Raw genomic sequence first — 57,671 nt, forward strand, 5'->3', positions numbered from 1 at the left:
CTTCTTAAAAAATAAAGATCCTTCGACTGCTTCGCGCTCAGGATGACATCGCTAATGCTAACTGCTCTAATAACTTGGATTTTTTGTTTTTTAATAAAAAATGACCGATTAAAAAACCGGTCACCCTCAAATTATTTATCTACCTAACATTGCTTTAAGTATGATTATCTAACGGAGAAATATTAAAAATTATTTTAAAAAGAAAAAAAATTTTTATCCTGAAAATCCTACTGACAAACTGTTGTCATCACCCCGGTTTATCTTTGTATCAACAATAACAAAACAACATTAAAACTATGACAACTACAGCAACCATCACAAAACAGTTTATGACTTCGGAACAATTATTAGAACATTGGCAGGGTCACAGAAATTTAACGAGAAGAGTAATCGAAGCATTTCCTGAAAAGGATTTATTTGAATTTTCGATTGCGGGAATGAGACCGTTCGCAAAGTTAGCGGTCGAATTAATCAGCATTGGCGGACCGGCTTTGAGGGGAATTGTCGACAAGAATATGGAAGCTTACAATGAAGAAGGTTTTGTGCCGAAAACGAAGGAGGAGCTTCTGAAAAAGTGGGACGAAGAAACGGAAACGATCAATCATTATTTTGCGCAGATTTCGGAGGAGCGTTTTCAGGAGACTTTTAATTTATTCGGGCAGTATGAATTTCCTGTGTATCAGAATATTCTGTATTTTGTTGATAATGAAATCCATCACCGTGGACAGGGTTATGTTTATTTAAGAGCTTTGGGAATTGAACCGCCTTTTTTTTGGGAGAGATTTTCGGTTCGTTAATGCCTTTGTTCAAGCTGAAATCATTGATTCTCTCACGAAACCGCAGTAAGGAAAAAGAGAGGAGATGCATCTCATAGATTAAATTTTAACGAACTTTTATGATCTGCGGATCCGCTCTTCTTTAAACATGAAGTTTGTTTAAGCTAATTTTAAATTTAACCGCAAAAGAAGCAAAAGACTTTATAGAATTTATTAAGATATTTCAAAAGGTTTGCAAAAGGAATCTTTGATTTTTGTTAACTTATGTGTTTTTTTTTATTAATCATTAAACTTAAAATAACTAAAGTGTTAATCTTTTGCTTCTTTTGCGGTAAAAAATAAAAGTTTAAACATTATCATTTTATTTTAAATTATTGCCAGAAACCTCAACAGAAATTGTTGGGGTTTTTATTGATGCTTGCCTGCAATCTTTGACAACAAATCATTGAGTTGTACTTTGAGGGTTTCGGGTTCTAAAATCGTTGCATAATCTGCAAAAGTAATCAGCCAGCGCGGAAATCCGTCTTTAATGGATTCTGTTTCGAAAGTGAGTTCTACCATTCCGTTTTCTGCCTCAATTTCTTGGGTTAAACCATAATATTTTTTGGAATTGACCAGAAAAGTCATGATTTTTTTCTCTACCAAAAGTCTTACGCGTGTTTTATTGCCGTTGCTGCTTTGTCGGTAATCATTAATCTGCCCGTATTCTCCTAAAAACGGATTCTGGGTTTTTGAAATCTTTAAAATCCGGTCGACACGAAATTGCCGGAAGTCGTTTCTCAAGGTACAGTAAGCCATGATGTACCAATAATTGAATTCAAAGAAAACGCCGACTGCTTCAATGGTTCTTGTGGAAATTGCTTCATCAACGGTTTTATATTCCATGATTAACTGCCGTTTTTCGGCTATACTTTCCAGAATCGTGGGTAGAACGTCTTTAATGGTATCTTCGGTTTCGGCATGATACTGAAAAATATCAATCTGATTTTCAATATTCTGGATTAGATTTCTATCGGAAAATTTTAAAACGGAACGCACTTTTTCCATCGCGGTCTGATAATGATTTCCCAAACTCTGATGCGAAAATTTCTGCATCAATTTCTCGGCGGTGATGAAACTCAGAACTTCTTCTTTGGTAAACATGACAGGCGGCAATTTGTAGCCATCCATCAGAGAATAACCGCTTCCTGCTTCACCAATGATCGGAATTCCGGCATTTTCCAGTGTTTTTACATCGCGGTAAATGGTTCTTACACTCACATCAAATTTTGCAGCCAGATCCTGCGCTCTTACAAGCGGTTTCGACTGTAATTGAGTGAGAATTGCCGTGACACGGTCGAGTTTTTTGAGGTAATGGTCGTTCATTGGGTATGAAGGTCGGAGTGTTTTAATGTTTTAGTGTTTTAGCAAAGTTATCTTTTATCTTTTATCATTATAAGTATTAACCAATTTATCCAGATTTAAACTTCTCGCAGAGGCATCAAAAATTTCTCTGTAGGTTCCGTTGATCTGTACCAGTTCATCGTGCGTTCCGCTTTCCACTACTCTGCCTTTTTTCATGACGTAAATTTTATCTGAATCTAAAATCTGCGATAAAGAATGGGAAATGATAATCACGGTTCTGCCTTCTTTTATCGCATCCAGAGAATTTTTGATCTGTTCTGTGGCGATGGCATCGAGGCTCGCAGTTGGTTCATCAAGGAAAATAATCGGTGGATTTTTTAAGAATAATCTGGCGATGGCAATTCTCTGCTGCTGTCCTCCCGAAAGTTGCGTGGCATCGTGATTATATTTTTCCGGTAAATCTAAAATCTGTTCATGCAGATAGGCTTTTTTAGCCGCTTCCTTGATTTCTTCGAATGTCGCGTTCATATTTCCGTATCGGATATTATCTTCGATACTTCCCTGAAAGATATGGTTCTTCTGAAGTACCAATCCCAGATCGTTTCTTAGAAAAGTATTGTCAAAATGATTCAGATCTACCCCATCCAAAAGAATTTCTCCGGAATCGGGAAGATAGAATTTGCACAGAAGATTGATAATCGTTGATTTTCCTGCGCCACTTAATCCCACTAAAGCAGTGGTTTTTCCGTTTTCAAATTTCATGGAAACATCGTGAAGCGCTTTAGTTCCGTTCGGATACGTAAAATTGATGTTTTTCAGTTCAAAATTTCCTTTGATTTCTTTTTCTACAAAATTACCGTTCGGTTCTTTTTCGTCGTCTGCATTTAAAATATCAAAATAACCTTCTGCGTAGATCATCGCATCATTCATGTCATCATAAATTCTGTGCAGTTGTCGAATCGGAGCCGAAACATTATTGAAAAGCATGATATGAAGCATAATCGCGCCGATGGTCATCTGCTGATCGAGAACGAGGTAAACTGTCAGAAGGATTATCAAAACCACTCCAAACTGTTCAATAAACGTTTTTAATCCATCATAAATAAAATTTGTTTTTCTGGTGAACATCTGACTTTCCATGAGCTGCATCTGAAGATCATACTGTTTTTTTCCTTCGAATTTTTCACGGACAAAACTTTTAATCACCATAATGGAATTAATTAAATTTAAAAGTCCTGAAGTTTTCTGTTCACGCTGGTTTCTCAGAGTTCTTCTCACTCCGCTTAACTTCTTCGCCTGTAATGAGCTTACATAAAAATAGATGGGAACAATGATGGTGGAAACAATTCCCACATATACATTTTGCAGATACATGATGATTAAAGCAATAATCGCGTTGGAAAACAAAGGCAGCATATCGATAAAAAAGTTCTGCACCAGTCGTGTTAAACTTTCAATTCCTCTGTCTATTCTGATCTGTAGTTTTCCGGATTCGTGGTTTTCATCATTAAAATAGGCAACTCTGTACGTTAAAATTTTATCGATGGCAGATTGCGCGAGAATAGAACTTACATTAATTCTGATCTTTTCGCCATAGAATTTCTGTCCGAAATTGATGAAGATGTTCAGCAGTTCTTTTCCCAATAATATAACGGAGATGATAACGAGAATATGAATTCCTTCCGACATCGGATGCGGAAGATGCGTAAGTTTGGTTACCTCATCCACTGTGTATTTTAAAACCAAAGGATTGACCTGTGCCGCCAAAGCTCCTAAAAAAGTAAGAAAAAGTGTTCCGTAGATCATCAAACGATACGGTCTGATGAAAGGAACAAGCTGTTTATAGATTCCGAATAAGGTGACAGTTCTGTTGAAAGGTTTTGCCATACGATGATTTTAAATAAAAAACGTACCGTTTTACAGAGAAAAAGGTACGTTTTATTCTATTTTTCAGCAAATAATTGCTTTAATTTAATTTTCGAATACGTAAGTTGTAAGGTAATGCAACTCAGGTTTACTCGCTGCTTTTGAGTCTGATTCTGCCTGCTCTAAAGAATACATTGAATTAATCTCTTTCTTCTGAAACACAAAAGAATTGTTGGCATTTTTATCCACCACATCATTGAAAATATGCTGAATTTCGGAATTCCCCAATGAGGCAAAACTGATGTCTTCAAAGCCATACAGCAATCTGAGATCATCAAACTGCGCAAAATTTTCATCCACAAAATTCTGAAACTGGGTTTTAGAATCAAAATTTCCAGCCCAGATATTATACCCGTAACTTTTCTTTTGCGGTTTGTCGAAAATGCTTTGGTAAACGAAGTTTTCTCCTAAATAAGCTTCTCTTACCTGCGGATCGTTTGCCAGTTCTTCCGGAAGTCCTTCTTTCAGAATTCTTCCTTCAAACATAATGTATGTTTTGTTGGTAATAGCCAAAGTCTGCTGAACGTTGTGGTCGGTAATCAGGATTCCGATATTTTTATCCGTAAGACTTCTTACGATTTTCTGGATATCTTCAACCGCAATCGGGTCTACTCCGGCGAAAGGTTCATCCAGAAGAATAAAACTCGGATCGGTGGCAAGACATCTTGCGATCTCTGTTCTACGTCTTTCCCCACCGGACAAAAGATCTCCACGGTTTTTACGGACGTGCTGTAAGGAAAATTCTTCAATCAGCTCATCACATTTCATCTGCTGTTCGCGTTTTGAAAGCTTGGTCAACTGTAAAACGCCCATGATATTGTCTTCCACGGAAAGTTTACGGAAAACAGACGCTTCCTGAGCCAAATAACCAATACCTTTCTGAGCTCTGCGATACATGGCATCGGTTGTAATTTCCTGTTTATCGAGGAAAATTTTTCCGGAAGTAGGCTTAACCAAACCGACAATCATATAAAACGAAGTGGTTTTTCCTGCTCCGTTCGGACCAAGCAAACCCACAATTTCTCCCTGCTGAACCTGTACAGAAACGCCTTTTACTACTTTTTTAGGACCGTATTCTTTGATTAAGTTTTCTCCGCGTAAAATCATAAGGGCAAAGATAAAGTTTTTTTGAATTCAAATTTTAGATTACAAAATGGACTTGAAAGTTTTGTGAAATTTTAATACATCGTTTAAAGATTCTTCGAATAATATTTAACTCAAAATTTTTAAAAACTTTATTTTATTTCCATAATTTTAGACTTTCATCAACACTTATTATTACTATGGAAAATAATCAACAGCTTACCGAGCTTTTAGCTTTAGATCTTGGTGTAAACATCATCAACCGAAGACCTTATGCGAAAGAAGTTTTCAAATGGCAGGATATGGATCTGCTTCCGCATTCTTCCACCGATACTTTGCTTTGTGAAATCTACGAATGGAACGGAAGAAACTGGAGAACCACGAATAATAATCTCATAGGCTATTTATTTGGCAGCGACCAGTTAAGTACGGTTAAAAATCAATTGATGAATGTTCAGAAATTTCCGGCTCTGATTCCTGATTTTGAATTTACGAAAGAAAGCATGATTGAATTCGGGCTTGCTCTTCCCTCTCTTTTCAATATCGGAATTAAAGGCGACATTAAAAGTGCCAAAGATTTTTCTGTAAAAGTAAACGGCGTTACAAAATCCAGAATCACCAACATAGATTCTCCGGGAATAGAAATCCTCAGAAAATATTCTGAATTTACCCAAAATGAATCCAGATCATACAGGAAGAACATCAAATTTAATTATCTGAGTACTTCTTTATTTTACGCAGAAAGTGTGGAAATTAATCTTGAAAAAGACGCAGGAGTGAATCTTGATGTGAGTTTCCAGACTCAGGATGTTGAAGTGAAAACCAATGTTGATACGGATACAAAGAAAAATTTTGTTCTGAAATATACAGGAAATCAGGCTCCTTTTGCTGCAAAATTTACGAAAGGAAAAGATTTTAATATTTCCTGATGTTTTTATAATCAGGTTTTGGCCAAGTTTACAATCATCAATTATTTTCTTTGGTTTCAAAATAAGTTTTGGCTAAAGCCTAATTTGGAGTTCATCAATAAAAAACGGGCTAAAGCCCGTTTCTATTGATAAAAACATTTCGGATCGAAATGTTTTTTATTTAAAGTATAATTTGAAAAAATTATCTGTTCAAAATCATTGCAGCTTCTTTCGCGAAATACGTGAAAATCATATCAGCACCGGCTCTTTTAAAGCAGGTTAAGCTTTCGATAATGGTTTTGTCATTATCCAGCCATCCGTTTTGTGCAGCCGCTTTTACCATTGCATATTCTCCACTCACGTTATAAACCGCAATCGGAAGATCAATCGCTTCCCGTACTTTAGAAACAATATCCAGATACGGAAGTCCCGGTTTAATCATGATAATGTCGGCTCCTTCTTCAATATCTTTAAAAACTTCGTTTAACGCTTCTCTGGAATTATGAAAATCCATCTGATATGTTTTTTTATCCTTAGGAATTTCCATATTATCTTTCGGTGCGCTGTCCAATGCACTTCTGAAAGGTCCGTAGAACGAACTTGCATATTTTGCAGCATAGCTTAAAATACCCACATCCGTAAATCCGCTGTCTTCCAATGCTTCGCGAATGACCTGAACCCTGCCATCCATCATGTCACTTGGTGCCACAATGTCTGCTCCGGCTTCTGCGTGTGACACCGACATTCTTGCCAAAGCATCGTTTGTAGCATCATTTACAATTTTTCCGTTTTCGATAATTCCGTCGTGACCGTAAATAGAATACGGATCTAAAGCAACATCGGGCATTACCACCATTTCGGGAAGCGCATCTTTGATCGCTTTGATCGTGTTCTGCATCAGTCCGTTTTTATTCCATGCCTCTTTTCCGGTATTGTCTTTCAGGTCTTCTGAAACCTTCATATAAAGATTAACCGCTTTTACGCCTAAAGAAAATAATTCCTTACATTCTTTCACCGTCAGATCAATACTCCTTCTGAAAATTCCCGGCATCGACGGGATCGGTTCTTCTTTATTTTCGCCCTCCATTACGAAGATCGGCATTACAAAATCATTGGTTGTAAGAGAACATTCTCTTACCAGACTTCTTACAGATTCGTTTACTCTCAGCCTTCTATTTCTTGAATGTATCATTTTGGAATACTTTTTGAATGAAATTTAATGCAAATTTACTACAACTTATATAAAAAACTATTGCGTAGAATTGCAGAATTAATTATTTTTGTTAAAATATCCCTTAGAAATTATAATTTGATGAGAAAACTTTTACTTTTGTTTATCTTTTTAGGCGCATTTGTTGGATTTTCCAACAATATGAAAGCGCAGATTAAAGAGCCGGCTTCCTTCTCTCAGAAGTCTGACGACGGAGTGCTTGTTGCTTATCCTAATCCGGCAAAGGATTTCCTTATTGTAAAGGCTAAAGATCCTAACCTGAAAATCAGAAGCGTGATTTTCTATTCGATTTTAGGTACACAGGTTGCAAGTTATTCAGTCAACATGAATTCCGGAGAGATTAATATTGAAAAACTAAAGCCCGGTAAATATCTAATCCGATATATTCTGAGTGACAATACGATGAAAGTCACACAGATTATGAAACAATAATTTAAATCCTGATAATCATCAGGATTTTTTCTTTTAGCTTAATTATTCCGTAACTTTCGGAACATTTTTATCCTAATTATAAAAACAAATTAATGCTAAAAGCTGAACATATTAGAAAGACCTATAACGCAGGAAAAAAGGTAGCTTTGGATGATTTCAGCATCCATGTTCCGAAAGGAAGTGTTTATGGTCTTTTAGGTCCAAACGGAGCCGGAAAAACTTCTTTTATCCGGATCATCAATCAGATTACACAAGCGGATTCCGGAGAAATACAGATCAACGGACAAAAGCTTAATCCGGATCATATTAAAGATATCGGATATATGCCTGAAGAACGCGGGCTTTATAAAAACATGACGGTTGGAGATCAGCTTCTTTATTTCGGTGAGCTGAAAGGCATGAAAAAGAATGATGCTTTGCAGGAAGCCAAAAAGTGGTTTGACAAACTTCACATCGACCAATGGTGGAAGAAAAAGCTGTCTGAACTGTCAAAAGGAATGGCACAGAAAATACAGTTTGTGGTGACCGTTCTTCACAGACCGCATTTATTGATTCTTGATGAACCTTTTTCTGGTTTTGATCCTGTAAATGCCAATTTAATTAAAGACCAGATCATTGATCTTAAGAATAACGGAACTACCATCATCCTTTCTACTCACCGAATGGAAAGTGTTGAGGAAATGTGCGATTATGTGGCTCTGATTAATAACTCAAAAAAAATTATCGACGGAAGAGTTTTCGATGTACGCGAGAAATTCAAGAAAAATATTTTTGGAATCACGCTTTCTGATGTAAAAAACGATCAACTGGAAAGTTTTCAAAATAAATATGAAATTTTCAATATCAATCATGAAAATAACCTGGTTTCTTTTGATCTGAAAAATGAGACTGACCAAAATCATATTCTTCTGGATCTGGTGAATGTAGGAAAAGTAAGGTCATTCGACGAAAAAATTCCGAGTATGAACGAGGTGTTTATTAATGCGGTAAGCAATAATTCTTAGTTATGAATAACATTTTTTTAATTACAAAAAGAGAATTTCTTACGCAGGTTAAGAAAAAATCTTTCATCATATTAACGCTTTTAGCTCCGATTCTTTTACTGGGTTTTGGTGCGGTTATCGGTTTGATGTTTAAGGCTAACGAATCTCACAGCATTATTGAAGTAGTTGATAAAAACGGCTTGTTTAAAAATCAACTGAAATCGAATGATAAACTGAACTATGTTTTTGTTTCTGCGGCAGATGAAAAGTCCAAAATCAATAATCTGAAGAATAATGAATCTTTAGACGGGATTTTGGTTCTGCCTGAACTGAAAGACCAGAATTTTGATGAATTAGAAAAGAATACGAGGCTTGTTATCAACAATAAAATCGGGTTCGATACGAAGCAGAAAATTGTTTCGGACATTAATGAAGTCATCAAAAAAGAAAAAATAAAGAAACTGGGCATTGCTGAGCTACAGCTTGATAATCTTGACAAAAGTTTCAATTTAAAAACGATTAACGTCTCGGAAAATAACAAAGAAGATTCTGATCTTGCTTTCGGGGTAAAAAGCGTTCTGAGTATGCTTTTAATGTACGTTACATTTATGTTTATTATTATTTACGGAGTACGGGTGATGAGAAGCGTACTGGAAGAAAAAAATAACCGTGTTGTGGAAATTATTATTTCTTCGGTAAAACCTTTTGAACTGATGATGGGTAAAATTCTGGGGGTAACAATGGTTGCACTTACTCAATTTATCGTTTGGATCACCATGTCGGTTATCGGAGCTTTGGTTCTGAATACAGGATTTTCTGCTATTCCTAAAAATATTCCCGGGAATGAAGGTGTTGCTGAAAAATTTGATATTTTACAGATGGGAACCCAGATTTCACACAGTTTACTGGAACTGAATTTCCCATTAATTATTTTCGTTTTTATAACATTTTTCCTTTTGGGATATATCTTTTACAGTTCCATTTATGCCGCAATCGGTTCTGCTGTAGATAACGAAACAGAGACACAGCAGTTCACCTTGTTTGCAGTGCTGCCTTTAATGCTTGGAATGTACGGAAGTTTCACGCTAATGAATAATCCGGATGGTCCTTTAGGCTTCTGGCTTTCTATTATTCCGTTTACTTCTCCTGTTGCCATGATTGCGAGAATTCCTTACGGAGTTCCGGCGTGGCAGATTGCGCTGTCTATTAGCTTGCTTCTAGGAACAACTCTTTTTATGATATTTCTGGCAGGTAAAATTTATCGTGTAGGAATTCTGATGTACGGAAATAAAGCTACTCTGAAGGAAATCTGGAAATGGATTAAAGGATAAGTTTTAAACAGAATTTTTAAATAAAAAAACTCCCGAAACATTAAGTTTCGGGAGTTTTTATGTTTTGATTAGAATCAATTTTTATTTGAAGATGTAGTTTAAGCTTAAACTAAGAACCTGCTCAGACTTTCCTTTATTGGTTCCTTTCGGCTCCTGATCAAGGCCGGGATATGTATTCGTAACTCCGAAATCATATCTTGCCGTAAGTTCAAGCTGTCTTTTATAGCTATATCCTACTCCTAGTCCTATTCCAAAGTTAAATGAGCTCGCTTTACCGTTTACATTAGGGTAATTCGGATCAATCTGATCTTTTGTGTAGTAGATCTTAGGTGCGTTTTTAACGTTCTGACTTAATAAAAAATTAAATCTGGGACCTATTAACCCAAAAAATTCAGATTCAGATTCAGAAAAATACCCTTTAAACGAGATCGGTACACTCAGATAGTTATTTGCGTATACCGCGTCATAACCGGGATAGTTTTTAGCATCCTTATCTTTTCCTGTTTCTCCTGCTCCAAAGTAAACTACTTCAGGCTGTATGAAAAACTGGTTGGCTGAACCTATCGGTATTAAAGCCAATACTCCTGCCTGAACGGTATATCTCGGTCCGGAAGGGTTATGAGCATTCTTCACTCGGGAATAGTTTCCTCCTACAGTAACACCGAATCTTGTGCTGCCAAAATCGATCTGTGCGAAAGACATGGTAGAAAGTGCCAATGCAGAGGCTAATAAAAATTTTTTCATATCGTTATGTTTTATGTTATCCTAGAATTTTTGCAACAGTAGCACCGATGTCTGCAGGAGAGTCTACCACGTTGATTCCGTTTTCTCTCATGATTTCCATCTTAGCCTGAGCTGTATCTTCTGCTCCGCCTACGATTGCACCTGCGTGACCCATTGTTCTACCTTTTGGAGCAGTCTGTCCTGCGATGAAACCTACAACCGGCTTTGTAGAACCACTTGCTTTGTACCATCTTGCTGCTTCAGCTTCAAGACCTCCACCGATTTCTCCGATCATTACAACCGCTTCAGTTTCAGGATCGTTGATGAATAATTCCAAAGCTTCTCTTGTAGTTGTTCCGATGATCGGGTCTCCACCGATACCGATTGCTGTAGAGATACCGTAACCCGCTCTTACTACCTGATCTGCAGCTTCGTATGTAAGAGTTCCTGATTTAGAAACGATACCTACTTTACCTTTTTTGAAAACGAAACCTGGCATAATCCCAATTTTAGCTTCTTCAGAAGTAATGATTCCCGGGCAGTTCGGACCGATTAATCTGCAGTCTCTGTCAGCAATGTAAGATTTTACTTTCACCATATCCGCTACAGGAATACCTTCAGTAATACATACAATTACTTTGATTCCTGCTTCAGCAGCTTCCATAATAGCGTCAGCAGCAAATGCAGGCGGTACGAAAATGATACTTACGTTAGCTCCGGCTTTTTCTACAGCATCTGCTACCGTATTGAATACAGGCTTCCCTAAGTGCTCGCTTCCTCCTTTTCCCGGAGTAACACCACCTACTACGTTAGTTCCGTATTCGATCATCTGGCTTGCGTGGAAAGTACCTTCGTTCCCTGTAAATCCTTGTACAATTACTTTAGAATCTTTGTTTACTAAAATTGACATTTTATTATTTATTTAATTTATTTATTACTTTTTTAAATGCACACAAATTTAATTAAATTTCTTTGATTAAAGATAAATCTAACTAATTTGTTTATTTGAGATTTCTCAGTTTGACTTCTTTTTTAAGATACGTTTTAAAATCTTCCGCAAACATCCCGATGTAAGTCCCTTTTTCTAGATCTCTGTTTACTCCGGTTTTCCCTAATAATACAGCTCCGCTTTCAATTTTATTTCCTGACGCGATACCGACCTGTCCCCATAAGGTAACCTCATCACCGATAACACAGCATCCTGCAATACCGACTTGAGAAGCGATAAGACATTTTTTTCCGATCACGGTATCGTGCCCGATCTGAATCTGGTTATCCAGAACGGAACCCTCACCAATAATGGTAGAATCTGTAACTCCTCTGTCGATGGTACAACCGTTTCCGATCTCTACATTGTTTTCGATGACTATGTTTCCTACCGAAATGAGACGGTCGAAATTACCGTTTAGTTTTCTGTAATAAAAAGCGTCACCGCCTAAAACGGTATTCGACTGTATCACTACATTGTCGCCAATTACCGTTCTGTCGCCAATGACAACATTAGGAAAAATCAGGGTATTTTTTCCTATTTTCACATTATTTCCGATAACCGCAGAAGCATGAATTTTTGTTCCCTCTCCTATTTCGACATCATGAAGTTCTTCGGTGAAGTTATAAATTCTTGTAAAGTGGGTATTGATTTTATTGAAATCTCTGAAAGGGTCTTCGGAAACCAACAGTGCTTTTCCTTCCGGACATTCCACTTCTTTATCAATTAAAATAATCGTCGCAGCAGAATTTAATGCTTTATCATAATATTTCGGATGGTTAACGAAAACGATTTCACCGGCTTTTACCATGTGAATCTCGTTCGTTCCCAACACTTCGAAGTCTTCTGAACCTACAAATTTTGCCCCGATAAGTTCGGCAATGGTTTTCAGTTTTTGTGGCTGATGAAACGTCATATTTTTTTTAAATGATGTTTTAAATTTTCAACGGTGTCTTAAAATCCTGACACGGCTTTGTTTTTCCAACTTTAATCGCAGCCCGACTGCCCCTTCGACAAGCTCAGGGTAAACTACAAGGCTGCCATAAAAAATGAAAGCTGAAAGTTGTGATACTTCCAGCCTCATATTATTTGTGAATAATTATTCTTTTACTCTTTCTAAGTAAGAACCGTCTTCTGTGCTTACTTTGATTTTGTCTCCCGGCTCAATGAACAGAGGAACCATTACTCTTGCTCCTGTTTCTACGATTGCATTTTTAAGAGCGTTGGTTGCTGTGTTTCCTTTTACTCCCGGATCCGCTTCTATTACATCAAGGTAAACAGATTGCGGAAGTTCTGCAGAAAGCGGAGTTTCGTCCACTTCTTTCAAAATGATGGTTACTTCTTCACCTGCTTTCATAAGGTTTGAGTTTTCAATCATTTCTTTATTTAAATATAATTGAGAGAAGTCATCATTGTTCATGAAGTGAAATCCGTTCTCGTCATCATAAAGATACTGGAATTTTCTGGTAATTACCTTTACTTCTTCAATTTTGTGACCTGCAGAGAAAGTATTGTCGATTACTTTACCGTTGGTTACAGATTTTAATTTTGTTCTAACGAAAGCAGGACCTTTTCCCGGTTTTACGTGAAGGAATTCGATAACTTTATAAATATCGTTGCTGTATTCGATGCAAAGTCCTTTTCTGATATCGTTACTTGTTGCCATTAATTATTATATATTTTTTATTTTCTTTTGTTAAATTGTATTCCTTCGCCCTGAGTTGGCAGTCTGTTGAAAACATTATTATTGAATGAATTCACATTATTATTCAGCCTGTTTACATTCGTCTGGATCTCGGAATGATAGGGATTTGCGGTTCCAAAAATTGAACTGCTGCCGGAATTATTCTGTTTCAGAATATCATTCAGATTATGTTTAGCAATGCTGTCATTAGATTTTGAAGGCAGTCTTCTTTCCAAAATAGAAGTCTTGGCTGTTTTTTCCGTTTTTAATCCTTCTGTCTGTTGTCCGGACAAAAAAGATATGGTAAAAAACATTAAAACAAAAATCAGACTTTTCATTTGATAACAGTGCTAAATTTTTCTTTATTATTCTCTTTCCTTCCCCGTTCCGTATCCTTTTACGATCCCTCTCGGAGAGTTCTGGATAAACTGAAGGATTTCATCTCTTTCAGCCGTCGGAAGCATTTCTTTTTCGATATAAAGCAATGCTTGGGAAACATTCATTTTCATCTGGAAAATAGCTCTGTAAATTTTCTGAATTTCAAAGATTTTCTCATTGGTAAATCCTCTTCTTCTTAAACCTACGGAATTAATTCCTGCATAAGACATTGGTTCTCTCGCCACTTTTACATAAGGCGGAATATCTTTTCTTACCAGAGTACCTCCCGAAATCATCACGTGCTTTCCGATCTTCCCGAACTGATGAACAGCCGACAGACCACCCATCACGGTATAATCCCCAATTTCCACATGACCTGCAATACCACAACCGTTTACGATGATCACATGATCTCCGATTACGCAATCATGAGCAATGTGGGAAGTTGCCATAATAAGGCAGTTTTTTCCGATTTTGGTGAAACCGAGCGCTTTTGTTCCTCTGTTTACCGTTACACATTCTCTGATCGTTGTTTCATCGCCGATAATGACCTGCGTATCTTCACCATCAAATTTCAAATCCTGAGGAATCGCAGAAATTACCGTTCCCGGAAAAATTCTGCAATTTTTACCGATTCTTGCACCATCCATAATGGTAACATTGGGACCAATCCATGTTCCTTCGCCAATTTCCACGTCCCCTGCAATAGTAGTAAAGGGTTCTACGATTACATTTTTGCTGATTTTCGCACGTTTATCTACGGCTGCTAATTGATGAATCATTTAATCAACTTTATTTTTTGCAACTTGGGCCATAAGTTCTGCTTCTACCGCTACTGTATCTCCTACGTAACCATAACCCTGCATATGAACAATTCCTCTTCTGATAGGCTCTATCAATTCAATCTTGAAAATAAGCGTATCTCCCGGAATTACTTTTCTCTTGAATTTTACTTTATCTATTTTAATAAAATACGTAGAGTAATTTTCCGGATCCGGAACACTTGCCAAAACAAGAATTCCTCCGGTCTGTGCCAAAGCTTCTACCTGTAAAACTCCCGGCATCACGGGTTCTTTCGGGAAATGCCCAACGAAGAAAGGCTCGTTCATTGTAACATTTTTAAGACCCACAACGTGAGAATCTGAAAGCTCAAGAATTTTATCGATCAATAAGAACGGCGGTCTGTGAGGCATCAGTCTCATGATTCCGTTGATATCGAAAACCGGTTCTTTTGTTAAATCAAAATCTGGAACATTTTTCTTCTTCTGCAATTTCCACTGGCGGTTCAGTTTTTTTGCAAACTGTGTGTTTACGTAATGTCCAGGTTTGTTGGCAATTACCTTACCTTTTATTTTCACTCCTGCCAAAGCCAGGTCACCAATCACATCGAGTAATTTGTGTCTTGCAGCTTCGTTGGGATAGTTTAAGTTCAAATTATCAAGAATTCCGTTTGGTCTTATCGATACATTATCTTTACCAAAGGCTTTTTTTAATTTTTCTGTAGTTTCCGGTGTAAGATCTTTATCTACATAAACAATCGCGTTGGAAATATCTCCACCTTTGATCAAACCGTGATCCAAAAGCATTTCCAGCTCGTGTAAGAAGCTGAATGTTCTTGCCGATGAAATTTCTTCTTTAAACTCGGAAATATTTTTAAGCGTAGCATTTTGAGTTCCCAAAACTTTGGTTCCAAAGTCTACCATTGTTGTTACTTCGTAGGTATCTGAAGGAATAATAGTGATCTCAGATCCTGTAGCGGGATCGCTGTAGGTAAGAACTTCTTTTACCACAAGATATTCTCTTGCTATATTTTGCTCCACTACTCCTACGCTTTCGATTGCTTCTACAAAGAATTTTGAAGAACCGTCTAAGATCGGCGGTTCGGAGGCATCCATTTCAAGAATGGCATTATCAATATCACATCCTACCAAAGCCGCTAAAAGGTGCTCGCAAGTTGTGATCTTTACTCCCAGTTTTTCTAATGTTGTTCCTCTTTCTGTAGCTACAACGTAGTTAACGTCTGCTTCGACTTGAGGATGCCCTTCCAAATCTGTTCTTACGAATACGAAACCTGTATTTTCTTTTGCAGGTTTCATGGTTAATTTTACTTCTTTACCAGTATGAAGTCCGATTCCGGAAAGTGTCACTTCCTGCTGAAGTGTTTTTTGCATATCACTCATTAGTTTAATCTTTTGAGTTATTCTCGAGATTATTTATTCTTTTTACCACTTCAGGTAAGTTTCTGAAATGTACATAACTTCTAAGGTAGTCGTTGTAGCTGATCGCCGGAGAACCGTAAATGGTTTCTCTGTCGTTTACGCTGGAATTTACGCCACTCTGAGCCTGTATTTTTACCTGATTTCCTATTTTGATGTGTCCTACAACGCCCACCTGACCTCCGATCTGGTTCCAGTCTCCGATGGTTGTAGATCCTGCAATTCCGGCTTGTGCAGCAATTACATTGTTTTTTCCGATTTTTACGTTGTGTGCGATCTGGATCAGGTTATCGATCTTTGTTCCTTTGCCAATAACGGTAGAACCAATGGTTGCTCTGTCTATACTGCAATTAGAACCAATTTCCACATCGTCTTCAATGATCACGTTTCCTAACTGCGGAATTTTTTTGAATCCATCCGGAGTTGGCTGAAATCCGAAACCGTCTCCTCCGATCACTGTATTGGAATGAATAACACAATTGTCTCCGATGATGCAGTAATCATAAATTCTCGCACCACTGTCGATTTTGCAGTTTTTCCCGATTTTCACCCCTTTTCCGATGTAAACCTGCGGATAGATCTGGCTTCCCTCTCCTACTTTTGCTTTTTCTGAAACGTAGGTAAAAGCTCCGATGTATACATTTTCTCCGATTACAGCAGTTTCATGAATGGAAGAGCCATTTTCGATTCCTGTTCTTCTACCCTGCATTTCCTGATATAAATTCATCAGAACCTGAAAAGAGAGATAAGCATCCTTTACTGCAATAACAGTAGGAAGGTAAGAATCTTTTGAGATAAGCTTTTCCGAAACAATGATAACGGAACATTTTGAAGTCTCTAAATAATGCGAAAATCTATCTTGCGCGATGAAAGAAAGATGTCCTGTTTCCCCACTTTCTATAGGCGAAACTCCAGTAATAAGTGCGTTCTCGTCACCTATTATTTTTCCGTCGATAAAACTTGCAATTTGCGAAGCTGTAAATTCCATATTCTGCAAAGATAAGAAATTCTGTAATTCGCAAACATTTTTTAGTTTTCGGAACGTAAATTTTAATATTCTTTAAGAAATAATGTGTGAAATATTCCTTGGAAACGTAAGAATATACCTTGTGGTTTTGTTTCTCATGAGACCTGATAAAAGCTGGTCTTCCGATTCATCAAGACGTATTTTTTTTCCGTTTTTCTGCAACAGATAAATGGGTTGTTTTTCTGTGTCATAAGGAAGAAGTTTTCTTTTAATTTCATGTACAAGTTCTTTTCCATTATCAATTCCGAAAAATTCATTCACATTCTTTATTTTTTCTTCAATAAAACTTTGCTCAAAAGGATGTGAAGAAATTATGGTTTTCGGAAGGTTTCTCTGGATCACACATTTACACCAGTAAGACAAGATCATATCATCTGCATTCTGCCAGTTTTTCATTGCCTGAATAATATCATTGTCATCAAGCTGTGTAAAACGCTCCACATCTTCATCTGTCGCTGTACTTTTTCCGCGATGCAGAAAATATTTCAGATTCTCAGTTGCCGGTAAATCGATTCCCTGCGAGACCAGAAGTTTGGCTCTTTCTAAAATTTTAACGAGAAGAAATTCTGCCAAAGCGGATGTTTTATGGTAATATACCTGCCAATACATAAACATTCTTGCCGTGAGGAAATTCTCAATAGAATAAACGCCTTTTGCATCAATCACCAATTTGCCCTCATCACAGACGTTCATCATGGAAATGATTCTTTGCGTATTGATGCTTCCTTCGGAAACTCCTGTAAAAAAGCTGTCCCGTTTCAGATAATCCAACCGATCAACATCGAGCTGTGAAGAAATAAGCTGGTTGAAAAACTTTCGGTGGTATTTTCCCTGAAACATTTCGATAGCGCAGGACAATTCTCCGTTAAATTCATCATTCAGGCGATTCATGAGTAATAAAGATAATTTTTCGTGATGCCAATCGTCCATCAGCATACTTTCCAGAGCGTGGGAAAACGGTCCATGACCAATATCATGCATTAAAATCGCCAACATGGCTCCCTTTTCTTCCTCTTCTGAAATTTTCACGCCTTTCTGCTTCAAAGTTTCCAAAGCGGTAAACATCAAATGCATGGCTCCTAAGGCGTGATGAAATCTTGTATGTGTCGCGCCAGGAAAAATGAGGTTCAAAAGTCCGGTCTGCCCGATTCTTCTTAATCTCTGGAAGTAAGGATGCTCGATGATGTCGAATAAAATTTCATGGGGAATTTTGATGAATCCGTGAACGGGATCGTTGATGATTTTTAGCTTATTCTGCATTGAAAACGTCTGTATTTGCAAACAAATTTAGGAATTTTATATTTTAGAGGTAATTAATTTTCATTAAACTGTTTGTTGTTTTAAAAGTAACTTTCTTTGTTGAATTTGTTTTTAACACAAAGTCCGCAAAGATTTTGTTTACAGTTGTGCGGCATATTTTCGTTCGCAAAGGCGTTTCACTCAGCAAAGGCTGGATAAAATCTTCTTTGAATAAATAGTTGTGCTGTTTGTGTTTAAAAACTATCTTTGACTGAATAACCTTTTCATGAGAAAATTCTCCCTTTTCATCATCTTATTTTTAAACTTACACTTTTCGGCGCAGACTTTATCGGAAAACCAAAAGCTTGAATCATTATGCAAAGTATGGGGATTTTTAAAGTATTATCATCCGAATGTATCGAAAGGACAGTTCAACTGGGATCAACAATTATTTCAGAAAATTGATGAACTAGAAAATATTAATGATAAAGATCAATTGAATGAATTGTATTCTAACTGGATTGAAAGTCTCGGAAAAATTGAAGATTGTAAAAATTGTGTAAATGATAACGATAAAGTTTATTTCTTAAAAAATTTTGATCTCGGATGGATGGATGATCAGCATATTTTTTCTGAAAATGTACGTGAAAAGCTGAAATTTATTGAGAATAACAGGAATATCGGTGAAAATTATTATTTCGGATTAAACGGAAGAAAGGTTTATTTCAGGAATGAAAATTCTTACGGCTCGAAATTTACTTCAAAACAAATTGCTCTCTTAGAATTTTTCAGATACTGGAATTATGCAGAATATTTTTTTGCATACAAATACAAAACCGATCAAAACTGGAATGATGTTTTAAGGGAAATGATTCCAAAATTTCTCGCTGTTGACAATGATGAAAACTATCATTTAAGTTTAGCGGAACTTGTGACCAAAACGGATGATTCGCACGCTTTTTTATTTTCAAAGCTGACTAGTTTAAACCAATATGGAAGAAAAAATGTTCCGGTGCAGTATTCTTATGCGGAAGGTAAACTGGTTGTTACCAAAATATTTCCGACTATTTTTAATGAAGAAAATCCGCTCAAAACCGGAGATGTTATTTATGATGTTGAAGGATTAACTATTCCTCAGAAAGTTAATTTATTTGGAAAATATATTCCGGCTTCGAATTCGTGGGGAAAGATCAACAAGTCGAAATATCTTTTTCTGTATACTAATAAGGATTCTTTGGAGCTTAAAATTGAAAGGGACGGAATTAATTTAGTTTTAAAAGTAAAAACATATTTGCAGAAAGAAATTATTCGCGAAAATCCTACGGTTCCTGAAAAATGGAAGTTTCTCGATGATGAAAAAAAGATGGGTTATGTGAACATGGGATTAATCAAAAGATCTGATCTGAATGATATGTTCGAAAATCTGAAAAATACAGAATCGATTATTTTCGACTCCCGAAATTATCCGAACATGACGATTTTGCCTTTAAGCAGGTTGCTTCTTCCTGAAAATAAAATTTATTATGAATTTATTTTTCCTGAAACCAATTATTTAAGCAAATTTTACCGCCGCAAAAACAACATCGGAAGAAATAATCCGGATTATTATAAGGGAAATGTGGTCGTTTTGGTGAATGAGGTGACACAAAGTCAGGCTGAAACAACCGTAATGATGCTTAAGCAGCATCCGAAAGCAAAAGTAATCGGTGGATACACTTCGGGAGCAAACGGTGACGTCATTTCATTTAATATTGCCGGTCTTAAAACGTGTTTTACGGGTTTGGGAGCATATTATCCGGACGGAAGAGAAACGCAGCGAATCGGGATTATTCCGGATATTATTGTACGACCGACCGTGAAGGGAATACAGCAGGGAAAAGACGAAATTCTGGAAAGAGCTCTGGAATATTTAAAAAGTGGAAATTAAATAAAAGAAAAACGTAATTATTTCGTTATTTCATTTAACTTATATTTAACTTTACCTCTGCGGATTTTGGCAGATTTTAGAAATAATTGGTCAGCAATTTGATACAATAACCATGTAAAAAAATAATTATGTCGGAAAAGATATTATGGATAGATGATGAAATAGATCTACTTAAACCACACATCGTTTTTCTTGAAAAAAAGGGATATCATGTAACTCCTGTTAACAACGTTAATGAAGCGCTTGAGCTTATGGATTCTGAGAAGTTTGCATTAACGCTGATTGATGAAAATATGCCCGGAATTTCGGGACTGGAAGCTATTCCGATGATTAAGGATAAAGACAACTCACTGAAAATTGTTATGGTAACAAAAAGTGAGGAAGAGCATATTATGGAAGAAGCAATCGGATCACAGATTGCAGATTACATCCTGAAACCGGTGAATCCGAACCAGATTTTACTTTCGCTGAAGAAAAATCTCCAAGAGGATAATCTTGTGGAGCAAAAGACGATTTTGCAGTATCAGCAGGAATTCAGAAATCTTTCTATGGAACTTTCTTATCTGAGAACGTATCAGGATTGGGCTGAATATTATAAGAAAATTCTAAACTGGGAAATTAAATTTGATAAAGTAACGGATAATGAGTTTGCAGATCTTCTTCAGTCACAGAAAGAGGAAGCAAATATTCAGTTTGCCAAATTTATTGAAAAGAATTATGAAGACTGGCTGCACGACTCGGATAAGCCGATTATGAGCCACACGCTTTTCAAGGATAAAGTGAAACCTGAAATTGAAAAGGATAAAGTTTTGCTTCTGATGGTCGATAATCTTCGTTATGACCAATGGAAGATGATCGAGCCTTTGTTTACAAAATATTATAACAAGGTTTCTGAGGATTATTATTACAGTATTCTTCCGACTGCAACTCAATATGCTAGAAATTCTTTTTTTGCGGGTTTAATGCCTTCTGAAATTGAAAAGCGTTTTCCTGATAAATGGTTCAACGATAATGAAGAAGGAAATAAAAACGAATTTGAGCGTGATTTCTTAGAAGATCAAATGAAAAGAATCGGTCTAAGCTCAAAATCCATGAAGTATCTGAAAGTTCTGAATGCCGATTTTGAGAGAAAGATTTATGACGATTTTAATCAGCACAAAAACAATGATCTGTTGGTAATTGTTTATAATTTTATTGATATTCTTTCTCATGCAAAAACGGATAATCATATTGTTGACCAACTGATTCGTGATGATAAAACGTTCAGATCTTTAACATTGAACTGGTTTGAGAATTCTTCTTTACTGAAAATTATTAAAGTAGCCGCTGAAAGTGGTTTCAAATTAGTAATCACCACTGATCACGGAACGGTTTACGTTAAAAAACCGAGCAAAGTTGTGGGAGACAGAGAAACTTCCACGAATATCCGTTACAAGACCGGAAAAAGCTTAACCTATGACGACAGCGATGTTTGGGCAATTACAAATCCTGAAAAGCTGTTTTTACCGAAAGGAAATTTAAGCTCTAAATATATTTTTGCAAAGAATAATATTTTCCTTGCTTATCCAAAGAACTATAATCATTTTGTGAATTATTATAAAGAAACGTACCAACATGGAGGGATTTCTCTTGAAGAGTGTATCATTCCATTCAGTATTTTAGAACCCAAGTAGTTTTCATAGTTTGACTTCGGGTTGTGAGGGGCGGAAAAAATCTTTGATTTTTTCCGCTTCTTTTTTATTAATACTTTTGAATCATGAAATTAATCACTTATAACGTCAACGGAATCCGTGCTGCATTTACCAAAGATTTTTTAGGCTGGCTGAAAACGGCGGATCCGGATATTATCTGTATTCAGGAGAGTAAAGCAGGAAACGACCAGATCGATATTGAAAGTTTAGAAAAACTGGGATATCACAGTTACTGGCATTCCGCGGTGAGAAAAGGCTACAGTGGCGTCGGAATTGCGTCTAAAACAAAGCCTAATCATGTAGAATATGGCTGCGGTATTGAAAGCTATGATAACGAGGGAAGAATCATTCGTGCAGATTTTGACGAATTTTCTGCCATTTCAGTGTATGTTCCTTCTGCTTCAAATATCGAACGGCTGGATTTTAAAATGCAGTTCTGCCATGATTTTTTAGAGTACATTAAAAATTTAAAGAAAGAAATTCCGAATCTGATCATTTCAGGAGATTTTAATATCTGTCATGAAGCGATAGATATCCATAATCCGAAAGGTTTACAAAATGTTTCCGGTTTTTTACCGATGGAAAGAGAATGGATGACGAATTTTATCAACGAATGCGAACTGATCGACAGTTTCAGGTTTTTTAATAATGAGCCCGACCATTATACATGGTGGAGTTACAGGCAGAATTCAAGGGAAAGAAATAAGGGATGGAGACTGGATTATAATTTCACTTCCTACAGTTTGAAAGATAAGCTCACAAGAGCTGTTATTCTGAAAGAAGCCGTGCATTCTGATCATTGCCCTGCTTTGGTAGAATTAAGCCTTTAAAACAAAGCAAAAAGCCAACTGAGTCAGTTGGCTTTTTAAAATTTAAAATCATAAATTTTAGTCGACAATTTCATATTCCACCGGAATTGTACCTCTGTCGGTATCTCCGATTTCATCGAACGCTGCTTTAGACATATCTAAAGCTCTTGATGAATGGTAAGGTCCTCTATCATTTACTTTCACTATTACCTCTTTACCATTGTTAAGGTTCGTTACCTTAATGTTTGTTCCAAATGGAAGCGTTCTGTTGGCTGCGGTGAACTTTGCATTATCAAAGATCTCTCCGCTTGCTGTTTTTCTACCGTTAAATTTATCGTGGTAGTACGATGCATAACTTGTTTTTTTCGCATCTATGGCATTCATTTTGAAAGAATAAATACCAAGGGTTGAAATCATCATTATGATTACGAGAATGAATCTTTTCATCATTTTGAAATTTTATTGGTTTTGACTGGGGCAAATCTATAAGGAATCTTTTAATACACCTATTTTATTTGTTAACAAGTGTTAATAAAAATAAAATTTTATGTTAATATTTTTCTTAACTCCCTATGAACAGGCGATTTAGACGCTATTGTTAAAAAGTGTTAAAAAATAATGTTAAAAGTTAACAATTTTAACTAAATCATTCAGATTAAGACATTTTTAACACAAACATTTCTCTATTAATCAATAAGTTAATGAATTTTATAATTTAAATTTTTTTAGCCTAAATTTATAGGAGTCCTTAGCTTACAACTAATTTGCCTGATATTAATAAAGAAGGTTATAAGTTACGTTTAAAATAGCTCGGATTTTAATGTAAAAGATCAAAAACCAAATAAAAAAACAACCTTCAGATTTAATTGATTGTATTAGAATTTAGATGGATATAAGGATTAGACAAATCAAAATTGATAATGACCAATATTTTATAAAGATTATTCGTTTATATTTTGTATTGCATCTGCATCAACTTTACATTATATAAATAAAAAACACATACGAAATCAAGCAAGATTAAATTGTCCTTTGTAAAAGAAATAAACTTTACAAAAATTAAAAAACCAATGAGAATGCTCTCATTGGTTTTTATATATTGTTGTCATTCAAATCTTATTTGAAATATTCAATTATATAGTCATAAGTATCTGCCGGATAAACTACAGACATACTTTGAGATCCTGTAACCGCAGCACCGGTAGTAGAATCATAAGAATATAATTCTTTAGAGAATACCACTTTATTACCCGTTGAAGCTTTTTTGAAGATTGTAATTCCGTACATAGAAGTAAGACCAGTTGGAACAGCTAACGTTACAGCTGTTGAGCTTCCTGTAGTAGTAAATTGTCCTTTATACGCATAAACCTGATTACCATCAACTAATGTATTTGTTGCAACACCTGCAGCAGCATTGTTTACAGCATTGAATTTAGCAGAAGCAGCCCCTAATGGCAACCATCTTCCGTTTGCAACACTGGTAGATTGACCAGGATTAGAAAAGTAATAGAATCCCGGAGTTACAGCCACCTGAACGCCTTGTCCGGTAACCGTGTTACCAGTACCGCTATTATAGACAATCATTCCATCAAAAGCAGTCGGAAAGGTTATACCATCTAAATTTGTTGTTCTAAATGTCCAAGTTGTTAAATTGGTAGTAGGAAAATATAATCCTTTTCCTACGTTATTAGCTGTACCTGTAGATGCAGTATCAAAATTAGTAGAAGCGTCAAAAAATGGATTTTCTCCAGTGATATTATTGGCTACAATACCATTGCTAGCTACCTGAGCAGATGCAGAGTTTAAACCAAATACTGTAAGGGAAACTCCTAATAAGGCTCTAAATATATTATTTTTCATTGCTTGTTGTATTAAAATATTAATGTATTATCTACTTGCGCTATTCCACCAGTTAGTTCCATCTGAAATAAACATAGCGGCAGAACCTCCGGCTAAGTTAGGGAAATTCACCGGCCATGCAACACCATTCGCGTTTGTAGGAGCTACTGCACCCCCCGTATTATTTCTAATCATAAGAACCCTACCAGTATTTGCTCCTGTCGGGCTTGGTAATGCAAGCTGTCCGGTAATAGCATTATTTGTAATAATAACTAAATAGTCATTAGAATTCCAGTCTACGTTAGAAGAACCTGAATATGTTCTTACACTGGTAGCGTATACAGCACCTTGTGTCTGGAAATTACCATTCACTATTGTTTTTGCTGTTCCTGTAGAAAAAGTTAAATTATTATTGTTTTGTGTTACAGTTCTATTTGCTGCCAAAGTACCATCATTAAGATAAATACTTGTATCAGTAGCAGAACCACCACCACCAACAGCAACCCAAACAGAGTTTGGTGCATCATAGTAATAGAATCCGGTAGCCGTAATATTTACTGCTTTTCCAGTAGCAGACCCATCAGCAATTGAGGAAACAAATGCCAATGCTCCGTTTTGGGTGGCAGTATACACTGCATCTTTTCCCTGTAACTGACCTCTTGTTAAACGAGGGACCAATAATGCGTCCGGCTTAGTTGCGTCAGCAGGAGCACCTACAACATCCAAAGTCGCAGCGGGAGTAGTTGTATTAATCCCCACTCTTCCTTGCTGAGCCTGAGCGATCGCTACAAATCCGACTAACATAGTCGCTGTTAATAAAAATTTTTTCATAAGTTTTTAAAGATTTTAAATTACATTTTAACCAATGAGTGCATTGTTAAATCAGGATACCATACCCAATTTGTGCATTCATTAATATAAATAAATATTTTTAATTATATAATTTCAAAAAATTATTTTCACATTTCACAAGAGTCTAATTTTTAGCTCAATAGTTATGTAAAATCTCTTTATTTCGCAAAGTTAATATTTTTAAAATTAATTTTCATAACAATACATAAAAAAGTTTTAACATTTTAATTTTCAAAAATAAAATAATATTGAAAATCAAACAATTAAATTCTATGCAAGCAATGTTTTATTAATGTTAATTTTTATTAATCATTGAATAACATTGTATTAATGAAAACAATATACGATTTTTTTTACTAAAAAATCAAACAATTGGGAATAATTTTAAATTAATTCGCCATACAGATCAAATTCCTCAGCAGAGGTAATTTTTACTTCTGCAAAATCACCGATGGAAATGTATGTATCTTCAGCAGAAACCAATACTGTGTTGTCTACATCGGGAGAATCATATTCGGTTCTTCCGATGAAATAATTTCCCTCTTTTCTGTCGAAAATACATTTATATACATTGCCAATTTTCTCCTGATTTTTCTCCCATGAAATCTGAGACTGGATTTCCATAATTTCTTCCACTCTCGCTTCTTTCACTTCCTGCGGAACATCATCTTCCAGAACATATGCTCCTGTATTTTCTTCGTGAGAATAAGTAAAACAACCCAATCTGTCAAATCTCTGTTCTCTTACCCAGTCTTTCAGCTCATTGAAAATTTCCTGAGTTTCTCCGGGATAACCAACGATCAGCGTTGTTCTAATCGCCATATCCGGAACTTTTTCTCTGAATTTTCCAAGAAGAGCATCCGTTTTTTCGTGAGTAGTCCCTCTCTTCATCGATTTTAGTAAATCTGAATTGATGTGCTGAAGAGGAATATCTATATAGTTGCAAACTTTCGGTTCTTCTCTGATGATATCCAGAACATCTTCCGGAAATCCGCTTGGAAAAGCATAATGAAGACGAATCCATTCAATTCCCTCCACTTTTACCAATTCTTTTAAAAGATCTCCAAGTGCTCGTTTTTTATAAATATCTAAACCATAATAAGTAAGATCCTGCGCAATCAAAATCAGTTCTTTGGTTCCTTTTTTTGCCAATTTCTGGGCTTCCGTAACCAATTTTTCGATAGGTGTAGAAACGTGACCTCCTCTCATGAGAGGAATTGCACAGAATGAACAAGGTCTGTCGCAGCCTTCGGAAATTTTTAAGTATGCGTAATGTTTTGGAGTGGTGGTAAGTCTTTCCCCAACCAATTCGTGTTTATAATCTGCTCCTAAATGTTTTAATAAAACAGGAAGATCTCTAGTCCCGAAATATTGATCTACATCCGGAATTTCTCTTACCAGATCCGGCTTATATCTTTCCGAAAGACATCCTGTTACAAAAACTTTCTCAACTTCTCCCCTGTTTTTTGCCTCAACATAGTCGAGAATCGTGTTGATGGATTCTTCTTTTGCATTGTCTATAAATCCGCAGGTATTAATTACAACAATGTCTCCTTTGTTTTCATGAACCACTTCTTTGCCATTGGCTTTAAGCTGGCTCATTAAAACTTCAGAATCATATACATTTTTGGAACAACCCAACGTTACTACATTTATTTTTTTCTTCCCTACAGATTTTGTACGCATCTTTTTGATTTTGAGTTTGCAAAGATACAAAATATTGAAGAGTCTGTATTAAAAAAATAAAAACCACTTCAATAAGTGGCTTTTAGTATATTTAAAAATTCTTTTCTTTAAAGCTTGCTGCATTTTCATCCTTTTCAGAAAGTACGGCTTCACTGTCGGAAATTTTCCAGTCGATATTCAGATCCGGATCGTTGTATTTTACACATCCTTCTGATTCTTTATTGTAAAAATTATCGCATTTATATGAGAAAACGGCAGTTTCGCTTAAAACAGAAAATCCATGTCCAAAACCTCTTGGAATATAAAGCTGTGTTTTATTTTCCGCTGTAAGCTCAATCCCAAACCATTTTCCAAATGTAGGTGAATCTTCTCTAAGATCTACGGCTACATCCCAAACTTTTCCCTCAAGACAAGAAACCAGTTTTGCCTGTGCGTGTTCTCCTTTCTGTAAATGAAGACCTCTCAAAACGCCGTAAGAAGATTTAGAAATGTTATCCTGAACAAAATGACCGTTCATTCCGGTAAGTTCCTCGAATTTCTTTTCATTGAATTTTTCGAAAAAATAGCCTCTGTCGTCTTCGAAAATTGTAGGCTCTATAATGTAACAGTCCTTTAAAGGGGTTTCTTTTATTTTCATTCTTTAAATTATATGCAATGTAAATTATAATACTAATCTTATCTGGTAAAAATTTTAAAAAAAGTCTGAAATAAAATCCGTACATCAGTCATTAAAGACATATTATCCAAATATTGAAGATTCATTTTTACCTTATCCGGAAACAATACTTCATCATTGTACTTTAAAGGATTTTCATACTGTCTAAGTATCTGTTCTTCATTACCATACTTAATACTAGCTTCGGATGTTAGTCCTGGTTTCAGTTCCAGAATTCTTCTCAAATCTCCTTTTAAATTATCATAATATCCTTCTATATCAGGACGCGGTCCAACAAAACTCATCTCTCCCTTTAGAATATTGAAAAGTTGCGGAAACTCGTCAAGTTTATATTTCCTAAGTAACAATCCTGTATTGGAAGATACTTTTTTACGATCATGAATTGTCTTGAATTTATAAATTGTAAATATTTTACCGTACTGTCCAACTCTTTTCTGAAAAAAAATCCCATTAGACTGTGTATCTACACTCGCTATAATAAATAATATAATTAATAAAGGTAAAAAAAGAACGATTAAAAAAATCGATAAAATAAAATCGATATACTTCTTTAAATACCTATACCTCCTATTCATTATTTAATATTATTCTCCGAAAAAACTATGAATTACCCCGGCAATTCTTTCTCTCTCTTCTGTGGTAAGATTGGATCCTGAAGGGAGACAAAGTCCGTCATTAAATAACTTTTCAGAAGTACTACCACCATAAAATGGGCAGCTTTCAAATACAGGCTGAAGATGCATTGGCTTCCAGAGTGGTCTGGATTCTATATTATCTTCCAGAAATGCCATTCTAAGATCCTCTCTGCTCTTCCCTGTTATCTGTTTATTCACTGTAATTGCAGAGAGCCAGTGATTAGAATAAAAATCTGAAGATGGTTCTGAAAAAACCTTTATCCCGTCAATATTTTTAAAAATTTCTTTATAGAATTCGTGCATAGAACGTCGTGCCGCCACTCTCTGTTTCAAAACTTCCATCTGTCCTCTTCCTATTCCCGCAACAATATTACTCATCCTATAGTTATAACCTATGTATGAATGCTGATAATGAGGAGCATTATCTCTTGCCTGTGTAGAAAGAAATACAGCTTTATCTTTATCTTCCTGACTGTTGCAGACCAAAGCTCCTCCTCCGGAAGTAGTAATAATTTTATTTCCATTAAAGCTTAAAATACCGAAACGTCCAAACGTACCACAAGCCTGACCTTTATACACAGAGCCTAAAGCTTCCGCAGCATCTTCGATAACATCAATTTCAAATTCATTGGCAATGGAAATAATACCATCCATTTTTGCGGGCATTCCGTATAGATGTACAATGATGATGGCCTTTGGTTTTTTTCCTTTCTGAATTCTTTCGCTAATAGTTTGCCTAAGACCTGCGGGACACATATTCCAGGTTTCAGGTTCACTGTCTACGAATACAGGAGTTGCTCCGCAATACGCAATCGGATTTGCTGAAGCAGAAAACGTCATTGATTGACAGATAACTTCATCGCCAGGTTGAACACCACATTGGATGAGAGCCAGATGTAGCGCAGCCGTTCCGGATGATAATGCTGCAACTTTAACATCTTCTCCCAAAAAATTTTCAAGATCTTCTTCAAAACCATTTACATTCGGTCCTAAAGGAGCTACCCAGTTTTCGGCAAAAGCCTCACTAATATATTTTTGCTCATTACCTCCCATATGCGGAGAAGAAAGCCAGATTTTACTATTCATAATTTATTCATGAAATTTTATTGGTTTTGCAGGAATTCCAACTGCCGTACAGTTTGCAGGGATATTTTTTGCTACAACGGCTCCTGCTCCTATAATCGAGTTTTCACCAATTTCCAAAAGATTAATGATTTTAGCTCCAGTTCCAACATAAACATTTTCATTGATAACAACTTCTCCAGAAATATTTACTGTCGGCATAAAAGAGGAAAAATTTTTAATTTGCGTATCGTGCCCGACGGTACAAGCCAGATTCAGAATCACAAAATCTTCAATAATTATGTCGACTGTAATAATAGACCCTGCACAGATGATATTTCCTTTTCCCAACACTACATTATCCTTCCCTATTATTACAGAAGGATGGATTAAATTAGGAAATTCAATATTTTGATTTTTAATTGTATTCAGTATTTTTTTCTTTGTTAATGGATCTCCTATTGCGATTGCTAAGGATAAGTGTTGAGTAAAAGAATTTATATTTTCTATTTTTCCCAAATACGGAATGCCATTAATGAATTCCTGATGTTCTTTATCATCATAAAAACCTATGATTTCATATTCAGGGCTTTTTTCATTAATTTGATCAATAAGCATTTTTACTTCTCTACCAAAACCTCCTGCACCTATTATTGCTATCTTTTTCATATATTTTTTATTGAATTGTTACAAAATAATTTGACGCTCAACAATGAACGCTTCAGCCCTTTCCACTCCGATTGTAGCTCCTCTATACATCGCAAGAGCTCGGAAAGTTTCCAATGAACGTGAATGCGGAAACTGCTTAATTTGCGATTTAAAAAATTTCATTGCTTCAGTCTTTTTATCAAATACATCAGTAACATCTACAAAATGATTTGGGACAAATGCTTTTTCCTGCATAGGAGTCCATTCGGTTTCGGAAAGAGTTTCATAACAATAAATGTTTAAAACTTTATGATCTTCTCCCTGAGGTCTTGCAGAAACCAGTGATGCTCTATAGACCGCTTTATGGTCCTGATGCATATCACCTGGGTGAGGAAGATACAGATGGGTGGGTCTTATCTTCTGAATTATCATTGAAATTTCTAAAGATATTTTAAATTCGGGGAAGGCATTTAAAGCGGGAGCTGGAAATTCAAGAAAAATAGTTTCTTTCACCCCTAAAAAATGATGTGCAGAAACGGCTTCTTCTCTTACTTTATCAATCGATGACTGAGCATAAAATTCAGGTGCACCTACTGCTGCATTAGTTACCACTACGATTGTTACCTCATCACCCGACTCTATATGCTTTGCGATCGTAGCACCACAACCAATGATCTCATCATCAGGATGGGGGGCTATTACAATAACTCTATTCATTTGTAATCTCTTTTAGTTTTATTTTCATTCTGAATATTTCGTCTTCAATAATATAGCCTAATTTAGAACCAACACATATCTCCTTCGGAGAATCATTGGTAAATTCATATTCTTCAATCCACAAAAGACCATCACCAGTCTGTATAAGCAGATGATTATTGTTATTCTTCAACAAAACCCTTCCAATCACTCCTTTAAAATTAAGCTCCCTTTCTATCCTACAGGTCCATATTCTCAATTTCTTATCGTTCCAGTAGGTATATGCTCCAGGATGGGGTTTATCAGACGCTTTAATAAGACGATTAATATAAACCGCATGATCATTCCAGTTAATATGCCCGTCTTCTTCTTTTCTCACCCCGTAATAGGAAGCGAGATGCTCCGTCTGAGGAACCGGATTCCACAATCCTTTTTTCAGATCCGGAAGCCATTGGTCTAAAGCAATATCTATATGATCTAGAATTTTACGCTCAACCGTTTGTGCAGAATCATCTTCTTCCACTTTAAAAATAGACTGGATAAATACAGGACCATCATCTGCACCGCTTCCCATGAGAAAAAAAGTTGCAGATCCGTAGGACTGTTCAAGCGTAATCCATGACAAAGGTGCCCTGCCTCTCCCCAGAGGTAACTGTGTGGGATGAAAACCTATACAGCCTAATTTACCGACCGAAAACCAGATATCACTTAACAATTGAGAAAATCCGACAGCAAAAATAACATCCGGCTTTTTTTCAGATGCCCAGCTTAGGTTTTCCTCATCATTTATTTTGGTAAAGCCCTTATAATGAAGATTAAACTGTGCCGACAGATCCTGCAAATCTGCCCATCCCGAAACCTTATCTTTATTCTTGGGCTCATGTCCTAAAATGCCGACTACTTCCATATCGTGCTTCATAAGACTTTTTATGATGTGTACGGTAGAATTTACGGCTCCTATAACCAGTATTTTATACATTGGGTTTTTTTAAATATTTATCTTCTCCATAAAGAAGTATCAAAAATGTTTTGCCTATGATTTTTAAATCCAGAATAAAACTTTGATTTTCCCCATATTCTCTGTCGTATTTCCATCGTTCCTCCCAGGATAAATGAATGTTTCCGTTTACCTGTGACAATCCAGTTAACCCTGGAACAACTTCAATACGTTTCTTACCGTCTTCGTTAAAATCTTTCAACTGTGACGGAAGACAAGGACGGGGGCCAACGATAGACATATCTCCTTTCAGAACATTGATGATCTGGGGCAGTTCGTCTATCTTGAAACGCCTGAGATAAAATCCCACTTTTGTAACATCCACATCATTTTTAAAGATCTCTCTGTCCGGAACTCTCTTCCTGTCGTACATGGTTCTTATCTTATAAATTCTGAATATCTTTCCCTTATAGCCAAGCCTTTCCTGAAAAAAGAAAAAATTTCCTGAACTATCTATTTTAACTAAAACATAAATAATCAAAAATAACGGCAGCAGAAATATAATGATGCTTAAAGCTACCAGAATATCTAAAAATCTTTTAAAAAATAATTTATACATGTATATGCAAATCAACAATTTGTATGTTACAAAAGAAATAAGATCCTTTCATTTCTATTTTTTTACTTCACCAAATTTATAATTTTACGATAAGAATCACTCACCAGAAAATCCTTTTTCAGAAATTTCCGGCTGTTTTCTCTCATTTCTTCGAATATTTCTTCATCCATTGATACAAATTCATCTATTTTCAGAACCATTTCCTCGATATTGTCTGAATAGACCGAAGCACCGCAGCTGTTATTAACAATATCTGTACCTATATCTGTATTTTTATCTGTTGCTGCGAGCACCGGCATTTTGTTTTCAAGATAAGAAAGCAGTCTTGAAGGATAATTGGGAATTGTGAAATCTTTATGCAAAAATATCATTCCGACATCACATGCCTTAATGAGAATATCATAATCATGCTTAGGCAAAACGGAGAGTAATAGGACATTTTCAGGCTTTACTGTTTCCATCCAGTTTTTTATTTTCATATATTCTGTACCAGAGCCCACAATAATGAAAAATATCCGGTTATCTTCTTTTTTTGCGTCCAGAGTTTGTATAAGGAAATCGATTCCCTGTGGTTTTCCCAAGTTTCCGCCATAAATAAAAACCTTCCTTCCGACAGGGATGTTGTATTTCTTTTTTATTCCGTTATTTTCTTTAGCCGATAATTCTTTAAAACCCCTCAATTCGATGGAATTAGCATTGATTTCCACTTTTGATTCCGGAATAAAAGTATTGTGTTTCAGGAGAAAATTGATATTGGCTTTAGACATACATCCTATTTTATCCGAAATGCTGTATAGATCTTTTTCCTTTTTCCTGAAATATCTGTATAGTATTCCTTTATTAGAAATAAGCTTCATATCTACGGCATTTTGGGGAAAAATATCTTTCAGCAAAAGGTATGTTTTTGCTCCGTCTCTATTTTTAATGAATTTTATAATTTTTGTAAAAGTAATGGGTGGTGTTGAATAAATAATCAAATCAAACTTTACGTCTGAAAAATATTTATTAATCGCTTTAAAAAAGAGTCTTTCAATCAATAAAGTTGAAATTCCTTTTTCAACAAAGTTAGTTTTTTGAATATTAAGAGTTCTTACATTCAGAAATTTTGTATTGCCTTCATTTTTTACAATAGTCTTCAAATTTTCACGCCTTTCAGAAGGAGAAACAATATAAAGAAGATGACCGTGAACCGAAAATTCGCGCATCAGATCATGATAAATACCACTTTTATTTAGTGTATCTATTTTAGCTAATGTAAGAAATAGTATATTCATTATTTTTTGCTCCAAACAACTCTGTTAACGTAATCCGTATAACTCAGAATAATTCTTACCATTTTTTCTGAAACATTCGGCATTAAATAATCTGAAACCGGTCTGTAATTTCTTTCTGTTCCTACTTTCTGCTGCTGAAGCTGCGTTAGTCCCTGTAAGATTCTCTCCGGAGATAAACCCACCATCATTACGGATGCTTCTTCCATTGCTTCCGGTCTTTCGTGCGCGTCTCTGATATTCAAAGCGCGGAAATTTAAGATAGAAGACTCCTCTGAAATAGTTCCTGAATCTGATAAAACAGCATAACTTCTCATCTGTAACGCATTATAATCATGGAATCCGAGCGGTTTTAAGAACTGAATTTCCGATCTTACCTCAACCTGCTTTTTATCGATCATGTTTCTGGTTCTCGGATGTGTAGAAACAATGATCGGATAGCCAAATTTTTCTGCAATGGCATTTAAACTTTCTATTAATCCGTTGAAGTTTTTCTCAGAATTAATATTTTCCTCTCTGTGGGATGATACCACAAAATATTTTCCTTCTTCTAAATTCAGACGGCTTAAAACATCCGAACTTTCAATCTGAGGAAGATAATGATTCAGCACTTCAAACATAGGAGAACCCGTTTTGATGATTCTGTCTGCAGGAAGACCTTCTCTTAAAAGATATTCTCTTGCGATATCTGAATACGTTAAATTGATATCCGACGTATGATCTACAATTTTTCTGTTGGTTTCTTCCGGAACTCTCTGATCGAAACATCTGTTTCCTGCTTCCATATGGAAAATAGGGATCTGTCTTTTCTTGGCAGGAATGGCACAAAGACAAGAGTTGGTATCTCCCAAAACCAAAAATGCTTCAGGCTGCAATTCTTCCAGCAAAGGATCTATTTTAATTAAAATATTCCCAACCGTTTCTGTTGCTGTTTTACCTGCTGCTTCCAGAAAATAATCAGGTTTGCGAAGTCCCAAATCTTCAAAAAAGATCTGGTTCAGCTCGTAATCGTAGTTTTGACCTGTATGGACGATAATATGTTCAACGGCTTCGGAAGCATCCAAAGCTGATAATACTCTTGATAGTCTAATGATTTCCGGTCGTGTTCCTACAACCGTCATTACTTTTAGTTTTTTCATTGTATTTTTTTGCCTTTGCAAAGATAAATTTTAATGTTTGTTTATTGGAGAAGCCAGTGAAGTTTATAATTAAATATTATTAAACTTCTACAAAATAGGTATCTGAATCTTCCGGATTAAAGGGTTCATTGATCCAGAAAATGGTGTACAGTTCTTCTTCTCCGATGTTTTTAATATTGTGGGTATACCAAATCGGCATATCTACATAAGCGGGTTCGTTTCCGTCTAAATAAAAATCCAGAACCTCATCGCTGTCTATTTTTCTTAATTGAATAAGAGCTTTGCCTTTAATTACCGCAAATCTTTCGATTTTTCTTGTATGAAAATGGTTTCCTCTGGTAATTCCCGGAACCGTAGTGGAGAAAGAACATTGTCCGCCGATTCCCAAACGAATTACTTCCACAAAAGCTCCTCTCGGATCGGTGTGCTGTGTAAATTTTACGGGATAATGATCTTTAATACCAAAATAGCAACGGAATGTATTGAAAAGATTGAGATCGAATTTCGTTTCCAACACCGGAATTTCTCCACTATCAAAATAAAGTTTTTTGTAATTTTCAAGTTTAGCTAAAACTTCAGATACTTTATTTACGGATGTGTGAGGAACTTCGTATAATTCATTGGTTTCTGCAACTTCAATCTGATTGATGATTTCCTGAACAAGTTCTCCGACATAGATCAGTTTTACTTCTCCGTCATTATCAATCACAGGATTTTCGCCGTGGGTAAGTTTATGACAGAATGTTGCGATGAAAGAATTGTAATTCGGTTTTCCAAAAGGTCCGAAAACGTTCGGAATAATCATTCCCGTAAATTTGCCTCCATTATTTTTTGCCCAGTCTGCGAATAGTTCTCTGCCTTCTTTTTTAGATTTACCGTACAGATTATCCTTTTCTTCCTGAGAAGATGAAGAGAAAAGAACGTGTGCTTTTGATCCTGTTCTCTGTAAAGAGTCTGTCAGTTTTTTAACAAGCTCTACATTATTATTGAAGATTACTTCCGGATCGGGATGACGATTCATGGCTGCAAGATGTACAATGACATCACATTGCTTCACAAAGTCGTCCAGTTTTTCAGCAGAGTCGAAAAAATCTCTTTCGAAAGAAATTCTTTCAAATTTTTCTGGCTGTAAGCCCAAAGTGTTATATAAATGCGAACCAACGAAGCCGTTTTGTCCGGTAATTCCTACTTTTTTCATTGTTATACTTTTTCAAAATACTCTGAGGGAAAGCGATAATCGTCCTGTAATTCTCCAAAATAATGATCTACCATAACCAAAAGTTTTGATCCTATTTCTTTTGATTGAATACTGCTTATATATCCTTTAGGCATATGCAAAATATCAAGTTTATCCGAGGTGAGTTCAAATTCTTTAGTTTCAAGTGATTTTGATGGATTTTTCCAATTGTCAACTTTTATTAACTTTACTGTAAAGCTTCCCTGAACAGATGAAAACCAACGCTGTTCAATTTTATGACCTATCCAACCGCGTATAAAATATGTTTCATTATTTTCAATAATATAGATTCTCTTCACTAATGAAGCATCAAAAGTATTATTGAAAAAGAGATTTCCTCTCTCATCCGAATATTTTTCTCCTGCAATGATTTGCGGTGAATTCATATTTTAATCGGGATATTGCATTATATCTTCTCCTAAAACCTCTTTTCTGATTAAAGGAAGTTTTAATAATAGCTTTTTCATTCCTTCAACATCTTCCTGTTTTGTATTATGAGAATGGTAGTCTTCTATTTTGGAAATATCTTCTACCCCTTCTGAAAAATACTGTGCGTAATTAAGATCTCGGTTATCGGCAGGAATTCTGTAAAAATCGCCCATATCTTCTGCTTTGAGCATTTCCTCACGCGTACAAAGGGTTTCGTATAGTTTTTCACCATGTCTCGTCCCGATTACTTTTACCGGATTATCGGCTTTAAACATTTCTTTTAAAGCCTGAGCAAGGTCTCCAATGGTTCCTGCAGGAGCTTTATTAACAAAAAGGTCTCCGGAATTTCCGTGTTCAAAAGCAAAAAGAACCAAATCTACTGCTTCCTCCAATGACATTAAGAATCTTGTCATATTCGGATCTGTAATGGTAATGGATTCACCATTTTTAATCTGTTTTACAAATAATGGAATTACCGATCCTCTGGAAGCCATTACGTTTCCATATCTGGTAAGGCAAACCGTTGTATTTTCCAGATTACGTGATGCGGCAACTGCTACTTTTTCCATCATTGCTTTGGAAATTCCCATTGCATTGATAGGATATGCTGCTTTGTCTGTACTTAGACAGATTACTTTTTTCACATTATTTTTTGCAGCGGCATCGATTACGTTTTGAGTTCCTTCCACATTGGTTTTTACAGCCTGCATTGGAAAGAATTCGCAGGAAGGAACCTGCTTTAAAGCTGCGGCATGAAATACATAGTCTACTCCTCTCATTGCAGGTTCTACACTTCTGTAATCTCTTACATCCCCGATATAGAATTTCAGTTTATCGCTTCTAAACTGGTTTCTCATATCATCCTGCTTTTTCTCGTCACGGGAAAAAATACGGATTTCTCTGAAATGGTCTGTATTGATGAATTTTCTTAAAACAGCGGTTCCGAATGAACCTGTTCCACCTGTGATAAGAAGGACTTTATTCTGTATTTCCATAATTTATATTTTTAATGCAGTAACGAAATTAATGTGTCGATTTTATTCGTTACCTTAGACTCTGAGTTTATTGTATTTTTTTGCAAAGATAGTGATAATGCTTCAGTAATTGAATCTACTTCCAAAGGATTAAAAACAAAACTGGGTTTGCAGACAGCATAAGTATAAGGTAAATCTGCACCAATAACCTTACATCCATTTTCTATAGCTTCTACCAAGCCTAAGCCAAAGCTTTCTGTAAGTGAAGGATATATATGATATTCTGATTCTTTGTATAACTTGCGCAACGCATTCCGATCTATAAACCCAATATTTTCTATAGGATATCCTTTATCTTTTTTTATATTAATTAAATTTAATATGTCAGCAGCATGGTCAGGAATGGTTAAAATTAGTTTTCCTTTTTTGTGTTGATCATAAAATTTTGTGAATGCATCCATTAATCTCAGATGATTTTTGTGCCGGGTTACATTACTCACATAAATATACTGATGCTCTTTTCTGATATTTTGATTGATCTGCATACCAAAGGGCGGATAAAATGGCATCACCAGAATGTTATTTTCCCGGATGTCATATTTTTTTGACAGTTTTTCTTTAACTAAATCTGTCTGGACAATCCAGTAGTCCGTATTTTTTCTGAAAGCATTCAGAACACGGGTTTTGATATAGTATATTTTTTTGCTGATAAAAGGTATTTCTTTCGGAAGCTCAAGAAATAAGAGCTGATGAAAATAGGTATATACTTTGGCTGAAGTTCTGATATTAGGTGGAAGATTTCCAAAACACAGTATCGCTGAAAATTTATTTTTATTTTCTCTATAGAATTTTCTTCTTTTGAATAACGAAGCTTGTAGATAAGTTACTTTATTCTTAAGTTTCAGACTATGGTTTTCATTCTGGATACGCTCATCCAAAAGATAAAAAATTTCTTTGCTGGTTTTTTCCAATTCTTCAATAAGATAGTCCAGTAAAACTTTCCCACCGCTGTTGTTAATATATAATGCGTCAATAAGAATCATTTATTTGCAAGGATTTTTTTATATAATTCTGTATATTGTTCCACCACCCAATCAGGAGTATAATTTTTTACATTTTCCTGCCCCCTGATGACTAATTCTCTACGTAGATCCTCTTCATTGGCAATTCTTAACACTGCATTTCTTATTTCTTCTGTATGATGAGGATTTACTAATAAGGCTCCTTTTCCTGCAACATCTTTCATAGGTGAAAGATCTGAAGTGATAACCATGCAGTTCCTTGCTTGGGCTTCAAGAATTGGCAGACCAAATCCTTCGTAGGTAGACGGGAAGCATAATACATTGCTTTCATCATACAATTCTCGAAGTTTTTCATCTGAAATATTGATATAATTGCTGAAATCATACTGGTAGTCCTCTAACAACCTACTCTGTCTTTCGTTCAGTCTTCCCACTATGGATAATGCAATGTTGAGATCTTTACAAGCTTCTAAAACTTTTTCAATATTCTTATTTTCCCTCGTCCCTACAATAAGGAGTTTCATTTTACTGAAATCCTTAAATTTTATGGGTAAGATATCTACCGTAATACAGTTAGGAATAACCTTAATTTTACTTGCCACAGAAGGCAGAAGCCAAGAGATTTCCTTTTTGGTTTTTTCAGAAATAACGGTAATGTATCTTAATTTTTTTAAAGGCAGATAAATCCAAAGTAAATAATATAATTTTTTTTTCAATCCGGTATGCTGATAATATCCTGAAAGATCATGAACCGTTAAAAGAGTTTTTCTAGAATCTAAAGCTAATGAAGACCAGTGTATGTCTCCTGTGATATGATTAATTTCTCCCTGATTTTTTTTAAAATACATCAGAGTCTTTAGCATCTCTGAAAGTTTAAAAGGATTTACAAACACACTGTACGCAACTCCTTTCCTTGATAATTCCTTTTTTATTACGGAAAAAAGCTTCTCTATACTTACTTGCCCATCTGCGGGATTTCTTTCAAAAAAGTGAATTTTCATAATTAAAATGTGAAGAATATAGTCTTGTAAGGCAAAAATAATTCCGGATAGTTTATAATACCTTTATAAGCTAAAATAAAAAAAAGAATGAACAAAGCCGAAACATATGTATACTTTTTTTCTTTAACAAAGATTGTTATTAAAATTGAATAAAAAAACACTTCAAAGATAATAAAATAAATACTTATCCTTGAAATTATAAAGGTAAAATCGAATGACAGTATGATGTAAGCAAAAAGGGAGAAGAATAGTACATTCAGAATAAATTCCAGATGATTGGTTTTTACTGAGCGGTTTAATACATCCCGGTATAAGAAAAATAAAACAACTGGTAAAATCCTTCTACAAATCCCTGAAATAAAAACGATTACTGAAATACTGTTCTGATGAGCAATAGATAGATACCCAAAGTACCTTTCAGAAAAGGCTTTGGGTAAAAGCAATATTACTTTTTCACTAAGTAAAGAATTCATACCGCTGAGTTGGGCAAAAACTGCAAATCCAATTAAATAAAGCCAATATTTATATCTAATATTATTGGTAAATATGATATAAATAAGACAGACGATTATTGTACGGTGAAACATTGATGCTAAAAACACAAACAAAATAAACCACAATTTCTTGTGCTCTAAAAAATATACTGTTGCAAAAAACATAATGGATAATGCCATTAATTGCCGTGTACTTCCCATTAACCCGATACTTAAACAAAAGAAAATAAATATAAACAGTATAGAATCCAGAGATGCTTTCTTAATAGAGAAATAATATAGTAAAAAGACTATTGCATAATAAACTGCATTGAAAGTATAAAAGGAAAGATGCATATAGTCTCTAAAAAAAATAATCAAAAGGTTGTAACCAAGCTCAAATCTGTTAGTCTCGATCTTACTCTCTTTAATATTACTAAAGTTACTATAGTAAATATAAAAATCTGTCCCGCTTTCCCATCTGAAACTCTCTAAAAACCACCAAAAGACTAATAAGAAAATAAATACAAGGTTTTTCTGCATTAAGCTGAGTTTATTTTCTGTCAGGAAAAAAAACAATACCATGAATACAAAAAGAAGTATCATTTGTCCTTATTTAATTTATTAAAAATCTACTCTTCGATATTCTTCATTATAAAATATCCCTTTATACGGATTAAAGATATCTTTATATACACTTATAGATTGGTTAAAATTGATGATAGCAATTACAAATAAAGGAAAAATCATCATCATTCTTTTTTTCTTATCATCTACTAATAATAAAAGAAAGCCTAGAAGCAAAGGCTCCATCGCATTAAAGTACATACTTCCCCGGCTTACCATTACCAACAAAGATTTACCAAAGATAAAATAGAAAAGTATTCCTAGGAAGTATCCGTTAAAAATTAAGTTATATTGGGGTATTTTCTTTTGCAGATGTTTTCTGGCAATAAAGAAAATAAGTACAAAAGACAATCTTTTAATAAGTCCGAAAGTAGAAAGAATAGCTGTTTCTTCCTGTGCCTGCCTCAGATACATCCCTGCTTTAGTGCTAACATTTTCATTAAAACCTCCTACTAAGCCAAAGAGGTATACAGGCAATGGAGAGTAAGATATTGCAATAGAAGCCACAAGTAAAATTAATAATACACGATCTTTAATTTCACGGTTTATAAAAAAATAAAGGAAAAAAAGTAAAGAAGTAGAATGAAAAAAGTATCCCATTATTACTAATAAAAAATAATAAACATACCTCTTTTCCAATAAAAATTTCAGTGAATATAAACCAAATGCTAATGCTAATAATTGGCGGTTGGTTCCCCAATTTCCCATAAATAAGCAGTAGAATATGAGCAGCGTAATAAAAAAATATTTGGAAAGAAACTCTAACGATTTGAATGTGATAGCATAAAAAACAAATGCATTAAAGAACAAAAAGAGAGAGTATCCGTAAAAATATTTGTAAAAAAAGTGTGTCAACAGGTTATATCCCAAGTCCATTTGGTTGGAATAGCTGAACCATTTATTCTCATTCCTGAAACTTTCATAGTGATCATAATATGAAGGCCAATCCGTACCCGTTTCCCAACGAAGTCCCATCTGCCCAACCAATACTGTAAAACTTAAAAACTTGAGAGTATTTAATATTGTGTGAGCACCCTTTACATCTTTAATATTGAGTTCTATTAAAGAGAAGAATGCTAAGAAAAATATAGTAAAAAAATAAATTTCCATACCTGTCTGTTACTTCGAATCTTTTTTTGGTTCTTCTCTGCCAGCATCTCTAATATTTATATGCACATCCATTTCTTACAACTTCTAAATAATATTAAAATATAACGCGTTATTCACTTCAATATTTGAGAATATTTTAAACAAAATCCTCAGCGAGCAACTTAGCCCTGTTAATATAATTATTGCTGGTATCAATAGTCCTCCTGAATTCTTTTGCTCCTTTTAAGGCTTCCTCATAATTATTTACGATCCAATGCGCTTTTTCTATCATTTCATTTAAAGTTTTGAAATAATAAACATCTTTTTTATCTGCGAACTGATTTTCAAATTCCGGTATAAAAGTTGAAAGCTGGGGAACTCCTGAAAGAGCAATTTCAAAAAATCTTAAATTAGATGAAGGATAATTCAGATGGTCAATTGCATTTAATGCTATTTTACTGTTTGCAGTATAATTTAAAAAAGTATTTAAATCTACCATCTGTTCTACAAGTGTAAGATTTTTTTTATTGTGAAAAGACAGCTTTTTCCAGCCGGTTCCTGCCAGAAAGAATCTGCTTTCGGGAAATTCTTTTAATAACCCGTTGATGGCTTCATAACGTTCTGGTCTGAAAGCTCCCACAAAAGAAAAATCGTATTCTGTTTTCTTTTCCGAGTAAGCATCAAAATCTGCGGATGAAATGGTATCTCCTGCAAAAGGAAGCCATGTGGATTCGATGTCGTTTCTTTTAAAAATATCTACATTTTCTTTTGAATGGGCATATACTTTTGTATAATGTTTTAAATTGGAGAAAACGTTATTCGACATATTTACGATAGAATCTGGCCAATAGAAAATAACATTTTTGCAGATCCTTTTAAAATATTCAATGGTTCCGGGATAAAGCTTCACATTAGTAAATACCATAATTGCAAAAGGAGGTTCTTTAAAAAATTTTTTTGCAACAAAATGGTTAGCTTTTACAATGGCCGGAGTATAATCGGAGTTGAATTTCTGAAGAATTATGAAAGGATAGTATGAATTTATAAGATTCGCAAAATCGATAATCTCCACCTCAAACCCCAGTTTTTCCAAAGCATATTTATAGCTCCTTTCCATACCAAACTTACTCGCTGATCCTATTATATATATTTTTCTCATAAACCATTTTTTTGTATTAAAAATTACATTTTCCGTTAGAAGATATTTCGACTACATCTGTTTTCCAAGCCTGTATCTTCATAAACAAATCTTCGTGCTTATATCTTGTTATCCAAGAAGTAATTGTAAGTTAGGGATAGATTGTTTGAAAAATTGTTTGTGGTAATTATCTTGTCAAAATCAGACTCTATTTTATTGATACTTTCGAACAGTTTAATTACTGATATTTCTACGGTCTCAGGAAAATAATTTACCAGATCAAAGCCATTTTCTTTTCTGTTGACGATTTTATTACTGATATTTTTTACCAGATCATCAATAAATAACAGCTGCAATACCTTATCTCCATCAATAATTTTACTTTCTTTTCCATGGATAACGTTATGGCAGAATGTTGCCACTACAGATACATAATTCGGTTTCATCCCCGGTCCGAATATACTCGGAATTCTAAGGCATAAGAAGTAGTTTTTTTTCTCAAATCCAAGCTTCGTAAGCAAAAATTCATTATATCTTTTGCTGATACCGTAGATGGTTTCTACATAATAATGAATGGAAGAAAAATAAATAAACATCTTATTTTCAAACTTATTTACAAGTAAAAATAATTTCTGAGCATAATAAATATTATACATAAAAAAATCATTCTCAGAATCTGATCTGGACACTCCTGCAGCATTTATAATGATATCGGCTTGTTCTATTTTTTTTAACAAAACAGTTTCATCTTCATTAATTTTTGCAGTATCAACTTCACTATTTACCGAAAAAAAATTAACTAAATTTTTTCCAATAAAACCAGTAGCTCCGAATATTAAAATTTTCATGTCTCCTTTAATATGTTTTTATTATTTCAGTAAAATACTTCCAATTCTCTTTAAAAGTATATTTAAAATTAAAAAAATTCAAAATTAAAAATAAATAGTCCGTTATCACAAACGTAGAGAACCTTTTGCGATCATTTCTTTTTAAGTAAAGCACTCTGCTGGTATGAGTCATTATTCTTTTTTTATTGGAATAGTTTACAATCGTCTTACTGCTCGCCTCTTCCAGGTGGATGATATTGGTCTTTGTATAAATATACTGTTTATATCCAAGGTTACTGATTCTTTTCTGCAGATCTGTCTCTTCATAATACATAAAGAACTTGTGAAAGAAGCCATCTAACTTTTCAAACAAAGATTTTCTCATAAACATATCGGCTCCTATAACATAATCTATTTCAAAATACGTTTTGCTGAAATCGTAAACTTTTTCTTCCTGCAAAAGTATAAAAGATGAAACGAAAGGAATTTGTTTCCATACTTTATTTTTTTCGTTAGAACACGTTGGAAAACTGTTTCCGTATCCGTTGATCGTATGGTTCTTATCAATCAGCGGGCATCCCAATACCCCTATATTCAACTGATCTTCATTATTCACAAAAAAAGAATGAAGCTTGGTAATAGAATCTTCAATTAGGAGTGTATCTGAATTCAAAAAGAATAAAAACTCTCCTTCTGCTTGCTGAACCCCTAAATTATTTGCTCTCCCGAAACCTAAATTGGTATCGGAATAAATATATTTAATTCCCTCAAAGTTTTCAAAATGCTCTTTTGATCCATCTGTTGAAGCATTATCAACGAGAATAATTTCGTGGCTTATATCTTCTGTATATTTCTTGACAGAATGTATACAATCAGTCGTTAGCTGTTTTGTATTATAATTTATTATGATAATTGAGCAAGTCATTTATTACGTAATTTTAGTAATCTATAGTTTTAAAAGCTTATTATTCAGCTTATCGATTATTATAGGCCAATAGTATTTGGAATAAACATATTCCGCCCCTTCCCGACTTAATTTTTCTAAATCATCTTTAGCGATTGTCTCTTTAATTTTCACGGCAAGGTCATCCGGATTCTGGTAATTGAAAACAGCAGCATACTTCCAGTTATCTGTAATTTCCTTACATGGATTCAGTGGAGTTGAAATGATAAAACATTTATTGGAAAGAGCCTCCAGATAAACAAAACCGAAAGATTCTGACAGCGATGCAAATAAAAATAGTGCTGATTCTTCGTAAAGCTTTGCCAGTTCCATCCGGTCATAGACTGCACCGGCAAGGATAATCCTATCTGCAAACCCAGCATATTTATCTGTAATATTCCTGATAGCTGATAAGAATTTTTCACTGTACGCACCTACCAAAACAAAATCCCAGTCGTTATCCGGATTTTGTTTACAAAATGTCAAAAATCCTTCAATAAGCGTGAGATTAGATTTTCCGGGATCATCCAGCCTTGAAACAGTAATACATCTTTTTTTCTTTTTACCATAAGGAACATTGGAGATCTTTTGAGAATAAAAACCATTGGAGATCAGAAAAACTTCTTTTCCGAAAATATTTTTCTCATTTAATGCGTTTACTATACTCTCTATCTCAGCAGAAATGATGTCCACATACTTTACCAGATGACCGATGAGTTTCCTTTTTAAGCCTGTATACTCCTGATCGAGTATGGAATCGTTGGCATCCAGTTTTATATAACTTTTACCTCTTCCGAAAGTAAGCACCTTAAATATAAAGCATAGCAGTACTTTCTGTAAAGAAAAGTGGTAAAAATTGATAACATCAATTTTTCTCAGATGTAACAATAGGAAAAATAAGATGTTTAGTGTTTCATTTCCAGAGAATACTTTTTTTATTTTTAAAGTTTTCAGTCCTCTAACGTCAGATTCCAGATAAGGAAAAGGACCGTCTGAATATCCTGCAATATAGGAGTCATAATGATGATTTTTATAAAGCAGATAGGGGATCATGCCCACATCTTTGATGAGATGGATATTTTCGCAATTCGGAAAAATTGTTACAAAAGTCTTTTTCTTCTTTGAAAACATCATTTTCTAAGTTGTTTTATTTTTTGACTTATCAGTTTTAAAATTATCTGTCTTTCTTCAAGCCTGAAAATATAGCTCAGAATAAACAGCAAAATCGCCAGAACACCTGCCTGAAATATCACTTCCGGATATGGACTTGTAAAACTGACTGAATGGCGCATTCCAAAATACATAATGGAAACGATAATGATTACAAGAAGAAAGTATCTTGGCTCAATATTAAGATCTTTTCTAAACGGATATTTCAAATACATAAAGTAGGCGAATATGCTATGAGAAAAAAATATGGAGATAGGGAATATATAAATTCCACCTAATTTTACGAACAGAAAATTTATAGTAATAACAGCAATCTGTGTAGCCATTCCTATAAACGCGTAATACTTTTGATTTTCAGAGGATAATAAACTCATACCAAAAATAACATATCCGAATATTCCTAAAAGTGAAATCCCGTACAGTATGGAAAGATCTGCAATGCTTATAAGTTCTTCCGTAGAAATACTTCCTCTATCATAAAGAATCTTCACCATAGGTAAAGAGGCTCCCGCAATAAAAGCAGTGATAAAAGAAATAATAAGCAATCCAAGCTGAAACATTTTTCTGAACTCATCATTATAAAGATCTTTATCTCCTTTTATATAATACTTTGATAATACAGGTACCAAGATGGTTGTAATAATACTTACCACAATTCCATACATCAAGGTAGGTATCCTGTTAGCATAATCAAGTGAGGAAATAACCCCTTCTCTTATTCCTGATGCTAAAATTTTCTCTACCAATGAATTGATCTGTCCGAAAAAATACGGTAAAAAAAAGGGAATGGCAAAAAGGAAAAAAGTTTTAAAGCCATCGAATGAAAAATTCCAGTTTGCTTTAAATAAGGGAATTTTTTTCTTTATGATAAAAAAGACGATAAATGCAATAAGCAGTAGTGTAGAAATATAATATGACAGAGGCAGAGAAAGAATGCCCATTCTTTCCACGAAAAAATAGATCAGTGCAATATTAATAATTGTGCTGAAAAATCCTGAAACCTCGGCGATAAAAAAAATTTCATACGCATTCAAAATACTGATTCCTATCGACATCAATTGGTTAAAAAGCAGTACCGGAGCTACATAATAGATCATTCTAACCAATACCAGACGCTGGGAAACATCGTAGTCAGGAGCTATTAAATATGTGAAATAATCCGGAAAGACCAAAATACCCCCTACCAGTAATACTGAGAAAAGAATGAAATATGTGAGCAAAGACTGTGTCTTTACCAATGCAGTTTCTTCAGAATTGTTTTCTTTGAGAAAAATAAATTTTGTTCTGAACGTTTCATTTATAGGTCCCCATAGTGCAGCATCTATTGTAGACATTGTAGTAAATGCCAAAATCCATACATCCTTTTCCAAAGACACCCCAAAATATTTGGCAGTCATAGAAAGAAGAATAATATTTAAGGGTATTTTTATTAACTTTAAAATGAAAAGTAAAACTGCTTTTTTTCTCATTAAGTATTCTTTGAAACAATAGAATTATTTTCGAAAAATCTGAAAAATCATTTTATTATTTCTTATTTTAATTGATATAATTTTTAACAAAATTCTTTAAATCTTTACGATTAATTCCATAGTATGGAATATAACTTAAAGATTCTTTATTTGCTAAAATCATGTATACGCCGATAATTATGCTTATAGTCTTGCATCAACAGTATCTCTTTCCAAGAATGCTTTTACATCAAATAAAACTGATTTCTCAGTTTTTAATGAAATAATATCTAAATTCTTAAACTCTTTATGAGAAACTGCCAAAATAATAACTTCATACTTTTTATCTTCTATAAAATCTTCAAGAGTTTGAATATTATATTCAGATTTTACTTCATCCTGATCTGCCCAAGGATCATAAATATCTACATTAAGATTATATTGCTTAAGTTCGGAATAGATATTTACAACTTTAGTATTCCTTATATCCGGACAGTTTTCTTTAAACGTAATCCCTAAGATTAAAGCATTTGCATTTTTAATCTGAATCCCTTTTTGAATCATTAACTTAATAACTTTTCCAGCAATAAATTCAGGCATCATGTCGTTTACTCTTCTTCCACTTAAAATTACCTGTGGATGATAACCAAGTTGCCCAGCTTTATGTGCAAGATAGTAAGGATCTACAGAAATACAGTGCCCTCCCACTAAACCCGGACGGTATTTTAAAAAATTAAATTTTGTACCTGCTGCCTCTAAAACATCATGAGTATCAATACCTATTCTATCAAATATCAAAGCTAATTCATTAACAAAAGATATATTTACATCCCTTTGGGCATTCTCAATTGCTTTAGAAGCTTCTGCAACTTTAATACTAGGAGCCTTGTGGGTTCCTGCTTTAATGATTAATTTGTATAGCTGATCTATATCTTCTGCAATTTCAGTAGTAGATCCTGATGTAACTTTTTTAATTGTCACTAAAGTGTTTACTTTATCTCCGGGAACGATTCTTTCTGGAGAATAACCAACAAAAAAATCTTCATTCAGTTTTAATTTTGATTCTTTTTCTAATATAGGAATACATTCTTCTTCTGTACATCCTGGATAAACTGTAGATTCATAAATAATAATGTCTTGTTTCTTAATAATTCCCCCCAACATCTTACTTGCCTTAATTAAAAGACTAAGATCCGGAGAGTTAAATCTATCTATAGGTGTAGGAACTGTTACTATATATATATTTGCCTCTGCAATTTCTTCCAGAGAACTGGAAGGAATATAACCTTTCTGAAAATTACTCTCTAAAGCAATTTTTAACTGTTCTTTTATTTCATCAGAATCGGCTTCTAGGGTATGGTCTTCACCATTATTGAGCTCTTTAACTCTCTGCTCATTAATATCAAATCCATAAACTGGTAAAAATTTAGAAAACTCAAGAGCTAGAGGCAGGCCTACATATCCCTGGCCGATTACAGCAATTTTATAGTGTTTGGGTAAATTCATCATTCTTTATTAAAAATACCTTTTATTTTATCTAAAAAGTTTTTGTTCTCTGTTGCCTTGTATCCGTACCCATATTTATTTCCGTAGGCAAAATACTCTTTACTTACATCATTAAGTACGAAAGCAACATTTTTTATTTTATGTGTTTCTATTTGTTTGTTTGCAAAATCTATTAACGTTTTTTCTGTATGTCTAGATCGGGTTACATACAGTGTAACGTCTGCCATATTAGCAATGAGTAAAGTATCCGTCACCAGCATAAGCGGTGCTGTATCAATAATGATATAATCATACGTTCCCTGCAGATCTGCAAGAAGATCCTCGTATCTTCCGTTAGACAGCAATTCCGTAGGATTTGGAGGTATGCTTCCAGAAAATATAACATCCAGATAAGGATTAAATGCACTCTGATGCACAATGTCTTCTACAGAAATTTGGTCATCATAAAGAAACTCCGTAAGTCCGGCAAGCCCTTTTCTGGTAGTATTGTATCTCTGTAACTGAGGGTTTCTGATATCCGAACCGATGATGATGATCTTCTTTTTAGGTGTAGCCATCGTTAACGCAAGGTTTACAGAAACGTGTGTTTTACCTTCTCCTTTTACAGTGGAAGTAACAAATACCGTTCTTCCTTTTTTAATGTTCTTAGGAAACATAAAATTCATATTGGTAATTAAAATCCTGAATGATTCAGCCATAGGAGATAGATCGTTCATTCTTACCAACTCATCCTGGCCTCTTTCCATACTGGGAATTTCGCCGATGATAGGTTTTCTGTTGGTAAGTTTTTCCAGATCATGTTTTGTTTTTACCTTATCGTTAAAAAGCTGTTGAAGATAAATAAAAACAATCGGAAGCAAAAGACCTGCTACAAGTCCGGAAAGTAAAATTACCCCAGATTTTGGTGAAACTTTCATTCCAACATAAGCTTTGTCCACAATTCTTGCTTTTGCTGATGTAACAGCCATCGATATTGCAGTTTCTTCTCTCTTCTGCAACAATAGAAGATACAATGATTCTTTGATCTGCTGCTGACGTTCAATACTTCTGAATAGTTTTTCCTGAGCCGGTACTTGGGATATTCTGCCAGAAATATTATTCTGTTCGGCAGAAAGACCATTTCTTGCTAACTGAAGTGCCGTTCTGTTCTTTTGTAAACTCTGCATTACAGAAGTCCTAATATTATTTATCTGTTTTGTAATATCAACAACAAGAGGGTTTTCTGGTGTAGCGTTCTGAAGAAGTTTATTTCTTTCCAAAACCAACTGATTATACGTTGAAATATTGGCAGTAGCGCCTGGATTATTCAGACCAAGATTACTCGGAAGGGTCTGGTTAGAGTTCTGATTAGAAACATATCCTAGCAAAATATCCGTAAGTTCCAACTGTGCATTAATTTCAAGTTCTTTACTTTTTGCCTCAGTATTAGTCTTAAGTCCCAATTGAACTTCGGTTTCTATATCAGATATTCTATTGGACTTTTTAAACTGTTCTTTCTGGTTTTCTACATCGCCCAAATCTCGTCCAACCTGATCTATTCTTTCATTGATAAACTTAGCTGTATTTCTAAACTCTGTATTTTTATCCTCAACAGCATCTTCATTATACACCTGAACAAGCTTATTGATAAATGCTTTCGCTTTATCCACTTCGGCATAATTCATTGATAATTTTATAACAGTAGCATCTTTATTAATCAGACTAACATTAAGAGCAGACTGAAAGGCATTTGTTCTGTCATCTAAAGTAGAAATATCCAATAAAAGATCCGTAATACTTTTTTTAGACCTGTAATTCGCATTTCTCAATATCATTATATTGGCAAAAGGTAAACTGATTACTTTATTATATGAGGATTTTACAGGGGACATTCCTTCAGCAGAAAGTGTAAGCTCATTTCCGTTAATCTTTAAATTGATCAAACGGGAAGCATTGCCTGAAAATTCTTTTTCCTGAACAATAACGACTCTTATTGGAGAAGTCTCTTCGAAAAGTTCGTTTTTCAGATCGCCATTATAAATATTTGTTTCTAAACCTAAAACTCTTACTACTTCACGTACAAGTTTTTTGGATTTAAAAATTTCCATCTCGTTCTCCACCCCATTACTCCCGATCTTTCCAATACCCGAGATATCTCTTAACGTTGCAAAGTCCTGTGTTCCGCCGCTGTTCGCTTTTGAATCTTTAATTAAAACTGTTGATGCAACTTCATATACAGCCACTTGTTTTTTTAAATATAAATATGCTATTAAAAGTGAAACTACAGCCCCAATTAAGAACCAAAACCATCTTTTTAGATAAGGATGTATTATTTCTCGTATATGTAATTCTATCTCTTTTGTCTCTACAAAATTATTTTTTTGTTCCATTCTTTTTATTTCTTAAATAAACCTACGACTACCGCAATAGCAGTAACACCAATTGAAATTGCAGATAAAATAAGTGGAGTATTTGGGTTTTGCTTTGAAGCAATATCTTTTGTATTATTTGCAGAAACTATAATAGCATCTCCTTGCCTCAGATTATAATAAGGAGAATTAATCAGGTTAGCATCTTGCAGGTTTATCCTCCCATGAGTAATTTGCCCATTTTCCGTTCTTATTATTAATATATCATTTCTTTTTCCATATATAGTAAGATCTCCAGCCATGGCCAATGCATTCAATATTGTAGCCTGTCCATTTGCCACAACATAATCACCTTGCCTGTTTACTTCACCCAAAATTGAAATTTTGAAATTTGAGAGTCTCACAGAAACACTAGGATTAATAACAAATTCTTTTATTTTGTCTCTTAGTTCATCTTTAAATTGAACTAAAGTTTTATTTTTTGTATTTAATTTTCCTAAGATAGGAAAATCTATATCACCATCAGAATCTACAATATAAGTTGGTCCAGAAATATTTGCCGATCCCTGACCTGGAGTATTTCCACCTGCGAATGTATTATTCTGAATAAACTCTGAGGATGAAAAATTTTGATTAAATGGTTTAACAACATCTAAATCTTTAGCCGTAATAAGAATAACAAGCTGATCTCCCGATTGAATTGTATTTTGAGAATTTTTAGCAGAAGCTTCTATGGCAACATTTTCTATATTCTGCATATAATTCAGATCGTTGTGTGCGTTGGGATTTGTTTTGCACGAAACTAATGTAACTGCCAGTAATACAGCCAGTATTTTACCTTTCATCATATTTTAAAATTGTACAAATATACATTTATTATTTTTCTATTTATCCAGTATTTCATAAATAGAATTGTTACTTCTAAATTCAGGAACTATAGTTTTCAAAATTCTTACGACTTCTACCTTATCTCTTTTGATAGCAGCTTTGGTAACCAGATTCACCATAGATTCAATTTCAGAAAATACCATACTCGGATCTTTTGAGATCATAATCTTTTCGTTATGAGTCGGCAATGTTTTTGCATCATCACTCAAAAGCTCTTCATATAATTTTTCTCCGGGCCTTAAACCTGTATAAATAATTTTAATATCTATATTAGGCTCAAATCCTGATAATTTTATCATTCTTCTCGCGAGATCCAAAATTTTTACGGGTTCTCCCATATCAAAAACGAAAATTTCCCCGCCGTGTCCCATGGTTCCGGCCTGAAGAACAAGTTCACAAGCCTCCGGAATCGTCATAAAATATCTTACAATATCAGGATGCGTAATCGTAACGGGACCTCCTGCTTCAATTTGCTTTTTAAAATGAGGAATTACCGATCCGTTAGATCCTAAAACGTTTCCGAATCTTGTTGTAATAAATTTGGTTTTGTTTCCTTCCACATTTTGTAAAGACTGAACAAATAATTCCGCAGCTCTTTTTGAAGCTCCCATCACATTGGTAGGATTTACAGCTTTATCTGTTGATACCATTACAAACCTGTTCACATTATACTTACTGGAAAGTGTTGCAATGATTCTTGAACCTAATACATTCACTATAATACCTTCGTGTGGATTTTCTTCAACCAATGGCACGTGTTTATATGCCGCAGCATGATAAACCATAGAAAAATTATAGGTTTGGAACAATGGTTCTATTCTATGCTTATTGGAAACATCCGCCAATACAAATTTAAAGGTGATATGAGGAAATTTTTCTCTCATTTCAAGCTCTATATCATACAGAGGTGTTTCAGCCTGATCTAATACAACGATAAGAGAAGGATTAAATTGTGCAACCTGTCTGACAATTTCACTCCCAATGGAACCTGCACCTCCGGTTACTAAAATTGTCTTGTTAAAATGTCTGCTTCGCACATCTTCACTTTCAATTTTAATTGGTTTTCTGTTCAACAAATCTTCGATCTGAAGATTTCTGATGGAACCTCCAAGATCACTGTCTCTAAGTTTCTGAACGGAAGGAGCTTTAAAGATGTTGAAATCTTTTTCAAGAAATAAATTTACCCAGGAATTCATTTCATCTTTAGACATCATTTCTTTTATAATGATGACTCCGTCTACTAAAAGTTCTTCTTTCGAATGTTTTTCAATTTTTTCCTTTGAAAGGATTGGCTTTCCTAACAACGATGCTCTTTTAGAATCTGTTCTCTGGGTTAAAAAACCTACAACATGATAAGGAAGACTTGGATTGTCTAAAATAGCTCTCGCGATGGCAATAGACTGTTCATCGATTCCTAAAACAAGAATTCTCTTTTTAAGTGTACTTCTTCTATATTCTCTTACGATATGAAAAAATTCTTTCACATATAATCTGAAAAGAAATAATCCCATGAATGAGATGATGAAATACAATATCAGATAGGGCGTTAAAATAAATTTTCCGCCGGTGAACCAGAAATAAAAGATATTGATTGTAGCTACTGTAACCATTGTACAGAAGCATGACGTCAAAAGTTTAAACAGATCCGTAAAAGTAGAATGCCTTATAATTCCTGCATATGTTTTAAAAACATACATAAATAAAGCATTTATAACAATAATTGATAGGAATACCAGACTTTTATCATCATAGATAAATTCACGTTGGGTAATTTTCTCTATAATATAGGTAGATAAAAATAACGATACTACCAGAATAATAATATCAATTACTAATATTATCCATCTGGGCAGATATCTTACATCCGAGAGACTGACAACATTATCTCCTCCAAAAATCTTCTTCCTAAGAGAATCGTACATTGTCTATATTTGTGTTCATATATTTTTAAAATTAAAGTCGGGCAAAAAAAAACAATCCCATTTATCTTCGCGTAAAATTACAATAAAATTTCATCGATTTTTGAATTAATACCAAATTTAATTTCTGTAATTATATAATGTTCTGGTAATTCTCTCTTTACACTTTTCTGTAATATTACTTCCCGAAGGAAGGCACAAACCTTTATCAAAAAAAGTACCAGAAATATTGTTTCCAAAAAAAACACACTCTTTATATAATGGCTGCAAGTGCATCGGTTTCCACAAGTATCTGGTTTCTATATTATTCTCAGAAAATATATTTCTCAATTTTTCTTTATTCCAGTGTAAACCATCAATTAAAATCACATTTAACCAATAATTTGAATAAAATTTTTCAGAAGGTTCAGAAAATAAATTCAGATCATCAAAATGATTAAATAAATCCTCGTAGAATATATGGTTTTCTCTTCTCGACTGTATTCTTTTTTCAAAAAACTCCATCTGTCCTCTTCCTATTCCTGCATGTATATTGCTGAGCCGATAATTATAGCCTACTTCAGAATGACTGTAAAAATCCTCATTTTCCTTTGCCTGTGTGGCAAGATAAAGAGCTCTGTCTTTAACAGATTTATTCTTGGAAACAAGAATGCCTCCTCGAGAAGTCGTAATAATTTTATTTCCATTGAAACTTATAATAGATAAATCGCCAAAAGTTCCACATGCCTGATTGTTATATTTACTTCCTAAAGCTTCTGCACTATCTTCAATGAGAGGAATATCATATTTTCTTGAAATTTCCAGAATTTCATCCACCATAAAGGGCATTCCATAAAGACTTACTGCAATAATTGCCTTGGGCTTTTTTCCTTTCTGCAGACAATATTTTACAGCATCTTCCAATGCATTAGGGCAAATATTCAAAGTAGAAGGTTCACTGTCTACAAGAACCGGAATGGCATTTAAATATACAACAGGATTTACAGATGCCACAAAAGTAAAAGACTGGCAGATTACAAAATCTCCCTTTTCCACATTTAATAATCGTAAAGCTAAATGAATGGCAGCAGTTCCGGATGAAAGAGCAGTTACACAGGTATTTTCTCCCAAATATTCTTCGAGATCCTTTTCAAAAACATCTATATTGTTTCCCAACTGAGAAATCCAGTTGGTATCGAATGCTTCATGTATATATTTCAGCTCCGTTCCTCCCATATGTGGTGGTGAAAGCCAGATTCTTTCTTCTTTCAAAATAAAACAATTTTATCATTTATGTGGCTCCAAAATTATCAATAATTTTCTCATATTCAAAGCCCCTGCTTATTAAATATTTTATTGTTTTTGCTTTTCTTTGATAATCCTTCAATCCACTCTGCTTATCATAGTAATCCTGATAAATTTTACGGATCGTTTTTTCATAATCATCCTCATGAATTTCATCAAAACATGTACTGATTAATTTATCGGAAATCTGTTTTTGTTTCAGATGAATTTTAATTTTCGTCTTTCCCCAGTGTTTGATGTAAAATTTACCCCTGATGTAACTTCGCGTAAACCGTTCTTCATTCAGATAATTTTCTTTCATCAGATAAAGCATAATTTCTTCCTTCGCTTCATCAATTAAAAGAAATTCTCTCATTTTCTGCTCAACTTCTGCATGACAGCGATCCTGATACACACAATAGTTTACCAGTTTCAGTTTAATCTCATCAAAAGTAAAAGACTTCTTCTCCATATATTTTTTACACAAAAAAGAATGAGCAAAAGCCCATTCTTTATTATTTATTTCTTTGAAAATTAATAGTTGAATAAAGCTTTACCTTCCATTAATTCATTTACTTTTTTTCTTACCGAAGAAATTACTTCTTCATTTTTGATATTATCTACCACATCAGAAATTAATCCTGCAATGGTATCCATATCATTCTCCTTCAGACCCCTTGTCGTAATAGCAGCCGTTCCTAATCTGATTCCTGAAGTGGTGAATGGTGATTTATCATCAAAAGGAACCATATTTTTGTTACAGGTAATGTCTGCAAGAACCAAAGCTTTCTCTGTTTCCTTTCCGTTTACATTTTTATTTCTAAGATCTACCAACATTAAGTGGTTGTCTGTTCCACCGCTTACAATATCAAACCCTCTGTCGATCATTGCTTTTGCCAAAGCCTGTGCATTAGCCTGAACCTGCTTCGCGTATGTTAAGAACTGATCGTCCAAAGCTTCTCCGAAAGCAACTGCTTTACCCGCAATAACGTGTTCCAGCGGACCTCCCTGAATTCCCGGGAAAACAGCTCCGTCCAGAACCTGACTCATCATCTTAGTTTCTCCTTTTGGCGTTTTATGACCATAAGTATTTTCGAAATCCTTCCCCATCATGATCATTCCTCCTCTTGGTCCTCTCAGCGTTTTGTGAGTGGTTGTGGTTACTACATGACAGTGTTCAAAAGGATTATTTAAAAGACCTTTTGCCACCAAACCGGCAGGATGAGCAATATCTGCCCAAAGTGTAGCTCCGATTTCGTCTGCAATTTCTCTGAATTTTGCATAATCCAGATCTCTTGAATATGCAGAGAAACCGGCAATAAGCATTTTAGGTTTTTCTCTTAAAGCCACTTCTCTCATCTGATCGTAATCAATAAGACCAGTTTCTTTCTGAACTCCGTAAGAAACCACATCATACTGAATTCCTGAGAAATTAACCGAAGAACCGTGCGTAAGGTGACCTCCCATGGAAAGATCCATCCCCATTATTTTATCTCCGGGTTTCAAAACTGCCAAGTAAACTGCCGCATTCGCCTGAGATCCGGAATGAGGCTGAACATTTGCATACTCTACACCGAAAAGCTCTTTAGCTCTATTGATCGCCAGAGTTTCAACCTCGTCTACGACTTCACAACCTCCGTAATATCTTTTTCCGGGATATCCTTCAGCATATTTATTAGTCAATACGCTTCCCATAGCTTTCATTACATTATCAGAAACAAAGTTTTCCGATGCAATCATCTCAATGCCATGAGTTTGTCTTTGTCTTTCTTTTTCAATCAGGTCGAAAATAATGTCCATTTTACTTTTAGTTTTAGAAATTTTTCATGCCAAAAGTACGAAATTTTCACCGAGATTTCAGCATTCGGAATAATGATTTTAAAACTGATTTTCAACTACAGATTACTCTATTTTTGTTTTAAATATAAACTTGCCTTCACCAGAAGAATAAGAACCGGAACTTCTACCAAAGGACCGATAACTCCCACAAAAGCCTGTGCAGAATGAATTCCGAAAACAGCAATACTTACTGCGATAGCCAGTTCGAAATTATTTCCGGTAGCTGTAAAAGCAATTGCAACATTCTTATCATAAGGAACTTTCATCATTTTATTCATCAGAAAACTGATAAAAAACATAATAATAAAGTAAAAAATCAGCGGAACCGCCACTTTCAACACATCTATCGGAAGCTCCAAAATCTGATCTCCTTTAAGACTGAACATCAGCACAATCGTAAATAATAAAGCATACAAAGTAATCGGAGAAATTGCCGGAATAAATTTCCTGTTGTACCAGTCTTTTCCTTTAAATGAAATAAGAAGATAGCGAGATAAAAATCCGGCCAGAAACGGAATTCCTAGATAGATCAGTACACTTTCCGTGACTTCACGCATTGGCACAGAAATACTGAAATTTCCAAGACCTAATTTCTGAGGAAGCACATTAATGAAAAGCCATGCAAAAAAACTGTAGGAAAAAATCTGAAAAACACTGTTCAATGCCACCAAAAGAGCAGCATATTCGCGATTTCCTCTTGCGAGATCGTTCCAGACAATTACCATGGCAATGCATCTTGCCAAACCAATCAGGATAAGACCGATCATGTAATCC

The 57,671-nt window shown here is 34.6% G+C and carries 53 protein-coding genes and 1 pseudogene (1 of these 54 running past the window's edge); 8 read left to right on the forward strand and 46 right to left on the reverse strand.

Annotated features, from left to right (window positions below):
• Positions 1-296: 296 nt before the first annotated feature.
• Positions 297-797, forward strand: coding sequence for a DinB family protein (locus QWT87_RS15005; RefSeq protein ID WP_302716909.1), 501 nt, complete (start codon positions 297-299; stop codon positions 795-797).
• A 387-nt stretch (positions 798-1,184) separates the two neighbouring features.
• On the opposite strand, the gene QWT87_RS15010 is transcribed toward QWT87_RS15005, so the two are convergent.
• The 3 genes and pseudogenes from QWT87_RS15010 to lptB all read right to left on the reverse strand — a co-directional run.
• The gene (locus tag QWT87_RS15010) at positions 1,185-2,141 is read right to left on the reverse strand and encodes a helix-turn-helix transcriptional regulator (RefSeq protein ID WP_302716911.1); all 957 of its coding nucleotides are present in this window, start codon (positions 2,139-2,141) and stop codon (positions 1,185-1,187) included.
• 54 nt (positions 2,142-2,195) lie between these two features.
• Positions 2,196-3,926 (reverse strand): ABC transporter ATP-binding protein, encoded by a 1,731-nt coding sequence (locus QWT87_RS15015; RefSeq protein WP_302716988.1) that lies wholly within the window; start codon positions 3,924-3,926, stop codon positions 2,196-2,198.
• 501 nt (positions 3,927-4,427) lie between these two features.
• Positions 4,428-5,153 (reverse strand): annotated as a pseudogene (lptB, locus tag QWT87_RS15020) (LPS export ABC transporter ATP-binding protein); the annotation flags it as partial.
• Between the two features lie 176 nt (positions 5,154-5,329).
• Here lptB and QWT87_RS15025 point away from each other — a divergent pair.
• Positions 5,330-6,058 carry a hypothetical protein gene (locus QWT87_RS15025; RefSeq protein ID WP_302716913.1) on the forward strand — a complete coding sequence of 243 codons (729 nt, stop codon included), beginning with the start codon at positions 5,330-5,332 and terminating at the stop codon, positions 6,056-6,058.
• 181 nt (positions 6,059-6,239) lie between these two features.
• Here the strand turns inward: QWT87_RS15025 and hemB are convergent, their stop codons facing one another.
• The gene (gene hemB / locus QWT87_RS15030) at positions 6,240-7,229 is read right to left on the reverse strand and encodes a porphobilinogen synthase (protein ID WP_302716915.1); all 990 of its coding nucleotides are present in this window, start codon (positions 7,227-7,229) and stop codon (positions 6,240-6,242) included.
• A gap of 120 nt (positions 7,230-7,349) precedes the next feature.
• Here hemB and QWT87_RS15035 point away from each other — a divergent pair, with 120 nt between their 5' ends.
• The 3 genes from QWT87_RS15035 to QWT87_RS15045 all read left to right on the forward strand — a co-directional run bounded on the left by QWT87_RS15035 (position 7,350) and on the right by QWT87_RS15045 (position 10,014).
• Positions 7,350-7,700: a T9SS type A sorting domain-containing protein gene (locus QWT87_RS15035; RefSeq protein ID WP_076395580.1), complete on the forward strand. Its 351-nt coding sequence runs from the start codon at positions 7,350-7,352 to the stop codon at positions 7,698-7,700.
• Between the two features lie 92 nt (positions 7,701-7,792).
• Positions 7,793-8,704, forward strand: a complete 912-nt coding sequence (locus QWT87_RS15040) for an ABC transporter ATP-binding protein (protein WP_108409980.1) — start codon at positions 7,793-7,795, stop codon at positions 8,702-8,704.
• Positions 8,705-8,706: 2 nt separating this feature from the next.
• Entirely contained in the window at positions 8,707-10,014 is a 1,308-nt protein-coding gene (locus tag QWT87_RS15045; RefSeq protein WP_302716918.1) for an ABC transporter permease, read from the forward strand.
• An 81-nt stretch (positions 10,015-10,095) separates the two neighbouring features.
• Here the strand turns inward: QWT87_RS15045 and QWT87_RS15050 are convergent, their stop codons facing one another.
• The 9 genes from QWT87_RS15050 to QWT87_RS15090 form a co-directional block, all read right to left on the reverse strand.
• The gene (locus QWT87_RS15050) at positions 10,096-10,758 is read right to left on the reverse strand and encodes a porin family protein (protein WP_302716920.1); all 663 of its coding nucleotides are present in this window, start codon (positions 10,756-10,758) and stop codon (positions 10,096-10,098) included.
• A 16-nt stretch (positions 10,759-10,774) separates the two neighbouring features.
• Positions 10,775-11,647 carry a succinate--CoA ligase subunit alpha gene (gene sucD / locus QWT87_RS15055; protein ID WP_047488432.1) on the reverse strand — a complete coding sequence of 291 codons (873 nt, stop codon included), beginning with the start codon at positions 11,645-11,647 and terminating at the stop codon, positions 10,775-10,777.
• Between the two features lie 91 nt (positions 11,648-11,738).
• The gene (locus QWT87_RS15060) at positions 11,739-12,641 is read right to left on the reverse strand and encodes a UDP-3-O-(3-hydroxymyristoyl)glucosamine N-acyltransferase (protein WP_302716927.1); all 903 of its coding nucleotides are present in this window, start codon (positions 12,639-12,641) and stop codon (positions 11,739-11,741) included.
• Between the two features lie 183 nt (positions 12,642-12,824).
• The gene (efp, locus tag QWT87_RS15065; RefSeq protein WP_087709289.1) at positions 12,825-13,391 is read right to left on the reverse strand and encodes an elongation factor P; all 567 of its coding nucleotides are present in this window, start codon (positions 13,389-13,391) and stop codon (positions 12,825-12,827) included.
• A gap of 17 nt (positions 13,392-13,408) precedes the next feature.
• A complete protein-coding gene (locus QWT87_RS15070) occupies positions 13,409-13,747 on the reverse strand; it encodes a hypothetical protein (RefSeq protein ID WP_228408133.1) in 339 nt (112 codons plus the stop codon).
• A gap of 27 nt (positions 13,748-13,774) precedes the next feature.
• Complete coding sequence (lpxA, locus tag QWT87_RS15075) at positions 13,775-14,569, reverse strand: acyl-ACP--UDP-N-acetylglucosamine O-acyltransferase (protein ID WP_076395592.1); 795 nt, start codon at positions 14,567-14,569, stop codon at positions 13,775-13,777.
• Positions 14,570-15,967 (reverse strand): bifunctional UDP-3-O-[3-hydroxymyristoyl] N-acetylglucosamine deacetylase/3-hydroxyacyl-ACP dehydratase, encoded by a 1,398-nt coding sequence (locus tag QWT87_RS15080; RefSeq protein ID WP_087709291.1) that lies wholly within the window; start codon positions 15,965-15,967, stop codon positions 14,570-14,572.
• Between the two features lie 4 nt (positions 15,968-15,971).
• A complete protein-coding gene (gene lpxD / locus QWT87_RS15085; RefSeq protein WP_288458687.1) occupies positions 15,972-16,991 on the reverse strand; it encodes a UDP-3-O-(3-hydroxymyristoyl)glucosamine N-acyltransferase in 1,020 nt (339 codons plus the stop codon).
• Between the two features lie 72 nt (positions 16,992-17,063).
• On the reverse strand, positions 17,064-18,290 hold the full coding sequence (locus QWT87_RS15090; protein WP_302716934.1) for an HD domain-containing protein: 1,227 nt from the start codon (positions 18,288-18,290) through the stop codon (positions 17,064-17,066).
• 265 nt (positions 18,291-18,555) lie between these two features.
• Here QWT87_RS15090 and QWT87_RS15095 point away from each other — a divergent pair, with 265 nt between their 5' ends.
• From QWT87_RS15095 to QWT87_RS15105, 3 genes are all read left to right on the forward strand, one after another.
• Positions 18,556-20,196 (forward strand): S41 family peptidase, encoded by a 1,641-nt coding sequence (locus QWT87_RS15095; RefSeq protein ID WP_302716936.1) that lies wholly within the window; start codon positions 18,556-18,558, stop codon positions 20,194-20,196.
• A 128-nt stretch (positions 20,197-20,324) separates the two neighbouring features.
• Positions 20,325-21,869, forward strand: a complete 1,545-nt coding sequence (porX, locus tag QWT87_RS15100) for a T9SS response regulator signal transducer PorX (protein ID WP_087709296.1) — start codon at positions 20,325-20,327, stop codon at positions 21,867-21,869.
• Between the two features lie 83 nt (positions 21,870-21,952).
• Positions 21,953-22,717, forward strand: coding sequence for an exodeoxyribonuclease III (locus QWT87_RS15105; protein ID WP_302716938.1), 765 nt, complete (start codon positions 21,953-21,955; stop codon positions 22,715-22,717).
• 57 nt (positions 22,718-22,774) lie between these two features.
• Here QWT87_RS15105 and QWT87_RS15110 read toward each other — a convergent pair whose 3' ends face one another.
• From QWT87_RS15110 to arsB, 33 genes are all read right to left on the reverse strand, one after another.
• A complete protein-coding gene (locus QWT87_RS15110; protein WP_087709300.1) occupies positions 22,775-23,146 on the reverse strand; it encodes a septal ring lytic transglycosylase RlpA family protein in 372 nt (123 codons plus the stop codon).
• Positions 23,147-23,812: 666 nt separating this feature from the next.
• Positions 23,813-24,556: a hypothetical protein gene (locus QWT87_RS15115; RefSeq protein ID WP_273076232.1), complete on the reverse strand. Its 744-nt coding sequence runs from the start codon at positions 24,554-24,556 to the stop codon at positions 23,813-23,815.
• 27 nt (positions 24,557-24,583) lie between these two features.
• Positions 24,584-25,339 carry a hypothetical protein gene (locus QWT87_RS15120; protein WP_302716941.1) on the reverse strand — a complete coding sequence of 252 codons (756 nt, stop codon included), beginning with the start codon at positions 25,337-25,339 and terminating at the stop codon, positions 24,584-24,586.
• A gap of 432 nt (positions 25,340-25,771) precedes the next feature.
• The gene (gene rimO, locus QWT87_RS15125; RefSeq protein ID WP_302716942.1) at positions 25,772-27,073 is read right to left on the reverse strand and encodes a 30S ribosomal protein S12 methylthiotransferase RimO; all 1,302 of its coding nucleotides are present in this window, start codon (positions 27,071-27,073) and stop codon (positions 25,772-25,774) included.
• A 91-nt stretch (positions 27,074-27,164) separates the two neighbouring features.
• The gene (rfbC, locus tag QWT87_RS15130; RefSeq protein ID WP_087709307.1) at positions 27,165-27,710 is read right to left on the reverse strand and encodes a dTDP-4-dehydrorhamnose 3,5-epimerase; all 546 of its coding nucleotides are present in this window, start codon (positions 27,708-27,710) and stop codon (positions 27,165-27,167) included.
• A 38-nt stretch (positions 27,711-27,748) separates the two neighbouring features.
• Positions 27,749-28,324: a sugar transferase gene (locus QWT87_RS15135; RefSeq protein ID WP_302716946.1), complete on the reverse strand. Its 576-nt coding sequence runs from the start codon at positions 28,322-28,324 to the stop codon at positions 27,749-27,751.
• A 9-nt stretch (positions 28,325-28,333) separates the two neighbouring features.
• Positions 28,334-29,470 (reverse strand): DegT/DnrJ/EryC1/StrS family aminotransferase, encoded by a 1,137-nt coding sequence (locus tag QWT87_RS15140; protein ID WP_185204973.1) that lies wholly within the window; start codon positions 29,468-29,470, stop codon positions 28,334-28,336.
• 3 nt (positions 29,471-29,473) lie between these two features.
• Positions 29,474-30,115 carry an acetyltransferase gene (locus QWT87_RS15145; RefSeq protein WP_302716948.1) on the reverse strand — a complete coding sequence of 214 codons (642 nt, stop codon included), beginning with the start codon at positions 30,113-30,115 and terminating at the stop codon, positions 29,474-29,476.
• Between the two features lie 18 nt (positions 30,116-30,133).
• Positions 30,134-30,811 carry a PIG-L deacetylase family protein gene (locus tag QWT87_RS15150; RefSeq protein WP_256038312.1) on the reverse strand — a complete coding sequence of 226 codons (678 nt, stop codon included), beginning with the start codon at positions 30,809-30,811 and terminating at the stop codon, positions 30,134-30,136.
• Positions 30,804-31,769, reverse strand: a complete 966-nt coding sequence (locus QWT87_RS15155) for a formyltransferase family protein (RefSeq protein WP_185204970.1) — start codon at positions 31,767-31,769, stop codon at positions 30,804-30,806. The genes QWT87_RS15150 and QWT87_RS15155 overlap by 8 nt, the downstream gene beginning before the upstream one ends.
• Positions 31,762-32,346 carry a sugar transferase gene (locus tag QWT87_RS15160; protein ID WP_185204969.1) on the reverse strand — a complete coding sequence of 195 codons (585 nt, stop codon included), beginning with the start codon at positions 32,344-32,346 and terminating at the stop codon, positions 31,762-31,764. Before QWT87_RS15160 ends, QWT87_RS15155 begins: the two co-directional genes overlap by 8 nt.
• Positions 32,347-32,408: 62 nt before the next feature.
• The gene (locus QWT87_RS15165; RefSeq protein ID WP_302716952.1) at positions 32,409-33,620 is read right to left on the reverse strand and encodes a glycosyltransferase family 4 protein; all 1,212 of its coding nucleotides are present in this window, start codon (positions 33,618-33,620) and stop codon (positions 32,409-32,411) included.
• Positions 33,620-34,756, reverse strand: coding sequence for a non-hydrolyzing UDP-N-acetylglucosamine 2-epimerase (gene wecB / locus QWT87_RS15170; protein WP_302716954.1), 1,137 nt, complete (start codon positions 34,754-34,756; stop codon positions 33,620-33,622). The genes QWT87_RS15165 and wecB overlap by 1 nt, the downstream gene beginning before the upstream one ends.
• Positions 34,757-34,835: 79 nt before the next feature.
• A complete protein-coding gene (locus tag QWT87_RS15175; protein WP_302716956.1) occupies positions 34,836-35,954 on the reverse strand; it encodes a polysaccharide biosynthesis C-terminal domain-containing protein in 1,119 nt (372 codons plus the stop codon).
• Between the two features lie 2 nt (positions 35,955-35,956).
• Entirely contained in the window at positions 35,957-36,379 is a 423-nt protein-coding gene (locus QWT87_RS15180) for a WxcM-like domain-containing protein (protein ID WP_302716958.1), read from the reverse strand.
• Between the two features lie 3 nt (positions 36,380-36,382).
• Positions 36,383-37,417, reverse strand: a complete 1,035-nt coding sequence (locus tag QWT87_RS15185) for a polysaccharide biosynthesis protein (RefSeq protein WP_302716959.1) — start codon at positions 37,415-37,417, stop codon at positions 36,383-36,385.
• 11 nt (positions 37,418-37,428) lie between these two features.
• On the reverse strand, positions 37,429-38,367 hold the full coding sequence (locus QWT87_RS15190; RefSeq protein ID WP_302716960.1) for a glycosyltransferase: 939 nt from the start codon (positions 38,365-38,367) through the stop codon (positions 37,429-37,431).
• A gap of 68 nt (positions 38,368-38,435) precedes the next feature.
• Positions 38,436-39,281, reverse strand: a complete 846-nt coding sequence (locus QWT87_RS15195) for a glycosyltransferase family 4 protein (protein ID WP_302716961.1) — start codon at positions 39,279-39,281, stop codon at positions 38,436-38,438.
• 140 nt (positions 39,282-39,421) lie between these two features.
• Positions 39,422-40,435 (reverse strand): EpsG family protein, encoded by a 1,014-nt coding sequence (locus QWT87_RS15200; RefSeq protein ID WP_185204961.1) that lies wholly within the window; start codon positions 40,433-40,435, stop codon positions 39,422-39,424.
• A gap of 81 nt (positions 40,436-40,516) precedes the next feature.
• The gene (locus QWT87_RS15205; protein ID WP_302716963.1) at positions 40,517-41,629 is read right to left on the reverse strand and encodes an EpsG family protein; all 1,113 of its coding nucleotides are present in this window, start codon (positions 41,627-41,629) and stop codon (positions 40,517-40,519) included.
• Positions 41,630-41,765: 136 nt separating this feature from the next.
• Positions 41,766-42,767, reverse strand: a complete 1,002-nt coding sequence (locus tag QWT87_RS15210) for a glycosyltransferase family protein (protein ID WP_185204959.1) — start codon at positions 42,765-42,767, stop codon at positions 41,766-41,768.
• Between the two features lie 98 nt (positions 42,768-42,865).
• On the reverse strand, positions 42,866-43,594 hold the full coding sequence (locus QWT87_RS15215; protein ID WP_185204958.1) for an NAD-dependent epimerase/dehydratase family protein: 729 nt from the start codon (positions 43,592-43,594) through the stop codon (positions 42,866-42,868).
• A gap of 7 nt (positions 43,595-43,601) precedes the next feature.
• Positions 43,602-44,498 carry a glycosyltransferase family 2 protein gene (locus QWT87_RS15220; RefSeq protein WP_302716966.1) on the reverse strand — a complete coding sequence of 299 codons (897 nt, stop codon included), beginning with the start codon at positions 44,496-44,498 and terminating at the stop codon, positions 43,602-43,604.
• Positions 44,499-44,519: 21 nt separating this feature from the next.
• Positions 44,520-45,650: a glycosyltransferase gene (locus tag QWT87_RS15225; RefSeq protein ID WP_302716968.1), complete on the reverse strand. Its 1,131-nt coding sequence runs from the start codon at positions 45,648-45,650 to the stop codon at positions 44,520-44,522.
• Positions 45,647-47,155, reverse strand: a complete 1,509-nt coding sequence (gene murJ, locus QWT87_RS15230) for a murein biosynthesis integral membrane protein MurJ (RefSeq protein ID WP_302716970.1) — start codon at positions 47,153-47,155, stop codon at positions 45,647-45,649. Before murJ ends, QWT87_RS15225 begins: the two co-directional genes overlap by 4 nt.
• Positions 47,156-47,338: 183 nt before the next feature.
• Positions 47,339-48,643, reverse strand: coding sequence for a nucleotide sugar dehydrogenase (locus QWT87_RS15235; protein ID WP_407933591.1), 1,305 nt, complete (start codon positions 48,641-48,643; stop codon positions 47,339-47,341).
• The gene (locus tag QWT87_RS15240) at positions 48,640-51,009 is read right to left on the reverse strand and encodes a GumC family protein (RefSeq protein ID WP_302716972.1); all 2,370 of its coding nucleotides are present in this window, start codon (positions 51,007-51,009) and stop codon (positions 48,640-48,642) included. Before QWT87_RS15240 ends, QWT87_RS15235 begins: the two co-directional genes overlap by 4 nt.
• A 5-nt stretch (positions 51,010-51,014) precedes the next feature.
• Positions 51,015-51,836, reverse strand: coding sequence for a polysaccharide biosynthesis/export family protein (locus QWT87_RS15245; RefSeq protein WP_228457747.1), 822 nt, complete (start codon positions 51,834-51,836; stop codon positions 51,015-51,017).
• A 36-nt stretch (positions 51,837-51,872) separates the two neighbouring features.
• Positions 51,873-53,798 carry a polysaccharide biosynthesis protein gene (locus QWT87_RS15250; RefSeq protein WP_302716974.1) on the reverse strand — a complete coding sequence of 642 codons (1,926 nt, stop codon included), beginning with the start codon at positions 53,796-53,798 and terminating at the stop codon, positions 51,873-51,875.
• A gap of 117 nt (positions 53,799-53,915) precedes the next feature.
• Entirely contained in the window at positions 53,916-55,046 is a 1,131-nt protein-coding gene (locus QWT87_RS15255) for a DegT/DnrJ/EryC1/StrS family aminotransferase (protein WP_302716976.1), read from the reverse strand.
• Between the two features lie 19 nt (positions 55,047-55,065).
• Complete coding sequence (locus QWT87_RS15260) at positions 55,066-55,530, reverse strand: regulatory protein RecX (protein WP_302716978.1); 465 nt, start codon at positions 55,528-55,530, stop codon at positions 55,066-55,068.
• A gap of 62 nt (positions 55,531-55,592) precedes the next feature.
• A complete protein-coding gene (gene glyA, locus QWT87_RS15265) occupies positions 55,593-56,858 on the reverse strand; it encodes a serine hydroxymethyltransferase (protein WP_302716979.1) in 1,266 nt (421 codons plus the stop codon).
• Positions 56,859-56,965: 107 nt separating this feature from the next.
• Positions 56,966-57,671 carry the 3' portion of an ACR3 family arsenite efflux transporter gene (gene arsB, locus QWT87_RS15270; RefSeq protein ID WP_302716981.1) on the reverse strand. It continues 317 nt past the right edge of the window, so 706 of the gene's 1,023 nt are visible here — the last part of the coding sequence; the start codon falls outside the window, past its right edge — the gene reads right to left on this strand; the stop codon is at positions 56,966-56,968.

The organism is Chryseobacterium urinae (genome assembly GCF_030518295.1).
Taxonomy (GTDB): Bacteria; Bacteroidota; Bacteroidia; order Flavobacteriales; family Weeksellaceae; genus Chryseobacterium; species Chryseobacterium mucoviscidosis.

Bases quoted from the DNA above. Each gene is read 5' to 3' on its own strand.
- QWT87_RS15005 (WP_302716909.1), top strand. From the start codon at position 297: ATGACAACTACAGCAACCATCACAAAACAGTTTATGACTTCGGAACAA.
- QWT87_RS15010 (WP_302716911.1), bottom strand. From the start codon at position 2,141: ATGAACGACCATTACCTCAAAAAACTCGACCGTGTCACGGCAATTCTC.
- QWT87_RS15015 (WP_302716988.1), bottom strand. From the start codon at position 3,926: ATGATCTACGGAACACTTTTTCTTACTTTTTTAGGAGCTTTGGCGGCA.
- QWT87_RS15025 (WP_302716913.1), top strand. From the start codon at position 5,330: ATGGAAAATAATCAACAGCTTACCGAGCTTTTAGCTTTAGATCTTGGT.
- hemB (WP_302716915.1), bottom strand. From the start codon at position 7,229: ATGATACATTCAAGAAATAGAAGGCTGAGAGTAAACGAATCTGTAAGA.
- QWT87_RS15035 (WP_076395580.1), top strand. From the start codon at position 7,350: ATGAGAAAACTTTTACTTTTGTTTATCTTTTTAGGCGCATTTGTTGGA.
- QWT87_RS15040 (WP_108409980.1), top strand. From the start codon at position 7,793: ATGCTAAAAGCTGAACATATTAGAAAGACCTATAACGCAGGAAAAAAG.
- QWT87_RS15045 (WP_302716918.1), top strand. From the start codon at position 8,707: ATGAATAACATTTTTTTAATTACAAAAAGAGAATTTCTTACGCAGGTT.
- QWT87_RS15050 (WP_302716920.1), bottom strand. From the start codon at position 10,758: ATGAAAAAATTTTTATTAGCCTCTGCATTGGCACTTTCTACCATGTCT.
- sucD (WP_047488432.1), bottom strand. From the start codon at position 11,647: ATGTCAATTTTAGTAAACAAAGATTCTAAAGTAATTGTACAAGGATTT.
- QWT87_RS15060 (WP_302716927.1), bottom strand. From the start codon at position 12,641: ATGACGTTTCATCAGCCACAAAAACTGAAAACCATTGCCGAACTTATC.
- efp (WP_087709289.1), bottom strand. From the start codon at position 13,391: ATGGCAACAAGTAACGATATCAGAAAAGGACTTTGCATCGAATACAGC.
- QWT87_RS15070 (WP_228408133.1), bottom strand. From the start codon at position 13,747: ATGAAAAGTCTGATTTTTGTTTTAATGTTTTTTACCATATCTTTTTTG.
- lpxA (WP_076395592.1), bottom strand. From the start codon at position 14,569: ATGATTCATCAATTAGCAGCCGTAGATAAACGTGCGAAAATCAGCAAA.
- QWT87_RS15080 (WP_087709291.1), bottom strand. From the start codon at position 15,967: ATGAGTGATATGCAAAAAACACTTCAGCAGGAAGTGACACTTTCCGGA.
- lpxD (WP_288458687.1), bottom strand. From the start codon at position 16,991: ATGGAATTTACAGCTTCGCAAATTGCAAGTTTTATCGACGGAAAAATA.
- QWT87_RS15090 (WP_302716934.1), bottom strand. From the start codon at position 18,290: ATGCAGAATAAGCTAAAAATCATCAACGATCCCGTTCACGGATTCATC.
- QWT87_RS15095 (WP_302716936.1), top strand. From the start codon at position 18,556: ATGAGAAAATTCTCCCTTTTCATCATCTTATTTTTAAACTTACACTTT.
- porX (WP_087709296.1), top strand. From the start codon at position 20,325: ATGTCGGAAAAGATATTATGGATAGATGATGAAATAGATCTACTTAAA.
- QWT87_RS15105 (WP_302716938.1), top strand. From the start codon at position 21,953: ATGAAATTAATCACTTATAACGTCAACGGAATCCGTGCTGCATTTACC.
- QWT87_RS15110 (WP_087709300.1), bottom strand. From the start codon at position 23,146: ATGATGAAAAGATTCATTCTCGTAATCATAATGATGATTTCAACCCTT.
- QWT87_RS15115 (WP_273076232.1), bottom strand. From the start codon at position 24,556: ATGAAAAATAATATATTTAGAGCCTTATTAGGAGTTTCCCTTACAGTA.
- QWT87_RS15120 (WP_302716941.1), bottom strand. From the start codon at position 25,339: ATGTTAGTCGGATTTGTAGCGATCGCTCAGGCTCAGCAAGGAAGAGTG.
- rimO (WP_302716942.1), bottom strand. From the start codon at position 27,073: ATGCGTACAAAATCTGTAGGGAAGAAAAAAATAAATGTAGTAACGTTG.
- rfbC (WP_087709307.1), bottom strand. From the start codon at position 27,710: ATGAAAATAAAAGAAACCCCTTTAAAGGACTGTTACATTATAGAGCCT.
- QWT87_RS15135 (WP_302716946.1), bottom strand. From the start codon at position 28,324: ATGAATAGGAGGTATAGGTATTTAAAGAAGTATATCGATTTTATTTTA.
- QWT87_RS15140 (WP_185204973.1), bottom strand. From the start codon at position 29,470: ATGAATAGTAAAATCTGGCTTTCTTCTCCGCATATGGGAGGTAATGAG.
- QWT87_RS15145 (WP_302716948.1), bottom strand. From the start codon at position 30,115: ATGAAAAAGATAGCAATAATAGGTGCAGGAGGTTTTGGTAGAGAAGTA.
- QWT87_RS15150 (WP_256038312.1), bottom strand. From the start codon at position 30,811: ATGAATAGAGTTATTGTAATAGCCCCCCATCCTGATGATGAGATCATT.
- QWT87_RS15155 (WP_185204970.1), bottom strand. From the start codon at position 31,769: ATGTATAAAATACTGGTTATAGGAGCCGTAAATTCTACCGTACACATC.
- QWT87_RS15160 (WP_185204969.1), bottom strand. From the start codon at position 32,346: ATGTATAAATTATTTTTTAAAAGATTTTTAGATATTCTGGTAGCTTTA.
- QWT87_RS15165 (WP_302716952.1), bottom strand. From the start codon at position 33,620: ATGAATATACTATTTCTTACATTAGCTAAAATAGATACACTAAATAAA.
- wecB (WP_302716954.1), bottom strand. From the start codon at position 34,756: ATGAAAAAACTAAAAGTAATGACGGTTGTAGGAACACGACCGGAAATC.
- QWT87_RS15175 (WP_302716956.1), bottom strand. From the start codon at position 35,954: ATGAAAAAAGTAGGAATTACCGGACAAAACGGCTTCGTTGGTTCGCAT.
- QWT87_RS15180 (WP_302716958.1), bottom strand. From the start codon at position 36,379: ATGAATTCACCGCAAATCATTGCAGGAGAAAAATATTCGGATGAGAGA.
- QWT87_RS15185 (WP_302716959.1), bottom strand. From the start codon at position 37,417: ATGGAAATACAGAATAAAGTCCTTCTTATCACAGGTGGAACAGGTTCA.
- QWT87_RS15195 (WP_302716961.1), bottom strand. From the start codon at position 39,281: ATGCTAAAGACTCTGATGTATTTTAAAAAAAATCAGGGAGAAATTAAT.
- QWT87_RS15200 (WP_185204961.1), bottom strand. From the start codon at position 40,435: ATGCAGAAAAACCTTGTATTTATTTTCTTATTAGTCTTTTGGTGGTTT.
- QWT87_RS15205 (WP_302716963.1), bottom strand. From the start codon at position 41,629: ATGGAAATTTATTTTTTTACTATATTTTTCTTAGCATTCTTCTCTTTA.
- QWT87_RS15210 (WP_185204959.1), bottom strand. From the start codon at position 42,767: ATGAGAAAAATATATATAATAGGATCAGCGAGTAAGTTTGGTATGGAA.
- QWT87_RS15215 (WP_185204958.1), bottom strand. From the start codon at position 43,594: ATGAAAATTTTAATATTCGGAGCTACTGGTTTTATTGGAAAAAATTTA.
- QWT87_RS15220 (WP_302716966.1), bottom strand. From the start codon at position 44,498: ATGACTTGCTCAATTATCATAATAAATTATAATACAAAACAGCTAACG.
- QWT87_RS15225 (WP_302716968.1), bottom strand. From the start codon at position 45,650: ATGATGTTTTCAAAGAAGAAAAAGACTTTTGTAACAATTTTTCCGAAT.
- murJ (WP_302716970.1), bottom strand. From the start codon at position 47,155: ATGAGAAAAAAAGCAGTTTTACTTTTCATTTTAAAGTTAATAAAAATA.
- QWT87_RS15235 (WP_407933591.1), bottom strand. From the start codon at position 48,643: ATGATGAATTTACCCAAACACTATAAAATTGCTGTAATCGGCCAGGGA.
- QWT87_RS15240 (WP_302716972.1), bottom strand. From the start codon at position 51,009: ATGGAACAAAAAAATAATTTTGTAGAGACAAAAGAGATAGAATTACAT.
- QWT87_RS15245 (WP_228457747.1), bottom strand. From the start codon at position 51,836: ATGATGAAAGGTAAAATACTGGCTGTATTACTGGCAGTTACATTAGTT.
- QWT87_RS15250 (WP_302716974.1), bottom strand. From the start codon at position 53,798: ATGTACGATTCTCTTAGGAAGAAGATTTTTGGAGGAGATAATGTTGTC.
- QWT87_RS15260 (WP_302716978.1), bottom strand. From the start codon at position 55,530: ATGGAGAAGAAGTCTTTTACTTTTGATGAGATTAAACTGAAACTGGTA.
- glyA (WP_302716979.1), bottom strand. From the start codon at position 56,858: ATGGACATTATTTTCGACCTGATTGAAAAAGAAAGACAAAGACAAACT.